This is a genomic window from Stenotrophomonas sp. YJH_SMC_43, assembly GCF_059372535.1.
In genome coordinates this window covers 838,772-896,442 of the sequence record NZ_JCAFVQ010000002.1, presented here as the reverse complement: position 1 = coordinate 896,442, position 57,671 = coordinate 838,772, and the positions used below count along the sequence as shown (strand labels likewise).

The 57,671-nt window shown below is 66.1% G+C and carries 45 protein-coding genes and 5 tRNA genes (2 of these 50 running past the window's edge); 26 read left to right on the top strand and 24 right to left on the bottom strand.

Annotation, left to right across the window (positions count from 1 at the left end; all coding sequences use genetic code 11):
- On the bottom strand, positions 1–1,243 hold the 5' portion of the coding sequence (gene pcnB, locus AC5QAH_RS10620) for a polynucleotide adenylyltransferase PcnB (protein ID WP_029550838.1). 131 nt of this gene lie to the left of the window's left edge; the window shows 1,243 of its 1,374 coding nt (coding positions 1–1,243); it begins with the start codon at positions 1,241–1,243; the stop codon falls past the left edge of the window.
- A 52-nt stretch (positions 1,244–1,295) separates the two neighbouring features.
- Here pcnB and AC5QAH_RS10615 point away from each other — a divergent pair.
- Positions 1,296–1,370: transfer RNA gene (locus tag AC5QAH_RS10615), tRNA-Glu, on the top strand.
- 449 nt (positions 1,371–1,819) lie between these two features.
- Here the strand turns inward: AC5QAH_RS10615 and AC5QAH_RS10610 are convergent.
- Positions 1,820–3,244 (bottom strand): sugar porter family MFS transporter, encoded by a 1,425-nt coding sequence (locus AC5QAH_RS10610; RefSeq protein ID WP_171954143.1) that lies wholly within the window; start codon positions 3,242–3,244, stop codon positions 1,820–1,822.
- A 191-nt stretch (positions 3,245–3,435) separates the two neighbouring features.
- Between AC5QAH_RS10610 and fdxA the strand changes: the two genes are divergently transcribed.
- A complete protein-coding gene (fdxA, locus tag AC5QAH_RS10605; RefSeq protein WP_004153066.1) occupies positions 3,436–3,759 on the top strand; it encodes a ferredoxin FdxA in 324 nt (107 codons plus the stop codon).
- 196 nt (positions 3,760–3,955) lie between these two features.
- Here fdxA and AC5QAH_RS10600 read toward each other — a convergent pair whose 3' ends face one another.
- Together AC5QAH_RS10600 and dapA are read right to left on the bottom strand one after the other, a co-directional pair.
- On the bottom strand, positions 3,956–4,471 hold the full coding sequence (locus AC5QAH_RS10600) for a hypothetical protein (protein WP_010484296.1): 516 nt from the start codon (positions 4,469–4,471) through the stop codon (positions 3,956–3,958).
- 32 nt (positions 4,472–4,503) lie between these two features.
- Entirely contained in the window at positions 4,504–5,397 is an 894-nt protein-coding gene (gene dapA, locus AC5QAH_RS10595) for a 4-hydroxy-tetrahydrodipicolinate synthase (RefSeq protein WP_043403360.1), read from the bottom strand.
- Between the two features lie 164 nt (positions 5,398–5,561).
- On the opposite strand from dapA, the gene AC5QAH_RS10590 reads away from it, so the two are divergent.
- The 10 genes from AC5QAH_RS10590 (at position 5,562) to AC5QAH_RS10545 (ending at position 11,472) form a co-directional block, all read left to right on the top strand.
- Positions 5,562–6,122, top strand: a complete 561-nt coding sequence (locus tag AC5QAH_RS10590; protein WP_005409051.1) for a glycine cleavage system transcriptional repressor — start codon at positions 5,562–5,564, stop codon at positions 6,120–6,122.
- A 92-nt stretch (positions 6,123–6,214) separates the two neighbouring features.
- On the top strand, positions 6,215–6,694 hold the full coding sequence (locus tag AC5QAH_RS10585; RefSeq protein WP_010484289.1) for a peroxiredoxin: 480 nt from the start codon (positions 6,215–6,217) through the stop codon (positions 6,692–6,694).
- Between the two features lie 84 nt (positions 6,695–6,778).
- A complete protein-coding gene (locus AC5QAH_RS10580) occupies positions 6,779–8,179 on the top strand; it encodes a PhoH family protein (RefSeq protein WP_010484287.1) in 1,401 nt (466 codons plus the stop codon).
- Entirely contained in the window at positions 8,176–8,682 is a 507-nt protein-coding gene (locus tag AC5QAH_RS10575; protein WP_159360013.1) for a hypothetical protein, read from the top strand. Before AC5QAH_RS10580 ends, AC5QAH_RS10575 begins: the two co-directional genes overlap by 4 nt.
- 12 nt (positions 8,683–8,694) lie before the next feature.
- Positions 8,695–9,363: a YoaK family protein gene (locus AC5QAH_RS10570; protein ID WP_010484284.1), complete on the top strand. Its 669-nt coding sequence runs from the start codon at positions 8,695–8,697 to the stop codon at positions 9,361–9,363.
- 65 nt (positions 9,364–9,428) lie between these two features.
- The gene (gene thiD / locus AC5QAH_RS10565) at positions 9,429–10,238 is read left to right on the top strand and encodes a bifunctional hydroxymethylpyrimidine kinase/phosphomethylpyrimidine kinase (RefSeq protein ID WP_019338316.1); all 810 of its coding nucleotides are present in this window, start codon (positions 9,429–9,431) and stop codon (positions 10,236–10,238) included.
- A complete protein-coding gene (locus AC5QAH_RS10560; protein WP_495232330.1) occupies positions 10,235–11,161 on the top strand; it encodes an alpha/beta hydrolase family protein in 927 nt (308 codons plus the stop codon). Before thiD ends, AC5QAH_RS10560 begins: the two co-directional genes overlap by 4 nt.
- A tRNA-Arg gene (locus AC5QAH_RS10555) sits at positions 11,152–11,228 on the top strand. Before AC5QAH_RS10560 ends, AC5QAH_RS10555 begins: the two co-directional genes overlap by 10 nt.
- A 58-nt stretch (positions 11,229–11,286) precedes the next feature.
- A tRNA-Arg gene (locus AC5QAH_RS10550) sits at positions 11,287–11,363 on the top strand.
- 32 nt (positions 11,364–11,395) lie between these two features.
- Positions 11,396–11,472, top strand: a tRNA-Arg gene (locus AC5QAH_RS10545).
- A 531-nt stretch (positions 11,473–12,003) separates the two neighbouring features.
- Here AC5QAH_RS10545 and AC5QAH_RS10540 read toward each other — a convergent pair.
- Positions 12,004–12,924, bottom strand: a complete 921-nt coding sequence (locus AC5QAH_RS10540; protein ID WP_224329200.1) for a LysR family transcriptional regulator — start codon at positions 12,922–12,924, stop codon at positions 12,004–12,006.
- Positions 12,925–13,064: 140 nt separating this feature from the next.
- Here AC5QAH_RS10540 and AC5QAH_RS10535 point away from each other — a divergent pair, with 140 nt between their 5' ends.
- Positions 13,065–13,766, top strand: coding sequence for a pirin family protein (locus tag AC5QAH_RS10535; RefSeq protein WP_049434728.1), 702 nt, complete (start codon positions 13,065–13,067; stop codon positions 13,764–13,766).
- Positions 13,767–13,879: 113 nt separating this feature from the next.
- Here AC5QAH_RS10535 and AC5QAH_RS10530 read toward each other — a convergent pair whose 3' ends face one another.
- Positions 13,880–16,078: a TonB-dependent siderophore receptor gene (locus AC5QAH_RS10530; RefSeq protein ID WP_241874943.1), complete on the bottom strand. Its 2,199-nt coding sequence runs from the start codon at positions 16,076–16,078 to the stop codon at positions 13,880–13,882.
- Positions 16,079–16,210: 132 nt separating this feature from the next.
- Positions 16,211–16,906 (bottom strand): alpha/beta fold hydrolase, encoded by a 696-nt coding sequence (locus AC5QAH_RS10525; RefSeq protein ID WP_099559268.1) that lies wholly within the window; start codon positions 16,904–16,906, stop codon positions 16,211–16,213.
- A gap of 184 nt (positions 16,907–17,090) precedes the next feature.
- On the opposite strand from AC5QAH_RS10525, the gene AC5QAH_RS10520 reads away from it, so the two are divergent.
- Positions 17,091–18,230: an MFS transporter gene (locus AC5QAH_RS10520; protein ID WP_010484275.1), complete on the top strand. Its 1,140-nt coding sequence runs from the start codon at positions 17,091–17,093 to the stop codon at positions 18,228–18,230.
- An 81-nt stretch (positions 18,231–18,311) separates the two neighbouring features.
- Here AC5QAH_RS10520 and AC5QAH_RS10515 read toward each other — a convergent pair whose 3' ends face one another.
- Positions 18,312–19,430, bottom strand: coding sequence for an alpha/beta hydrolase (locus AC5QAH_RS10515; protein WP_071305417.1), 1,119 nt, complete (start codon positions 19,428–19,430; stop codon positions 18,312–18,314).
- Between the two features lie 183 nt (positions 19,431–19,613).
- Between AC5QAH_RS10515 and AC5QAH_RS10510 the strand changes: the two genes are divergently transcribed.
- From AC5QAH_RS10510 to AC5QAH_RS10495, 4 genes are all read left to right on the top strand, one after another.
- Positions 19,614–20,960, top strand: a complete 1,347-nt coding sequence (locus tag AC5QAH_RS10510; RefSeq protein ID WP_019338297.1) for a c-type cytochrome — start codon at positions 19,614–19,616, stop codon at positions 20,958–20,960.
- On the top strand, positions 20,957–21,883 hold the full coding sequence (locus tag AC5QAH_RS10505; protein WP_049455345.1) for a c-type cytochrome: 927 nt from the start codon (positions 20,957–20,959) through the stop codon (positions 21,881–21,883). The genes AC5QAH_RS10510 and AC5QAH_RS10505 overlap by 4 nt, the downstream gene beginning before the upstream one ends.
- A gap of 115 nt (positions 21,884–21,998) precedes the next feature.
- A complete protein-coding gene (locus tag AC5QAH_RS10500) occupies positions 21,999–24,377 on the top strand; it encodes a TonB-dependent receptor domain-containing protein (RefSeq protein ID WP_049412659.1) in 2,379 nt (792 codons plus the stop codon).
- An 8-nt stretch (positions 24,378–24,385) separates the two neighbouring features.
- Complete coding sequence (locus AC5QAH_RS10495; RefSeq protein WP_495232329.1) at positions 24,386–26,494, top strand: phosphocholine-specific phospholipase C; 2,109 nt, start codon at positions 24,386–24,388, stop codon at positions 26,492–26,494.
- Between the two features lie 100 nt (positions 26,495–26,594).
- Here the strand turns inward: AC5QAH_RS10495 and AC5QAH_RS10490 are convergent, their stop codons facing one another.
- From AC5QAH_RS10490 to AC5QAH_RS10475, 4 genes are all read right to left on the bottom strand, one after another.
- Positions 26,595–28,190, bottom strand: coding sequence for an alkaline phosphatase D family protein (locus AC5QAH_RS10490; protein ID WP_495232328.1), 1,596 nt, complete (start codon positions 28,188–28,190; stop codon positions 26,595–26,597).
- A 10-nt stretch (positions 28,191–28,200) separates the two neighbouring features.
- A complete protein-coding gene (locus tag AC5QAH_RS10485; RefSeq protein WP_241874941.1) occupies positions 28,201–31,134 on the bottom strand; it encodes a TonB-dependent receptor in 2,934 nt (977 codons plus the stop codon).
- Between the two features lie 141 nt (positions 31,135–31,275).
- Entirely contained in the window at positions 31,276–32,298 is a 1,023-nt protein-coding gene (locus tag AC5QAH_RS10480) for a FecR family protein (protein ID WP_478414482.1), read from the bottom strand.
- Complete coding sequence (locus AC5QAH_RS10475) at positions 32,295–32,810, bottom strand: RNA polymerase sigma factor (RefSeq protein WP_043402430.1); 516 nt, start codon at positions 32,808–32,810, stop codon at positions 32,295–32,297. The genes AC5QAH_RS10480 and AC5QAH_RS10475 overlap by 4 nt, the downstream gene beginning before the upstream one ends.
- A 38-nt stretch (positions 32,811–32,848) precedes the next feature.
- Between AC5QAH_RS10475 and AC5QAH_RS10470 the strand changes: the two genes are divergently transcribed.
- Entirely contained in the window at positions 32,849–33,247 is a 399-nt protein-coding gene (locus tag AC5QAH_RS10470; RefSeq protein ID WP_019338289.1) for a hypothetical protein, read from the top strand.
- Between the two features lie 244 nt (positions 33,248–33,491).
- Positions 33,492–36,164 carry a pyruvate dehydrogenase (acetyl-transferring), homodimeric type gene (gene aceE, locus AC5QAH_RS10465; protein WP_495232327.1) on the top strand — a complete coding sequence of 891 codons (2,673 nt, stop codon included), beginning with the start codon at positions 33,492–33,494 and terminating at the stop codon, positions 36,162–36,164.
- 51 nt (positions 36,165–36,215) lie between these two features.
- Here aceE and AC5QAH_RS10460 read toward each other — a convergent pair whose 3' ends face one another.
- Positions 36,216–36,698, bottom strand: coding sequence for a hypothetical protein (locus AC5QAH_RS10460; RefSeq protein WP_010484263.1), 483 nt, complete (start codon positions 36,696–36,698; stop codon positions 36,216–36,218).
- 191 nt (positions 36,699–36,889) lie between these two features.
- Here AC5QAH_RS10460 and AC5QAH_RS10455 point away from each other — a divergent pair, with 191 nt between their 5' ends.
- The 4 genes from AC5QAH_RS10455 to AC5QAH_RS10440 all read left to right on the top strand — a co-directional run bounded on the left by AC5QAH_RS10455 (position 36,890) and on the right by AC5QAH_RS10440 (position 42,961).
- A complete protein-coding gene (locus AC5QAH_RS10455) occupies positions 36,890–38,119 on the top strand; it encodes an MFS transporter (RefSeq protein WP_495232326.1) in 1,230 nt (409 codons plus the stop codon).
- Positions 38,116–39,273 carry an ROK family protein gene (locus tag AC5QAH_RS10450; RefSeq protein WP_049412646.1) on the top strand — a complete coding sequence of 386 codons (1,158 nt, stop codon included), beginning with the start codon at positions 38,116–38,118 and terminating at the stop codon, positions 39,271–39,273. The genes AC5QAH_RS10455 and AC5QAH_RS10450 overlap by 4 nt, the downstream gene beginning before the upstream one ends.
- 86 nt (positions 39,274–39,359) lie before the next feature.
- Entirely contained in the window at positions 39,360–41,855 is a 2,496-nt protein-coding gene (locus AC5QAH_RS10445) for a TonB-dependent receptor domain-containing protein (RefSeq protein WP_241874939.1), read from the top strand.
- Positions 41,855–42,961, top strand: coding sequence for a YdcF family protein (locus AC5QAH_RS10440; protein WP_010484259.1), 1,107 nt, complete (start codon positions 41,855–41,857; stop codon positions 42,959–42,961). Before AC5QAH_RS10445 ends, AC5QAH_RS10440 begins: the two co-directional genes overlap by 1 nt.
- A gap of 17 nt (positions 42,962–42,978) precedes the next feature.
- Here AC5QAH_RS10440 and fauA read toward each other — a convergent pair whose 3' ends face one another.
- Positions 42,979–45,150: a TonB-dependent alcaligin siderophore receptor FauA gene (fauA, locus tag AC5QAH_RS10435; protein WP_495232325.1), complete on the bottom strand. Its 2,172-nt coding sequence runs from the start codon at positions 45,148–45,150 to the stop codon at positions 42,979–42,981.
- A 111-nt stretch (positions 45,151–45,261) separates the two neighbouring features.
- Positions 45,262–46,197, bottom strand: a complete 936-nt coding sequence (locus AC5QAH_RS10430) for a helix-turn-helix transcriptional regulator (RefSeq protein WP_043402458.1) — start codon at positions 46,195–46,197, stop codon at positions 45,262–45,264.
- 139 nt (positions 46,198–46,336) lie between these two features.
- Between AC5QAH_RS10430 and AC5QAH_RS10425 the strand changes: the two genes are divergently transcribed.
- Both AC5QAH_RS10425 and AC5QAH_RS10420 read left to right on the top strand, forming a co-directional pair.
- Complete coding sequence (locus AC5QAH_RS10425) at positions 46,337–48,667, top strand: TonB-dependent receptor (RefSeq protein WP_159360000.1); 2,331 nt, start codon at positions 46,337–46,339, stop codon at positions 48,665–48,667.
- Between the two features lie 114 nt (positions 48,668–48,781).
- Positions 48,782–49,237: a DUF4189 domain-containing protein gene (locus AC5QAH_RS10420; protein WP_032953406.1), complete on the top strand. Its 456-nt coding sequence runs from the start codon at positions 48,782–48,784 to the stop codon at positions 49,235–49,237.
- A gap of 95 nt (positions 49,238–49,332) precedes the next feature.
- On the opposite strand, the gene AC5QAH_RS10415 is transcribed toward AC5QAH_RS10420, so the two are convergent.
- From AC5QAH_RS10415 to hflX, 9 genes are all read right to left on the bottom strand, one after another.
- Positions 49,333–49,425: transfer RNA gene (locus tag AC5QAH_RS10415), tRNA-Ser, on the bottom strand.
- Positions 49,426–49,503: 78 nt separating this feature from the next.
- Positions 49,504–49,707 carry a carbon storage regulator CsrA gene (gene csrA / locus AC5QAH_RS10410; protein WP_004152909.1) on the bottom strand — a complete coding sequence of 68 codons (204 nt, stop codon included), beginning with the start codon at positions 49,705–49,707 and terminating at the stop codon, positions 49,504–49,506.
- A gap of 147 nt (positions 49,708–49,854) precedes the next feature.
- On the bottom strand, positions 49,855–52,503 hold the full coding sequence (gene alaS, locus AC5QAH_RS10405; RefSeq protein WP_159359999.1) for an alanine--tRNA ligase: 2,649 nt from the start codon (positions 52,501–52,503) through the stop codon (positions 49,855–49,857).
- A gap of 110 nt (positions 52,504–52,613) precedes the next feature.
- A complete protein-coding gene (gene recX / locus AC5QAH_RS10400; protein WP_010484253.1) occupies positions 52,614–53,105 on the bottom strand; it encodes a recombination regulator RecX in 492 nt (163 codons plus the stop codon).
- Positions 53,106–53,215: 110 nt separating this feature from the next.
- Positions 53,216–54,253, bottom strand: a complete 1,038-nt coding sequence (gene recA, locus AC5QAH_RS10395; RefSeq protein ID WP_010484252.1) for a recombinase RecA — start codon at positions 54,251–54,253, stop codon at positions 53,216–53,218.
- A gap of 204 nt (positions 54,254–54,457) precedes the next feature.
- Positions 54,458–55,093 carry a transcriptional repressor LexA gene (gene lexA / locus AC5QAH_RS10390; protein WP_010484251.1) on the bottom strand — a complete coding sequence of 212 codons (636 nt, stop codon included), beginning with the start codon at positions 55,091–55,093 and terminating at the stop codon, positions 54,458–54,460.
- A 165-nt stretch (positions 55,094–55,258) separates the two neighbouring features.
- Positions 55,259–56,941, bottom strand: a complete 1,683-nt coding sequence (ubiB, locus tag AC5QAH_RS10385) for a 2-polyprenylphenol 6-hydroxylase (RefSeq protein ID WP_029550825.1) — start codon at positions 56,939–56,941, stop codon at positions 55,259–55,261.
- Positions 56,942–56,975: 34 nt separating this feature from the next.
- Positions 56,976–57,470, bottom strand: a complete 495-nt coding sequence (locus AC5QAH_RS10380) for a CinA family protein (RefSeq protein WP_005409020.1) — start codon at positions 57,468–57,470, stop codon at positions 56,976–56,978.
- Between the two features lie 103 nt (positions 57,471–57,573).
- A protein-coding gene (gene hflX, locus AC5QAH_RS10375) for a ribosome rescue GTPase HflX (RefSeq protein WP_019338214.1) crosses the window boundary here: on the bottom strand, positions 57,574–57,671 show its 3' end. Its footprint extends 1,213 nt past the window's final position; the window shows 98 of its 1,311 coding nt (coding positions 1,214–1,311); its start codon lies beyond the right edge, outside the window — the gene reads right to left on this strand; it ends in the stop codon at positions 57,574–57,576.

Sequence of the window (57,671 nt, the reverse complement as noted above, 5' to 3'; positions counted from 1 at the left end):
CCTGTGCTTCGCGCCAGAACTCGACATCCACTGCATGCTCGGACGAAGCAACCTGGCGCAGGCTGAGGAAATCGAACGCGGCGCGGAAGCGCGGGTGGGTCAGGGTACGGAACACGCGCTTGCGCTGGCGCGAACTGAAGCGCGACTGCAGCAGCCAGATTTCCTGCATCGGCAGCGAAAAGCGGCGCGGCAATGCGATGGTGCTCAGCTGCTGCACGGTCACACGGTCGGCAGCACGGCGCTGTGCCTCCTCCGGTGCCACGCCCTGCTTGAGCAGGGTCGCCTGCGCGCGGCAGAACGCCGGCCACAGCAGCAGCGCGAACAGGAACGCCGGCGAGACCGGCTCGTCGTTGGCCACGCGCGCATCGGTGTTGGCCAGGCCCTCGACCAGCATGCGGCGCAGCGCACCGGTGCGGTTGGACTTCAATGCTTTGGCGCTTTCCGGGAACAGCACGTCGAGCAGGCCGTAACGCTCAAGGCCTTCGAAGCTGGCCACGCCGTGCCCGGACAGGAACAGCTTGAGCACCTCCTCGAACAGGCGCGCCGGTGCGGCTTCGTTGAGCAGGCCAGCCAGGTGCGGGATCGGCGCGGCGGTGCCCTCTTCAATCTGGAAGCCGAGCTTAGCCGCCAGGCGCACCGCACGCAGCATGCGCACCGGGTCTTCGCGATAACGCTGCTCGGGGTCGCCGATCAGTTTCATCAGGCGCGCCTGGACGTCTTCGAAGCCGCCGGTGTAATCACGCACCGAGAAGTCCTCGATGGCGTAGTACAGGGCGTTGCAGGTGAAGTCGCGGCGGATGGCGTCGTCTTCGATGGTGCCGTACACGTTGTCGCGCACGAGCATGCCGTTTTCCATCTCGCGGTCGCCGCTGCCGTCATCGCTGTTGGCACGGAAGGTGGCGACTTCGATGATCTCGCGGCCGAACACGACGTGGGCGAGGCGGAACCGACGACCGATCAGGCGGCAGTTGCGGAACAGCTGCTTGACCTGTTCGGGCGTGGCATCGGTGGCCACGTCGAAATCCTTGGGTTGGCCATTGACCAGCAGGTCACGCACCGCGCCGCCGACAAGGTAGGCGCCGAAGCCGGCATCGCGCAGGCGATAAAGCACGCGCAGGGCGTTCGGGCTGATGTCCTTGCGGGAGATCGTGTGCTGGTCGCGCGGGATGACGCGCAGGCTGAACGGTGATGTAGCAGAGGAAATGATGTTGGCGCTTCCGGTTGAAGTTTCGGGATTGCCCAATGGCATCGAGGTGCATATACTAGCGCTCCTGCCTCGGCAGCGACACAGTTACGCTCCCTTCGTCTAGTGGTTAGGACGTGGCCCTCTCAAGGCTAAAACAGGGGTTCGAGTCCCCTAGGGAGCGCCAGTCGCCGCAGCAGGAACCGAAAAAGCCCGCCTTGTGTGGGCTTTTCTGTTTTCCGGGGTTTGCAATGGCATCGATCGGCTTGGTCGCTTTGGCGCCTGCCTGCAATCGGCTTGAGCCGGTGGGGTCACCCAGGGCAGGACACGCCGTGGACCCATCCATGGGGGCTCGATGGCGCCATCCTTGGCGCCAACGGTCCTGCCCTGGGTGATCCCACCGACTCTGGACGGTTTCCCGCGAGCTGCGGCAACAACCGACCAGCACTTCGCCGCATCCGCACGCACCATGAAACTGTCAGGAGGGGGCGGGCCGCCCTCTCCAGGACCGTTGGCGCCATGGATGGCGCCATCGAGCACCATGGATGGGCTTTTGCGTGTCCTGGAGAGGGCGGCCTGCCCCCTCACACTCTGGACAGGCAGGCGCCAACGGAATGCAACCGAAGCCAGTCGCCGTCAGCCTTCCATCTGCTCCAGCTCCTTGCCCTTGGTCTCGCGCACGTAGCGGACCACGAAGAAGATCGAGAGGATGGCCGCCACCGTATAGATGCCGTAGGCGCCGGCCAGGCCGATGCCGGCCAGCAGCATCGGGAAGGTCACGGTGATCGCGAAGTTCGAGGTCCATTGCGCGGCGCCGGCCACCGCCAGCGCCGGACCACGGATCTGATTGGGGAACATCTCGCCCAGCATCACCCACATCACCGGGCCCCAGGACATGTTGAAGAACACCACGTAGACGTTGGCTGCCACCAGCGCCAGTCGGCCCATGCCTTCGGACAACTGCAGGCGACCGTCGGCCAGGCTGCCACTGGCGAAGGCAACCACCATCAGCACCAGCGCCACCGACATGCCGACCGAACCGATCCACAGCAGCGGCTTGCGCCCGATGCGGTCGATCAACAGCACCGTCAGCAGACAGGCGCCGATGCTCAGCGCGCCGGACAGCACGTTGATCAGCAGCGCATCGCTTTCCGAGAAGCCCACCGCCTGCCACAGCACCGCGCCGTAGTAGAACACCACGTTGATGCCGACCAGCTGCTGGAACATGGCCAGGCCGATGCCCACCCAGAGGATCGGGCGCAGCTTGCCGCTGACCGTGTCGCGCAGGTCGGCAAAGCGCGGCTTGTGCTGGTCCTGCGCCAGGCTGGCTTCGATCTCGGCCTGCTTGGCCGCCGCAGCGGCCTCGCCGTACAGCCGCGACAGTACCGCCCTCGCCTGCTGCTGACGCCCTTTCACGACCAGAAAGCGCGGGCTTTCCGGAATCACCAGCAACAACAGCAGGAACAGCCCCGACGGCAGCGCCTGCATCCAGAACATCCAGCGCCAGGCCTCATGGCCCAGCCATAGCGGCTCGGTCGACGCCCCAGCGGCACGGGCCAGCAGGTAATTGCTGAGGAAGGCGGCGAACAGGCCGCAGATGATCGCCATCTGCTGCACCGTGGCCAAACGCCCGCGATAGCGCGCCGAGGCCACCTCGGCAATGTAGGCCGGCGACATCACACTGGCCGCGCCCACCGCGAAGCCGCCGAGCACGCGTGCGGCAATGAACAACCAGGAGGCGTGTGCGGCACCGGCACCCAGCGCCGAAACCAGGAACATCAGCGCCGAGGCGATCAGCACGCCACGACGGCCCAGGCGATCTCCAAGCCAGCCGGCCAGGAAGGCACCGATCGCGCAGCCCAGCAGCATCGAGGCGACTTCGAAACCGAGCGCCGCCTCGCTGGAGTTGAAAGCCTGGCGCAGGCCATCGACCGTGCCATTGATGACACCACTGTCGAAGCCGAACAGGAATCCACCCAGGGTGGCCACGCAGCTGATCAGGACGATGAATGCAGTGTTCTCACCGCCATGGGAGGCGATGTTGGGCTGGGCTGGGGACATGGACGATCCTGCTGGGAAGGGGGCCGGCCATCCGACGCAGCCGGCTGACCCGCAGCGTCGCACAGGCCTCGCCCTGCCGCCAATGACGCCACGGCCGCGCCTGCCAGACGCCCGATTTCCGCCCCGCGCCGACACCGGGGGCCAACCTGTTCTAGAATTGGCGGGTTCAGGAATCGATCCACCCCCAGCCCATGCCCTTTGTCGTCACCGAAAACTGCATCAAGTGCAAACACACCGATTGCGTGGAAGTGTGCCCCGTGGATTGCTTCCACGAAGGCCCCAACTTCCTGGTGATCGACCCGGATGAGTGCATCGACTGCACCCTCTGCGAACCGGAATGCCCGGTCAACGCGATCTTCCCGGAGGACGATGTTCCTGCCGGCCAGGAAAGTTTCGTGGCCCTCAACGCCGAGCTGGCGAAGGAGTGGCCGGTGCTGACCGTGCGCAAGGACCCGCCCGCCGATGCCGGCGAATGGGACGGCAAGCCGGACAAGCTGAAGCTGCTGGAGCGCTGAGAAGCGCCCACGGCGGCAACGAAAAGGGCGCCCACGGGCGCCCTTTTCTGTTTTCCGCTAAACGCCAACCGCAAGATCCGGTATGCCAACCTTGCGATCCGGTAGGTGCCAACCTTGGTTGGCACAGAAGCGCCGACCAAGGTCGGCCTCCACCAGAGCGGGTGCGGACCAAGGCCCGCCCCCACCCGACCAGCCCTTACTGCGCCAGCTTCGCCTTCAGCGCAGCGATCAGCTTCACCGGCGCTTCGGCGGTGGCCGGCAGGCCACGCGGGTCGACCGCGGAGATGTAGGCGCCAGCATCGACGGCGACCACGCGGACCAGGAAGTTGCTGCCTTCGTAGGCCACGTCATACGAGCCCAGCAGCTGCGCGCGGCTGGCAATGGTCACACCTTCCACGCCTTCCAGCGCGGTGCCGACCTTGGCGAAAGCCTCGTCCTTGCCACCGGCGATGGTGAAACCGGTGTTGCCCACGGCCGGGGCCGCAGCCGCAGGCGCGGCCGGCTTGGTCGCCGATGCCAGCGTCGGCACCTTGTTGTCACCGGTGGTGGTCGGCAGGTTCAGGTCCGGCGGCACTTCCAGCGGACGCATTTCCGGGGCCAGGGCGTAGTCGCCCTTGACGCCACGCTTGAAGCAGCCGGTGGTACCGGCGGCGACAGCCACGGCAAGCAGGGCGTAGGACAACACGCGGACGGTGGAAACGGATTGACGCATGTGAATCTCCTGGGTCAGACCAAGACGGAAGGTCAGTGGCTGGAAAGGGCTTCGAGGGCGGCGATGTCGCCGGCAAGATGGTCGGCGGCCGGATGATGCGCTGCCGACAGCGGCAGCAGCGGCAGGCGCAGGTCGTGACCGATGCCGATGCGGCGCAGCAGCGCCTTGACCGGGATCGGGTTGGGTTCGACGCCACAGAAATCATGGAACGGCTGCAGGCGCGCATCCCAGGACTCGGTAGCTTCGTGGTCGTGCGCGGCGGCCAGCTCGCACATCCGGCGATAGGCGCCCGGCAGAACGTTGGAACCGACCGAGATCAGGCCATCGATGCCGGCCCGGATCGAACGCGCGGCGGTACCGTCGTCGCCACTGAGCACCGCGAACTTCGGGCTGCGCAGGGCCAGCAGCGCCTGCACCCGGCCGGTGTCACCCACCGCTTCCTTGATGCCAACGATATTGGGATGGCTGGCCAGCTCGGCCACGGTCTCCGGCTGCATGTCGCAGCCGGTACGGCCGGGCACGTTGTACAGCACGACCGGCAGCCCGCCCTGGTCGGCCACCGCGCGGTAGTGCGCGATCAGGCCGGCCTGGGTCGGCCGCACGTAAGGCGGGGTGACCACCAGCGCATGGCTGGCGCCGAGCGCGGCGGCACGGCGGGTCTGTTCGATGGTCTTGGCGGTGCCCGAAAGGCCGGTACCGGCCATGACCGGGATGCGGCCGCCGATGCGCTCGACCGCGCTGGCCAGCAGCAGGTCGTACTCGGCATCGGTGAGGGTTGCCGCTTCACCGGTCGAGCCGGCTACGACAACGCCATGGACGCCACCTTCCAGTTGCAGGTGCAGCAGGCGCTGCCAACCGTCGGGATCGAGGGCGCCGTCGGCCCGGAACGGGGTCGCCAGCGCGGTGATGAGGCCGGAAAGGGACAAGGACGTGCTGCTCTTGGCTGGGAAGGGAAAACGCCCGCCATGAAAGGCCGGGGGCGACTTGAATGTTACTTGCGGCGCGAAAGCACGGGCAAGTATGCTGGACACCGGTGGATCCCCGCCTCTGGCGGGCATTCAGACTAACGCATGCATTACCCGGAATCGCCTTGACCGACACCACCCCGCGCCCCGCGCCGAGCGAAAACCACCTCCTGATCAACGCCTATACGACGCATCCGGAGTCCCCCCTGCTGTCCGTCACCCGCCGCATCGCCGACAGCGGCTGCAATCTGGTGGACGCACGCCTGGCCACGGTCGGCCGCGATGTCTCGGTCACCGCCCTGGCCACCGGCTCGTGGGACTCGGTGGCCAAGCTGGAAGCGATGCTGACCCGGCTCGAGCGCGAGGAAGGCCTGAAGCTGGTCTGGTACCGCACCGCCGCCAAGCAGGCGCAGTCCAACCTGCTGCCGTACATCGTCGAGGTGATCGCCGCCGACAAGCCGGGCATCCTGTTCCAGCTGGCCGATTTCTTCGACCGCCAGGGCATCACCATCGAGAACCTGCAGAGCACGCGCTACCGCGCCATGCAGACCGGTGCGGAAATGTTCAGCGCGCAGGTCACCATCGGCGTGCCGGCCAACATGCACATCGCCGCGCTGCGCGACGATTTCCTCGAGTTCTGCGACCACCTGAACCTGGACGCGATCATGGACCCGATGAAATTCTGATCGGAAGTGCGGATTTTTCGCGCGCCTCTCACGGGCGCGTGGCGTTTCATGCAATTGTCGTAGAAAGAACCCAGGCTCGACAGAAGGACCTCATGAACAACGGCGATACCCTGGACAGCACCACCCTCTCCCTGCCGCTGGCGCTGTCCGGTGGCGAACAGGCCACTCTCGGCGACTACGCCGGCCACTGGCTGGTGCTGTACTTCTATCCCAAGGACAGCACCCCCGGCTGCACCACCGAAGGCATCGACTTCAACGCGCTGCTGCCGAAGTTCAGGAAGGCAGGCGCGGTGGTACTCGGTGTCTCGCGCGACTCGGTGAAGTCGCACGACAACTTCTGTGCCAAGCAGGGCTTCAACTTTCCGCTGGTCAGCGATGGCGACGAAGCGCTGTGCAGCGCCTTCGACGTGATCAAGATGAAGAACATGTACGGCAAGCAGGTACGTGGCATCGAACGCAGCACCTTCCTGATTTCCCCCGACAGCCGCATCGTGCAGTCCTGGCGCAAGGTCAAGGTTGCCGGCCATGCCGATGCCGTTCTCGCCGAACTGAAGGCCTCCCAGTCCAAGTGAGTCCCACTGCCTACTGTGTCTGCCATCACCCTGCCCCGCAGCAGGCCGTGGTGGTTTTTCCCTGTCCGTAACCAGGAATCGACGATGACCCGAGGCAAGCGCATCTACGTGCTGGATACCAACGTGCTGATGCACGATCCCACCGCGCTGTTCAAATTCGAGGAGCACGACGTCTACCTGCCCATGCAGGTGATCGAAGAGCTGGACAACGGCAAGAAGGGCACCTCCGAGGCAAGCCGCAATGCCCGCCAGGTGAGCCGCTTCCTCAACGAGCTGGTGCAGGAATCCGGCCTGGACAACCTGGCCGACGGCATTCCGCTGCAGCGCCCCAACGGCCTGCAGCTGCGCGGCAAGCAGAGCGCCGGCAAGCTGCGCTTCCAGACCAGTCATTTCGACGCGGGCAAGAGCTTTGGCAAGGTCATTCCCGACAATGCCATCCTCGGCGCGATCCTGGCCCTGAAGGAAGAGACGCCGGATCTGCCGGTGGTGTTCGTTTCCAAGGACATCAACCTGCGGATCAAGGCCGCCATCGCCGGCATCGTGTCCGAGGACTACGAGAACGACCGCGCGCTGGACGATTTCAGCCTGCTTTACACCGGCGCCACCGAGCTGCCGGAAGACTTCTGGAAGCGCCACGGCGACGACCTGCGCAGCTGGAGCGACAAGGGCCGCACGCATTACGAAATCCTCGCGCAGGATGGCGAGGAGTGGTACCCGAACCAGTACGTCTATCTGCCCGGCGAAGACGAGGTCGAACTGCGTGTCAGCCGCGTGGTCGGCGACGGCAAGGTGGTGCTGTCGCTGGTGGATGATTTCCGCCACGGCAGTCACGCCGTATGGGGCATCAGCGCACGCAACCGTGAGCAGAACTTCGCGCTCAATGCACTGATGGACCCGGAGATCGACTTCGTCACGCTGCTGGGCACCGCCGGCACCGGCAAGACCCTGCTGGCGCTGGCTGCCGGCCTGGCGCAGACGATGGACCAGCAGCGCTACCGCGAGATCATCATGACCCGCGCCACGGTCAGCGTCGGCGAGGACATCGGCTTCCTGCCCGGCACCGAAGAAGAAAAGATGACGCCGTGGATGGGCGCGCTGACCGACAACCTGGAAGTGCTCACGCACAACCAGGAAGGCGGCACCTGGGGCCGCCAGGCCACCAACGACCTGCTGGCCAGCCGCATCAAGATCCGCTCGATGAACTTCATGCGCGGCCGCACCTTCCTGTCGCGCTACCTGATCCTGGACGAGGCGCAGAACCTCACCCCGAAGCAGATGAAGACGCTGATCACCCGTGCCGGCCCCGGCACCAAGATCGTCTGCCTGGGCAACGTCGAGCAGATCGACACCCCGTACCTGACCGAAACCACTTCGGGCCTGACCTACGCGGTGGATCGCTTCAAGAACTGGCCGCATAGTGCACACATCACCTTGCGCCGTGGCGAGCGTTCGCGCCTGGCCGATTACGCTTCGGAGGTGTTGTGAACCGCGGCACCCGCCTGCTGCTGCCCGCGGCTGCGATCACGCTCGCAGCCGTGCTCGGCGCCTGCACCACCACGCGCGGCCCGGCCAGCGTGCCGACCGCCGAACGTACTGGCCAGTCCTGGGTGGTCACCCGCCCGATCATCGCCGCGCAGGTGCTCGACACCTGCTCGCGACCCAGCCCCGGCCGCGAGGCCGGGCGGGTCAGCGGCTACTGGGCGCCCAGCCGGCAGCAGGTCGACCAGCTGGAAGCGCGGCTGTCATCGCTGGAGGCACAGGTACCGAAGGTACTGGACTTCGACCGCCAGTACGTCGGCATCGAAAGCGCCGGCAAGCGGCTGATCTACATCAACGCCTTCCACCTGCCCGACGACAGCGGCATCAATCCGGCACGGGAAGCGATCCGCGTCTGTGACGGCGGCACGCAGTTCTGGGGCGCGGTGTTCGACCCGGCCAGCAACACCTTCAGCGAGCTGCAGTTCAACGGCGGCTTCGGCGGGCCCTGAGGGGCCCCGCCGATGGGAATTCGCCTGCCCACCTGGGTCTGGATCGGCGCGGTCGCGCTGTCGTGCGTGGCCGGCATGGTGAATGTCGTCGGCTTCCTCGGTTTCGAACACCAGGCCGTCAGCCACATGACCGGCAGCACCAGCCAGTTGGGCATGGCGCTGGCCCAGGGTGACTGGCGCGCGGTCGGCCACCTGTGGGGACTGCTGATCGCGTTCTCGCTGGGCGCGATGCTCAGCGGCCTGTTGATCCAGGACAGCACCCTGCAGCTGGGCCGTCGCTACGGCGTGGCCCTGGCACTGGAATCGGCGCTGCTGCTGGTGGCCATTCCGCTGTTCGAACAGCACCAGATCTGGGGCGCACTGGCCGCCGCCATGGCCTGCGGCCTGCAGAACGCGATGGCCACCACCTTCAGTGGCGCGGTGGTACGCACCACCCACCTCAGCGGCATGTTCACCGACCTCGGCATCGGCCTGGGCCACCTGCTGCGTGGGCTGCCGCTGCAGGTACGACGCCTGACCCTCAGCGGCCTGATCATCAGCGGCTTCCTCGCCGGCGGCATCATCGGCGCCTGGCTGTTCATGCGCTGGCAGTACGACGCCCTGCTCGCCCCCGCCCTGCTGACCGGCCTGACCGGGCTGGGCTATGTGCTGTACCAGCAGTGGGCGCGCTGGCGGCATTGAGGTGAAGCGCATCCACGCATGGCGTGGGTCTACCTTCCCCTGCGGGACCACGGCACAATCGCTGGATGAGCCCGACCACCCCCGTTTCCGCCCTCACCATCGCCGGCTCCGACTCCGGTGGCGGCGCTGGCATCCCCGCCGATCTCAAGGCCTTCGCCGCGCACCGCGTGCATGGTCTGGCCGTGTTCGCCGCACTGACCGCACAGAACACCCGTGGCGTCACCGCCGTGCATGTGCCACCGATCGCATTCCTGCAGGCGCAGATCGAAGCCTGCTTCGATGACTTCGATATCCATGCGGTGAAACTCGGCATGCTGGCCAACGCCGAGGTGATCCATGCCGTTGCCGACGCACTGGAAAAGCACCGCCCGCCACACGTGGTTCTGGACCCGGTGATGGTCGCCACCAGCGGCGCGCGCCTGCTGGAGGAAAGTGCGCTCAAGGCCATGCGTGAGCGCCTGCTGCCGCTGGCGACGCTGGTTACGCCGAATACGCCGGAAGCGGAACTCCTGATCGGCCGGAAGATCGGTAACGGCGATGACGCCGAACAGGCTGCCTCCACCCTGCTCGACCTCGGTGCCGGCGCCGTGCTGCTGAAGGGCGGCCACCTGCATGAGGGCAATCGCGTGATCGATCGTTACTTCGACGGCGTCAGCAGCGAAGAATTCATCCACGCCCGCCTGCCGCTGGACGCACACGGCACCGGCTGCACGCTGGCCTCGGCCATCGCCGCGCAGCTGTGCAACGGCCTGAGCCTGGCCAATGCCTGCGAAGCCGGCATCGACTACGTTGCGCGCGGCCTGCAGCAGGGCTATGCCCCCGGCCGCAGCGAGGTGCTGGTGCTCGATCACTTCGGCGCGGCGCCACACGCATGAGCCTCACACCGGACGTCCTTGCCGTGCAGTGCGCTGATGGCCATCGCTACGAAGTGATCGCCTGCGTGCCTGCACATCCCGTCACGCGCCTGCTGTGGCTGCCGGCACTGGGCGTGGCCGCGCGCCACTACCTGCCACTGGCATTGGCGCTGGCGGCGAAGGGCGTGGCGGTCTACCTGCACGAGTGGCGCGGCAACGGCAGCAGTTCACTGCGCCCGTCGCGCACGCAGGACTGGGGCTATCGCGAGGTACTCGAACAGGATCTGCCAACCAGCCAGGCGGTCCTGGCCACAGCGGATGACGACGCCGGCGCCCTGCCCTGGATCATCGGTGGACACAGTCTCGGTGGGCAGCTGGCTTGCGTGCATGCCGGCCGCAATCCGCACTACTTCAACCGGCTATGGCTGGTCGCCAGTGGCTCACCGTTCTGGCGCGGGTTCCCGCCACCGCGTGGCTGGCTGCTGCCACTGGTCTACCGCTTCCTGCCGTGGATCGCGCGGCGCCAGGGCGTCCTGCATGGCCGTCGCCTCGGCTTTGGTGGCACCGAAGCGCGCGGGCTGATTGCCGACTGGGCGCGCGTGGGCCTGAACAACCACTACGCCGCGTCCGGCATGGACGAAGACCTCGATGCGCAGATGGCGCGCGTGCATGGCAGCGCACAGGCGGTGCTGATGGAGCACGACTGGTTGGCCCCCACCGGATCGATGCAGACGCTGCTGGCGAAGCTGCCGAATGTGGACGCGCAGCTGCGCGTGCTGTCCGCGCAGGAACTGGGCACACGCGCCGATCATTTCGCGTGGCTGAAGGCGCCGGACGCCGTGGCTGACAGCTTTTTCATTCAGTTGGATGAAAATTTTCACAAAACTGTTGACGGTTCGCGCCGACATCCGCATAATTCCGCTCCTGTCGCAGGGCGCCCGTAGCTCAGTTGGATAGAGTACCTGGCTACGAACCAGGCGGTCGGGAGTTCGAATCTCTCCGGGCGCACCACTCGACAGGTTTTCAGCATCCGCCGCTGGAAATGTTTTAAAATTTGATTGTGTACCGCGCGCCCGTAGCTCAGTTGGATAGAGTACCTGGCTACGAACCAGGCGGTCGGGAGTTCGAATCTCTCCGGGCGCACCATACACAGTCAACACAACAAGTTTATGTAATTGGCGCCCGTAGCTCAGTTGGATAGAGTACCTGGCTACGAACCAGGCGGTCGGGAGTTCGAATCTCTCCGGGCGCACCATTACACCGAAACAGCAGGCCTCGGCCTGCTGTTTTTTTATGTGTGTTTTCCGGCAGGGTTGGACCCTGCACCTGCAGAGGCTTCAAGCCAAGGCAACAGCAAAAGCTGGCATTCCGTGGTTTGGCGGGGCGACATGGACAGGCAGGACACGCCGTAAACCCATCCATGGGGGCTCGATGGCGGCATCCATGCCGCCAACGGTCCTGCCTGCCCATGCCGCCCCACCTCTGACAGATTTCCGCGATCTGATGGATCCACGCCATGCGTGGATGAATCTCTATCGAGTTCGAATGTTTCGATATCCGTCAGATCGGCTCTACAGAAGTGCGGACAGTTCACGGAAAACTATCGAAGGCGGGGTGGGTCCGGTTGCGGGGGCGTGAGCCGCATGGATGCGGCGACCGAGCTTACATGGACGTACTTGCAGCGGCCCCCGCAACCGGACCCACCTCGCCATCCCTCAGGAAACCAGCTTTTGCTTCGGCTTTGGCTGTTGCTTCGGCGGGTGCAGGGCGCAGCCCTGCCGTACCCCTAACCCCGTGCCATTGACTGCCACCACTGCGACAGCAGCTCCGGCCTGCGCAGGCGCTCGCGCCACCAGCGCAGTGCCGCGCCATCTTCACCGGTGCGCCAGGCCAGCCAGAAGGTCTCTTCCGGCTTGTGCTCCTCTACTTCACGGATCACCAGCTGGCCGCGCGCCACCGCAGCGCGCGCGCACGGCTCGGGCAGGAAACCGAAGCCCACGCCTTCGCACTGCAGTTTCAGCTTGCTGGCCATGTCAGGCACCGTCAGCATCTCCTGCCCCATCAACAGGCCGACCGTGCGTGGCAACAGCCGGCGCGCCGAATCGGAGACGGCGATCGCGCAGTGCTCGACCAGCTGCTCGCGCCCGAGCACGCCCGGTACTGCAGCCAATGGATGTTCGGGTGCGACCGCGAACACAAACTCCACCGTGCCCAGCGGCTCGACCACGTAACCACCGCCACTGGGGCCCTCGCCCGGTGCACCGACCAGCAGGTCGGCACGGCGGTCCAGCAGGGCCTCCCAGGTGCCGGACAGGGCCTCGCCGATCAATCGCAGCCGGGTCGGTGCCTCGGCCTCACGAAACGCGGCGATGTCCGGGCCGAGCAGCCAGGTCGGGAACACCGAGTCCACCGCCAGGGTCAGTTCGGTCTCCCAGCCCGACGCCACCCTGCGTACCCGCAGTTCCAGCTCGCGGGCGGCGCGCAGCAGGTGCCGCCCCTCGTCCAGCAGCGCGCGGCCGGCGTCGGTCGGCTCGGCGCGCGGGCCAACCCGGTCGAACAGCTGCACGCCCAGGTCCTCCTCCAGCTTGGCCACGGTGTAGGAGATGGTCGAGGGCACCTTGTGCAGGGCCTTGCCGGCGCCGGCAAAGGAGCCGCGACGGTCGATGGCATCCAGGATCTGCAGGGCATCGAGGCTGAGCTTGAGCATTCGAATTTTTCGATGATGGCTGTCAAAACTATCCGTTTTTCAAACCCCGGGCGCAAGCGGATACTTCTCTTCAACGGGGAAACACAGCGGCTACCGGCCCACCCCGCCCTATCGAAACCATCGAACAAGGAGATTCCATCATGCTGCAGATCCGCAAGAGCGCTACCCGTGGCCTGGCCGAGCATGGCTGGCTGTCCTCGCGCCATACCTTCTCCTTCGCCAACTACTACGACCCTCGCTACGTCAGCTTCGGCCCGCTGCGGGTGATCAACGAAGACAAGGTGATCGGCGGCCAGGGCTTCGGCACCCACAGCCACAGCAACATGGAAATCATTTCCTACGTGCTGGGTGGCGCGCTGGAGCACAAGGACTCGATGGGCACCGGTTCGGTGCTGCGCTACGGCGACGTGCAGCGCATGAGCGCCGGCAGCGGCGTCAGCCACAGCGAGTTCAACCACTCGGCCGACGAGACCGTGCATTTCCTGCAGATCTGGATCTTCCCGGATACCGAGAACATCACGCCGTCCTACGAGGAGACCCACTTCGCACCGGAGACCAAGCGCGGCCAGCTGCGCCTGATCGCCTCGCCGGACGGTGCCGACGGTTCGCTGCGCATCCACCAGGATGCCCGCATCTTCGCCACCATCCTCGACGGCGGCCAGAAGCTGCACCATGCGCTTGGCAACGGCCGTGGCGCCTATGTGCAGGTGGCGCGTGGCCAGCTGCAGGTCAACGGCATCACCCTGGAAGCCGGCGATGCACTGCAGGTCAGCGACGAAGCCCAATTGACGCTGGAAAACGGCAATGATGCCGAAGTGCTGGTGTTCGACCTGCCGCTGTAAGGACAACGCCCGCGATGCCATCCAGCATCGCGGGCGTACTTGTAGAGGCGAGCCCACGCTCGGCTGGTTGTCAAACCGCAGCCGAGCGTGGGCTCGGCTCTACAAAACCCGTGTCAGAACCTGTAGTTCAAGGTCAGCCGCACATTGCGCGGCTCACCCCAGGTGTAGGTGCTGTACCAGTTGAAGATCGTGTAGTACCGCTTGTCGAGCAGGTTGTTGACGTTGACCGTGGCCGACAGGCGATCGTTGAACTGGTAGCGCGCCATCGCATCAAGCAGCCAGTACGGCTGGGTGCGATGCACGACCTGCGCGCTGGTGGCCGGGTTGGTGATCTCGCCAAACGTGGAATCCTGCCAGCGCGCGCCACCGCCCAGCGTGAGCCCCTGCCAGGCACCGCGCAGGCGGTAGCTGGTGTGCAGGCTGAACTGGTTCTCCGGTTCCAGCGTGGTCACCTTGGTTCCCGCCTGGCGGGCGATCTTGTGGGAGAACCCACCCTGCACCTGCCAGCCCTCGGCCAGCTGACCCGACATTTCAAGCTCATAGCCCTTGGTACGCACGCCCATCAACGCGCGGTAGGCATCCTGGCCATCCGGCGTCTTGCCGCCGGTGGGCTGGGCGAAGTTGTCCTGATCAAGCTGGAAAAGCGCCGCGCTGGCATTGAGGCGTCCATCGAAGAACTCGGCCTTCAGCCCCATCTCGTAGCTGCGGCCTTCCAGCGGATCCAGTGCCTTGCCCTGCTCGTCACGCTGGCCCTGCGGCTTGAAGATGGTGCTGTAGCTGGCATACACCGAATAGTGCTCGCCGAGGTCGTAGACCACGCCGGCATATGGCACATAGACGCCGGTCTCGCGCGTGTCCGGCGAACGGTAGCTGGCCAGACGGCTGCCGACGATCAGCTTCAACGGATCGGCCACGTCGAAGCGGCCGACCACGTACAGGCCGTTTTCGCGGGTCACTTCATTGTTCTCGTAGCTGCGCTGCCATTGCGGCTCGGCAATGTCGCCATTCCAGCTGCGGTAGTCCGGCACCGTATCCGGGAACCCCGCCTGCGGGCCGTAGCCGGTATTGGTCCAGCGCTTGCGCGAGGCACTGCCACCGACCACCAGCTCATGCTCGCGGCCGAACAGGCCGAAATGCCCGCTCAGATAGAAGTCGGCGGCATTGCTGACGGTCTTGCCGACGTACTTGCCGAGCCACAGGCTGACGCCCTCGCCAGTCAACGGATCGGGATTGCCGGCGGCGGCACCGGCCAGTGCGGCGTCATAGCCGTTGACCTGGTGGTTGAGCTGCAGCTTGGCGATCCAATCGTTGGCGAACGTGTGCTCCAACGTAGCGAAACCGGTACGCACGTACTGGCGCCAGCCGGCCCATTGCGCACCATTGTTGAACGAGCGCGGCATGCGGTTGAAGTTGCCGGCGCTGTCCAGCAGCGGAATGCCGCCCCATGTCGAGCCCTTCGGGTCGCTGTCCATCACGTCGCCACCGACCGACAGCAGCGTGCGTTCGCCCAGATCGGCTTCCAGCACGGCATAGCCGACCTTGCTGGTGCGCTGGTAGTTGTCCAGGTTGGAGTGCTTGTCTTCCCAGGCCCCCACTGCTCGGCCACGCACGCGGCCATCGGCAGTCAGCGGACCACCGACATCGAGCTCGGCGCGGTAGTCATCCCAGCGGCCGACACCCAGTGAGGCACTGCCGGCGAAGTCCTCGCCCGGCTTCTTGCGCACCAGGTTGATGGTCGCGCCCGGATCACCCATGCCGGTCAGCAGGCCGGTGGCGCCCTTGAGCACTTCGATGCGGTCATAGATCGCAGTATCGCTGAGCGTGTTGCCCGCCGAGTAGGCCGAGTCACGCGACATCGGAATACCGTCGTACTGGAAGTTCTGCACCGCGAAGCCACGCGCGTAGTACTCGGTGCGCTCGCTGTCGTAGGTGACAATGCTGATGCCGGGGGTCACCCGCATCACGTCATCGATGCCGTGCAGGCCGAAGTCATCCATCTGTGCGCGGGTGATCACGCTGATGGTCTGTGGCGTCTGTCGCGGCGTCAGCACCAGGCGGGTGGCGGTGGCGATGGTGCCGGGCGTGTAGGCGCCGCTGCCCTCGGTGATGGTACCGAGCAGGTTGGCGGTGACCTGCACGGTCTGCAGGGTCTGCGAGGCGGGTGCCGGTTTGGCCTTGTCCTCGTCCTGGGTGGACTGGGCAGCAGCGGTGCCGCTGCTCAGTGCAAGCAGTAGCAGGCCTTGAGCCAGTGCATGCGGCAGCGGCAGGCGACGCGGAAACAAGCGCGGAAAACGGACAGGCACAGACAGCACGGCGGGACCTCCACGATAGGGTGGGATCCTCTGGCGGCGGCTGGAGGGAAGAGAGGGACGCGGCCGAATGGCCGCAGGCGCAGGAGTGTACTCCCCTGCGCCCCGGCTGTCGTGCGGTGTGCTGGTGCGGGATCAGGCGCCGATGGCGGCGCAGGCCTCCAGGATCAGCGCGGTCACTTCCTTCGGCTGCGAGGCCAGTGAGGCATGGCTGGCATCAAGCTCCAGCAGGCGCTTGGGCTGCATTCTTGCGGCCATGGCTTTCTGGTTTTCCGGCGCGATCATGCGGTCGTGGCGGGACAGCTGGTACCAGCTCGGCCGGTGCTTCCACGCCGGATCGCTGACCGTGTCGCCGAAAGTGCTGGCCAGCGGCGCCTTCTGGGTCACCGCCATCACCCGGCCCTCGTCGGCACTCAGGTCCTGGCAGAAGCTCTCATGGAACTTGTCCGCACGCAGCCAGAGGTAGCCATCGCTGTCCGGTGCCAGATTCGGCGCCGCCTCCGGCAGGTGCTGCTGGGTGATGCCACCCGGGCTCTCGCCGGCATCAGGCGCGAAGGCAGCGATGTAGACCAGGCCCTTCACGTTGGGCTCGTTACCGGCATGGCTGATCACCGCACCGCCGTAGGAGTGGCCGACCAGCAGCACCGGACCGTCGATCTGCCGGATCATTTTCTGGGTGCGTCCTGCGTCGTCGGCCAGCGACGTGAGCGGCAATTCCACCGCCTGCACCCGGTCGTGGCCGTTGCGATGCAGTTCCAGGATCACCTTGGCCCAGTGTGCGGCCCCGCCCCAGAATCCATGGACGAGGAGGATGGTCGGTGTCGTGCTCATGTACGGATCTCCGGCAGCGGCCGGCGGGGTGCCGACCGTGCAGCCACTGTCCGTGGGCGACGTTAATCGCTGGTGACGCGATCGAGTCACTGCAATCGTATGCGTCGCCCGATGTCACGCATGGCACTTGCCGATCCGGCCTGAAAACGTTTTCATGAAGGTCCCCTGGAGCTTCGCATCGCGCATGACGCCTTCATCCCCACGTGCCCAGCAGCACGCCACCCGTGCCGCCTTCTTCATTCCCGGATTCGCCACCGCCGCGTGGGCGCCGATGGTGCCCTACGCCAAGGCCAAGGCCGGGCTGTCCGACGCCAGCCTTGGCGCCGTGCTGCTGTGCCTCGGGCTCGGCTCGCTGCTGGCGATGCCGTTGGCGGGCGCGCTGACCGGGCGGCTGGGTTGCCGACGGGTGATGGTGATCACCTGCGCGATGATGCTGTGCGCCCTGCCCTTGCTGGTGCTGGCGCCCTCGCCGGTGGCGCTGGGCGCGGCCCTGTTCGTGTTCGGCGCCGGCGTCGGTGCGCTGGATTGTGCGATGAACATGCAGGCGGTCGCGGTCGAGCGCGACGCCGGGCGCGCAATGATGTCCGGCTTCCACGCCTTCTACAGCATCGGTGGCTTCGTCGGCGCCGGCTGCATGACCGGCCTGCTGATCCTGGGTACACCGCTGTGGCTGGCCGCGCTGGTGTCGGTGGCGGCACTGCTGCTGGTTGCGGTGCTGTCGGCGCCGCACTGGCGACCGCAACGGATCCTGCACGAAGGCCCACTGCTGGCGCTGCCGCACGGCGTGGTGCTGTTCATCGGCGTGCTGGCCTTCGTGGTGTTCCTCGCCGAGGGCTCGATGCTGGACTGGAGCGCGGTGTTCCTGGCCGAAGTGCGGCAGGTGCCGCGTGACCAGGCCGGCGCCGGCTTCGCGCTGTTCACGCTGGCGATGACCGCGATGCGCCTGTTCGGCGACGGCATCGTCGAGCGCCTCGGCCGCACCCGCACCCTGGTCTTCGGCGGCATCACCGCCGCAGCCGGGTTCACGTTGGCCACGCTGGTACCGTCGTTCCCGGTGGCGTTGGCGGGCTATGTGCTAGTCGGGCTGGGCTGCGCCAATATCGTGCCGGCACTGTTCTCGATGGCCGGCCAGCAACGGGTGATGCCGGAGAGCATCGCCATCACTGCGGTGACCACGCTGGGTTACGCCGGCATCCTCGCCGGCCCGGCAGCGATCGGTGCACTGGCACACGGCACCAGCCTCGGATTCGCCTTCCTGTGCGTGGCCGCGCTGCTGCTGGGCGTAGCCGCATCCGCGCGAGCACTGGCACGACGGGTGGCCTGACAGAAAAAGGGGACGGAGGGGATCAAGTCGTTTCCTGCCTTGGTGTGCGGGAAACGACTTGATCCCCTCCGTCCCCTTTTCTCAGCTACGCGTCAGCCACTCGGCCTGGGCCGGCAGTTGCGGTGCCGGGCAGGCGCTCTTCGGGTGGTGCTCGTCGCGCGCCATCCAGTCGTCGACCACGCCAGCCAGCAGGTCCAGCCGCAGCGGCAGGGTGATGTGGTCCTCGCCGCGCATCTCGATGTAGTGCGCGCGTGGGTTGGCCAGGGCCAACTCGCGGCCCTGGCTGACCGGAATGTGCTGGTCGCCCTGCCCGTGCAGCAACAGCACGCAGGCGCGGGTATCGGCCAGCGCGCGGGCCACGTCCACACGGTCCAGATCGACGTCGATGCGGCGGCTGGCGGCGGCGATCACCTGGTTGATGTCCTGGCCGCCATAGCGCCAGCGCGCGTAGGAGGCGACCGCCTGCGCCTTCAGGCCTTCCGGCTGCAGCCCCATCAGGTGCGGAATCATCGTGCGGATGGCCACGCCGGCGTTGGCGAACGATTCCATCGCCACCACGCCTTCCACCTGGTCCCCCAGCTTGTCGGCGGTGAACACAGCGGTGGCCGCGCCATACGACACGCCGAACAGATACAGCGGGCCGGTCACTTCGCCGCGTGCACGCAGTTCGTTGATCACATCGACCACATCGTCGGATTCATAGGTGCCATAGCCCGACGGCCCCGCACCGGACTGGCCATGATTGCGCAGGTCGAGCGTGACCACGCGGTAGCCGGATTCGGCCAGCTGCAGCGACCACGGCAACATCGAATCACCGTTCATCATCCAGCCGTGCAGCAGCACCACGGTGCCGCGCGGCGCCTGCGCACGGAACGGCTGCGGTACCGCCAGGCTCAGCCCGGTATCCAGCGGCAGGCCGTTCTCGTGGCGCTGCGGCAGGTAGTGGTAACGCGCGCCGTAATCGCCAGGATCGAACACACGCCAGAAGATCGGCACGCCATCGCGGCCCGGCGCGAAGCCGTGGCGATTGGGCAGTTCGGCAATGGCTGCGGCAATGCGCGGACGATCGAGCAGGGTCGATACGCCACCCGGCGCGATCAGCCGATCGGCGAGCGAGGTGGACGAGGCATTGATCGAGGGCGAGCATGCAGCCAGCCACAGGCCGGCGCACGCCAGCAACAACAGCAGCAGGCGCTTCATGGGCAATCGGGGAAAAGGTGCGACAGCGTGGCAGGTTAGCGACGCGCGCGTGGGCCATCTATCGCGCGTGGATGACGGCTTGATGACAACGCAGGAACGATTCAGCTTGGTGTAAAAGCTGTATCCGTTCAGTCATTGATCCGGATCAATGAACGCGCGCGCGGGATTCCCCACAGTGCCGCCATGCGCACCTCGTTCAAGCTCGCCATTGCCCTGGCCGCCACGCTGGCCGCCGCCTACGGCATCGCCCGCACCACGCCCTACTGGTTCGCACCGCGACAGACGGCGCAGGTCGACATCCACGATCCGGCGCTGATCACGCAGGGACAGTACCTGTCGCGCGCGGCCGACTGCGCGGCCTGCCACACCGCGCCCGGCGGCAAGCCGTTCGCCGGTGGCCTCGGCATGCAGACGCCGATGGGCACGATCTACTCGACCAACATCACGCCCGATCCGGACACCGGCATTGGCGCCTACGACTACGCCGACTTCGAGCGCGCGGTACGTCGCGGCATCCGTCACGATGGGCAGCCGTTGTATCCGGCAATGCCGTACGCCTCGTACGTGATCGCCAGCGATGCCGAAATCAAGGCGCTGTACGCCTACTTCATGGGCTCGGTGCAACCGGTGAAGCAGGACAACGCCGACAGCACGATCCCGTGGCCGGCCAACATGCGCTGGCCACTGGCCTGGTGGCAGCTGCTGTTCGCACGCCCGCGCAGCTTCAGCCCGGATCCGTCGCTGGATGCCGGCCAGCAGCGTGGTGCCGAACTGGTGGAAGGCCTGGCCCATTGCGGTGCCTGCCACACGCCACGCGGCCTGGCGTTCCAGGAAAAGGCGTTGGCCGACGATGGCAGCCGCCAGTTCCTGTCCGGTTCGGTGCTGGAAGGCTGGTACGCGAAGAACCTGCGCAACGAATCGACCGGCCTGGCCAGCTGGAGCGAGGGCGAGATCGTCGACTTCCTGCGCACCGGTCGCACCGATCGATCGGCGGCCTTCGGTGGCATGGCCGATGTGGTCGAGCACAGCACGCAGTACCTGTCCGACGCCGACCTGCTGGCCATGGCCCGCTACCTGAAACAGCTGCCGGCGCGTGAGGGCCGCAGTGCGCAGTGGTCCCCCGGTACCGACACCACCACCGCCGCACTGCGCAGCGGCGACTACCGTGTTGCCGGTTCGCTGGCCTATGCGGAGCACTGCCAGGCCTGCCACCGTGCCGACGGGCGCGGCATGCCCCGCGTCTATCCGGCGCTGGCCGGCAACTCGATCGTGTTCGCCGATGACCCCAGTTCGCTGGTGCAGGTGACCTTGATCGGCGGCCGCACGCCGCATACCCCGCATGACCGCATGGCCTTCACCATGCCAGGCTTCGAGCAGCTGCCGAACGCGCAGCTGGCACAGATCCTGACCTTCATCCGCAGCAGCTGGGGCAACCAGGCCAGCGCAGTGAGCGAGGTCGACGTGGCGCGCATGCGCCGGGTGGTGCGCGACAAGCCCGTGCACTACGTTCCGCAGGAGACCGCACAATGAAGCGTTCGCGCACGCGTTCCCGCCTGCTGATCGGCAGTGCGATCACCCTCGTGGCGCTGGCGGGCGCCGGTGCCCTCGCCTACCGTCATCTGTATCCGGACCTGGATGCCGCTGTGGCCAGCACGATCGATATCCTCGATGCGCAGGGCAAGGTGGTCGGCCACTACCGCGCGCCCAGCGCCGAGGAGATCGCCGGGCTCGGCAATGCCGAATCGGTGATGCTCGGCCGCCGCATCCTCAACGAGACCGCACGGCTGCTGCCCGACAATGTCGGCAACGATCTGAACTGCAACTCGTGCCACATGGCCGAAGGCAAGCGGCCGTTCGGCAATCACTACTTCAATACCGGCGGCGGCGCCTATCCGCGCTACATGCCGCGCCCGGGCAAGGTGATCGGGCTGACCGAGCGCATCAACGGCTGCCTGCAGCGTTCGATGAACGGCAAACCGCTGCCGAAGGACGCGCCGCAGATGCGCGCGATGCTCGATTACATGGCGTGGTTGAGCAGTCCTGTGCCAGAGGGTGCAAAAGTGGCCGCCCCCAGTGAGGGGCCGATCGACAGCACGCTGACTCCGGACCCGATCCGTGGCCAGGCACTGTACGCCGTGCAGTGCGCCGCGTGCCATGGCGACAGCGGCGAAGGACGGCGCGACGCCAGCGGTGACATCGCCTTCCCGCCGCTATGGGGTGACCACAGCTTCAACATCGGCGCCGGCATGGCACGCTTGTACAAGGCCGCCGGCTTCGTCAAGCACAACATGCCGCCGGCGGTGACCCGCGAGCCGCCACTGGGACAGCAGGTGATGCCCGACCAGGACGCGGTGGACATCGCCGGCTATTTCATCAACCAGCCGCGGCCGGACTTCGCCAACAAGGGCAAGGACTGGCCGCGCGACCCGAAACCCAAGGACGCGCGGTACTGAAGCAGGCAGCAGGTGCCGGCCGTCACACAACACGGTTCCTGCATCGCCACGTCATGTCGATGTCATTGGTGCTGCCGACACTCGGGGGCTTCTCTCCCTTCAAGGTCCGGTATCGATGCGAACGATTGCGCGCTTTCCCCGTGTTTCGCTGCTTGCCCTGCTGATCGCCCCCGCACTGGACGCCCTGGCCGAAGCACCGCAGGGCGAGACGGCCGAAGCGCGCAGCAGCGATGCCCGCACCCTCGACCAGGTGCAGGTGATCGGCCAGGCCACCAGCTACGCCAAGACGTCGGTGCGCGCAGAAACACTGAACCGGCAGACGGTGATGAGCAGCGTCAACGATGCGCTCAATGAAGTGCCGGGCGTGGTGGTCAGCGAGGCCGATGCCACCGGTTCGTCGGTGTGGGGCACGCAGATCAGCATGCGCGGCTTCGTCACCAACCGCGATACGCAGCAGATCGGCACCACCATCGACGGCCTGCCGAACGGTGGTTCGGGCTACGGCGGTGGATCGCTGGCCAACCGCTACATCGACACCCTTGATCTGGAGACGGTGGAAGTGAGCCAGGGCACCGCCGATATCTCCTCGCGCTCGAACGAGGCGCTGGGCGGCACGCTCAACTTCCTCACCAGCGATCCGCTGCAGGACAGCCGCCTGCGCTTCGTGGTCGGTGCCGGTGACAACGAGGCACGCAAGTACTACGTGCGCTACGACACCGGCCTGCTCGGCGGCCACACCCGCGCCTGGGTCAGTGCCTCCTCGTCGAAGGTGCACGACTGGATCGACGGCACCGGCCACGCCAGCAACGACCACATCGCCGGCAAGTTCATCACCGAACTGGACCGCTGGACGCTGACCGGCTACCTGTCCTACAACGACGCCGACGAGCCCGAATACACCAGCGTTTCGCCGACGGGCTTCGCAACCAACCCGGAGCGCGACAACCTGGTCGGCACCCTCACCGGCATTCCCTACCTGGACCAGAACTACCGCTCCGGTTCACGCGCCCTGCGCGAGAACACCTTCGGCTACCTGCGTGCGGCCTTTGACGGCGGCAATGGTTTCAAAGCGTCGGTGGCCGCCTATGGGCATCGCATGCAGGGCCGCGGTGACTGGCTGCCACCGTACCTGGCGCAGGTCAGCGATGATGGTGCGGGCCGCCCCGAGTCGGAGTACCTCGGTGGCAAGACCGTGTACGGCGGCAGCAACCGCGGCCAGATCTTCTTCGTCAATCCTGATGGCAGCGCGGCACAGCGGCTGGCCAACTGCACGCCACGGTTGGGCTTCACCGCCGAGTACGATCCGAACTGCTACGCCGGCAACGTGCTGGGCGCGCAGTCGTATCGCCACACCCACTACGACAACGATCGCATGGGCGTGACCGCCGACGTCGAATGGCGGCAGACCTTCGGCGCGGTCGACAACACGATCCGCGGCGGCCTGTGGGTGGAGAAGCTGGACCGTTCGGCGCGCCGCGACTGGCACCGCCTGCTCAACGTCGGCCAGAGCATCGACTTCGACCACCAGCCGTACTGGGTTCAGTTCGAAGACAAGTACAAGGTCGACGAGCAGATGTACTACGTGGAGGACGTGGCGCGCTTCGGGCCGTTCAGTGCACGCCTGGGCGTGAAGCAGTTCTTCGTCGACCAGTCGCGTCGCCGCGTGATCGGTGCCAGCGAACACGTGACCTCCGATTCCAAGTCCGACCCGTTGCTGTCGACCGGTTTCACCTGGGCGCCGGGCGTGGAAGGCATGGAGCTGTTCGCCGGCTTCTCGCAGAACTTCGCCGCCATTCCCTCCGGCGTGCTCGGCGAGACCGACCCGCAGCGCTTCCGCAACGTCGAACCGGAGACCGCCGACAACATCGAAGTGGGCATGCGCATCAGCCGCTGGCCGCTGACCGCCTCGGTGACCCTGTACAACATCAAGTTCGACAACCGCATCGTCTACCTTCCGGCAGGTTTCGTCAGCGGCATCGACTATCTCGGCGAGACCGACGGTGTCTACGAGAACTTCGGCGGCGTGGAAAGCAACGGCCTGGAAGCGGCGTTCGGCTACGGTTGGGACAACGGCTGGCGCCTCAACGCCGCCTATACCTACAACCGCTCCAAGTACCTGGGCAGCGGCGATGCCGCGCGCGATACCCAGCTGGGCATCGTCGATGGCGCCAAGGTGATCGGCCAGCCCGAACAGACCCTGGTGCTGTCGGCGGACTGGCAGGGCGAGAACTGGAACTTCGGCCTGTCCGGCCGTTACCTGGGCACGCGCTACCTCGACGCCGCCAACGTCAACAAGCTGCCCTCGGCCACCGTGTTCAACGCCAACATCGGCTTCGACCTGCAGGGGCTGTCGCCGCGCCTGAAGGGCATGGGTGCCAACCTGGTGGTGAGCAATCTCACCGACAAGCGGTATCTTGCAGGGGTGGACGGCCGCGACAACGCCTTCATCGGCGCCCCGCGCACCGTCGGCATCTCCTTCCGTGTGGACCTGTGAGTGAGCCCGTGACCGATATCGGCCGACGCCGGTTGTTGCAGGCCGGCGTTGCCGCCGGCCTTTCCCCGCTGCTGCCCAGCATCGCCCGGGCCGCAGCGATCGCGCCTGCGGCGCAGACCCGCAGTCTGGAAGACCTGCAGCACATCGTGGTGTTCATGCAGGAGAACCGTTCGTTCGATCACTACTTCGGCACGCTGCCGGGGGTACGTGGATTCGGCGATCGCTTCGTGGCCCCGGCGCCGGCACTGCAGGCCGGCGGCCGCACCCGCAGCCTGTGGCTGCAGCCCGACGCGAGCGGCGCGCGCGCGATCGCGCCGTTCCCGCTGGATACCGCCGCGCACTTCGGCTACATGCGGGTGGAAGGCACACCGCACACCTGGCCGGACGCACAGCGTGCCTGGGACCACGGGCGCATGGGGCAATGGCCGAAGGCCAAGCAGAACCACTCGATGGGCTACTTCCAGCGCAGCGACCTGCCGTTCCAGTTCGCGCTGGCCGACACCTTCACCATCTGCGACGCCTATCACTGCGCGATGCAGGCCGGCACCAACCCGAACCGGGTGTTCCTGTGGACCGGCCACAATGATGCACACGCGCGTGCTGGTGGACCGGTGATCGCCAACTCGCACGACAATTTCCCCGAACAGGGCGGGTACCCGGCGTCGTACCGCTGGACCAGCCATGTCGAGCGCCTGCAGAACGCCGGCGTGTCCTGGCAGATCTACCAGGACATGGCCGACAACTTCACCGACAACCCGCTGGCCGGTTTCGAGGTATTCCGCCAAGCCCATCGCGCCGCGCCGGGGCATGACCCGCAGTTGCGCGCACGCGGCGTCAGCACCCGTGGCCTGGCGCAGCTGCGCCAGGACGTGATCGGTGGGCGCCTGCCGCAGGTCAGCTTCATCATCGCCGACGCGGCGGGCAGCGAGCATCCCGGCCCCTCCAGCCCCGCCCAGGGCGCGGCCTATACCGCGCGCGTGCTGGACGCGCTGACCGCCGATCCAGAGGTGTGGAGCCGCACCGCGCTGTTGCTGATGTTCGACGAGAACGACGGCTTCTTCGACCACATGCCGCCACCGGCACCGCCTTCACCGCTGGGCACCGGCTGGGCCGGTGCGTCTTCGGTCAGTACCGAGGGCGAGTACCACCGCCATCCGGCACCGGGCGACGAGAAGTACGACCTCGCCGAACTGCGTGGCCGCCCATATGGGCTGGGTCCGCGCGTGCCGCTGTATGTGATCTCGCCGTGGAGCCGCGGTGGCTGGGTCGATTCGCAGGTGTACGACCACACCTCGGTCATACGGTTGATCGAACGTCGCTTCGGTGTGGCCGCACCGGACATCTCGCCGTGGCGCCGCGCGGTCTGCGGCGACCTGAGCAACGCGTTCGACTTCGCCCAGCGCGATACCCGCCCGTTCGTACGCGGCCTGCCGGACGTGAGCGCGGTGGCCGCGCGCGCCGCCGCCCTGCCAGGACGCACCGTGCCCGCGTTGCCCGAGGGACTGAAGCCGGCGAAACAGGAAAGCGGCGTGCGCCCGGCGCGTGCCCTGCCCTACCGGCCGCAGGCATCGATTGCCGCTGTCGACGCCTCGGGTGTGGATCTGGCGCTGTCCTGCGAAGGCGCAGCAGCAGTGCTGCATGTTTACGACCGGCTGCGGCTGGATGCGGTGCCACGCCGCTACACGCTGCTGCCGGGCATGCCGCTGCGCGAGCGCTGGCCGCTGGACGCCCAGGGTCGCTATGACCTGTGGCTGCTGGGCCCGAACGGCTTCCACCGCCACTTCCAGGGAGCGGCCACGGGTCCTGCCGTGCAGGCTTCAACCGATCGTGCGGATGGCCAACTGCGGCTCCGCCTGCGCAATCTGGGTGACAGCGCGCAGCAGGTGCGTGTGCAGCCGGGCGCCTATGCCGGGCATATGCCCGAGCAGACGCTGGTGCTGCCCGCACATGCAGAGACCGCGTTGGCGTGGGACGCAACGCCCACCGCAGGCTGGTACGACCTGCTCGTCGGTGCGGGCGACAGTGCCCTGCGCCTGGCCGGCCGCGCCGAGGATGGGCGCCCCGGCACCAGTGATCCGGCGATGGGCAGCGAGCCATTGCGGTTCGAGCACGATTGAAGGATCTCTGTAGAGCCAAGCCCATGCTCGGCTGCTCTTCGATAACTGACCGGAAAAGCAGCCGAGCATGGGCTCGGCTCTACAGGCCAGACCGGTAGGATCAGGCCTCCTGCAGCCCCGGCCGGCCGTGCTCCACCGCGTAGCGCTTCCAGCTCTGCACCGCGCCATTCGACTGCATCACGGTATCCAGCGTCTTCATATCGCCGATCCACGCATCGCGGGTGACATCGCACAGCACGTAGCCACGCTTGTCGGTGGTCGCTTTCAGATAAGGGCTGTGCGCAATCTGGTTGCTGGCATACGCGTCCACACCCTGGCCATCGGCGCCGGAAGTGATCGACGTGGCGAGGAACTCGCTGGAGATCACGCCCGAGTCACGGTGGTCCTGCACCAGATCACTCGCATAGTGGCGATGCGCGTCGCCGCAGGCAGTCACTACGTTGCCGAAGCCCACCTTCTGGATGTGGTCAAGCAGGCGCCGGCGGCTGTCCAGATAGCCTGACCACTGGTCGTCGGACGATTGCACCACGCCGTCCTTCTCGCGCATGTAGTTGCCCAGCGCCACCTGGTGGGCAATCGTGTGCCAGCGTGGTGCAGCATCGGCCAGGCCGTCGAACAGCCAGCGCTCCTGCTTCGCCCCCACAATGCTGCGCTCTGGCGATTCCACCTCCTCACGCAACGCCATGTTCACCTGCTTGCTGCGGTACTGGCGGGTGTCGAGCAGGTGCAGGTCCATCAGCGTGCCGTAACGTGCGCGCCGGTACATCTGCATGTGGCCATCGCGCGGGAATGCCGAGCGGCGCAGTGGCATGTTCTCATAGTAGGCCTGGAACGCCTGTGCGCGACGCAGCAGGAACACTTCGCTGGGCGTGTCATCCTGGTCTTCGGCACCAGCCCAGTTGTTGTCCACTTCATGGTCGTCAAAAGTGACGAACCACGGTGCCGCCGCATGCGCGGCCTGCAGGTCGGGATCGCTCTTGTACTGGGCGTAGCGGCGGCGGTAATCATCCAGCGTGTAGATCTGCGGGCCGACGTGGTTGCGCAGGTTGGTGAACGGCTGGCCGTTCATCTTCCGCAGGCCCGGCTGGCTTTCGCCTTCGTAGATGTAATCACCGTAGTGGAAGACGAAATCCAGCGGTTCCTCGGCGATGCGCCGCCACGCGGTGTAGTGGCCTTCTTCGTAGTGCTGGCAACCGGCCACCGCAAAACGCACACGATCCACTGCGGCCGTGGCTGCGGGCAGCGTGCGGGTACAACCGACCGCACTGGCGTGGCCGCCTACGGTGAAGCGGTACCAGTAGGGCCGTCCGGGCGCCAACCCGTCCAGCTCCACGTGCACGGCGTGGCCGAGTTCGGGATGCGCCATTGCCGAACCCTGGCGCACCACCTTGCGCATGCCATCGTCTGCTGCCAGTTGCCACTCGACCGCCATCGGCCGGGTCGGCATGCCACCGCCGAACACCAGCGGTTCGGTCGCCAGGCGCGTCCACAGCACCACGCCATCGGCCGAGGGATCACCCGAGGCCACGCCCAGGGTGAAGGGTGTGCTGGCAAAGCGCGGCTTGGCCAGCAGGTTGCGCGGGTTCAGCGCGGTGGCATCGGCCTGCGCGGCCAGCGCGTGCGCCGTGCCCATCCAGGCACCGGCAGCGGACAGGCCGGCCAGGGCCAGGAATCGCCTGCGATTGATCGTCTCCACGGCTGTGCCCTCAGTTGTAGATGATGTGGAAGTAGAAGAAGCGGCCGTAGTCGTCGATCTCGGTACGGAAGCGCCCGTTCGGGCCGGTGCTGTAGGTCGGCTGGGTGTTGAACAGGTTCTTGGCTTCGTACTTCAGCGTCACGTGCCTGCTGACCTTGTGGCTGAAGGCCATGTTGAAGGTCATGTACGGGTCGTAGTACGAATCCAGCCATTCGGTGTCACCGAAGTCGACCAGCATCCGGCTGCGGTAGGTGCCGGACAGGCGCAGCTGTGCGCTTTTCCAGGGCATGCGCCAGATCACCGAACCGTTGAGCGACCAGTCCGGCTGGTACAGCAGGCGATCCAGGCGGCGCTCGGTGCCATCGCTGATACGGTAGTTGGTCTGGCCTTCCAGCCGTGTAGCGTTGAAGTACATGTCGAAGCGCTGGCGTCCCCACTGCAGGTTGCGGTTGGCCACCGCGAACTCGACACCGCGCAGCGTGGACTCATCGGTGTTCATCGGCTGGGTCACCCGATAGCGGGTATCGCCCACGTTCTCGAAGGTGGTCAGGGTGTAGATGTCGTCCTTGATCACCTTGTCGAACAGCGCCACCGAGACCAGGCCGTTGTTTCCGTTGAAGTACAGGTCCCACGCCAGGTCGATGTTGGTGGAACGTCGCGGCTGCAGATCGGCATTGCCCTGCTTGATGCTGCAGAAGCCCCTGCCCTCCTCGTCATCGCCACAACTGGTACTGGTGGCCTGGGCGATGTTGCTCGGCGTCGGCCGGCCCAGCGTGCGGCTGGCGGAGAAGCGCAGGCGCTGGTCCTCGCTCAGCTTGAACGTCGCATTCAATGAAGGCAGCAGGTTGTTGTAGCCACCGCTCGTATTGCGGAAGGCGGAGGTATAGGTAGTGCCGCCATCATCGCTGAACGGGCTGTAGGCATCGAAGCGGGTGTGGTCGTAGCGCAGGCCGCCGATCAGCAGCAGCCGGTCCCAGGCGTAGTGCGCGGATACATAGGCATTGGTGATGTCCTCCACATACTTGTAGTCGCTGGTGAAGTTGGCATTCGGATACGCCGCATTGTTGTTGCCCAGTTTCGGCAGCAGTTCCTCGTTCCACTTGCGGTTGTCGATCAGCGGGAAGCCCGGCACGCTGCCCAGCAGCGTCGAACCCGGATACAGGTAATCGTTGAGCGTGGCATTGCTCTTGAAGTAGTCGAAGTCGATGTCCTGCCAGATCTTCAGATGGCGGTACTCGGCGCCGGTGGCCAGGCCGAAGCCACGCGCATCGGCGTCGATGTTGTAGCTGAAATCCGCGCGCAGGTTGTCGATGCTCTCCTTGGCATCGCGCGGGGAGACATAGGCCTGCGCCGGATTGAGCTTGAACGCGGAGCTGGTCAGCAGGCTGGAATCGGAAACCGCCACCGCGTTGGGGAACCCGTGGCTGTCGTTCTCGTAGTCGACGAACAGATTGCTTGGGTAGGCGCGCACACCCCAGTAGACCTGGTTGTTGTGGAAGGTCTCTTCGGTATGGCCGCCACGCAGGGTCAGCCGCGAACGGTCGCCCATGTCCCAGTTGAAACTGGCGATGGCACCACGGTTGCTGCGGTCCCAGCGGTCGTGACGGTTCTTGATGTAGATGCTGTTGATCTGGGTGGTGCCGCTGTCCTCGGTCTGGTTGCGGATCGGGAACTTGGCATTGCCGTACAGATCGGTCTTGTTCATCGTCGAGTTCTCGTAGAACCGGTACGAGTACAGCAGCAGCGATGCGTAGAACGGATCATCCGAGGGCTTCCACTCAAGCTTGGCGGAGCCACCGAAGTTGGTGATGAAGTTGGTATAGGTGCCGGTGCTGAAGTTGCCAGGCGCACGCAGCCCGTTCCAGCCCTTGGCCTCGTCCGGACCGGTGGTACCGTCGGCGAGGTATTTGCCAGCGTCGTTGTAGTAGTAGTTCGACTCCACCCAGCGCTTGACGCTGTTGCGTGAACGCTGCTCGTAGCGTGCCACCGCAACGATGCCGAACTCCTGGTCGGCGCCGAACTGGTTGGAGAACACCACCTTGGCGCTCTTGCCGAAGTGGCCCAGAGTCTCGTGGTTGCCGCCTGCGCTGCGCTCGACGTTGGTCTCGGCGGTGGAATAGATGCCCGCCACATCGGCAAACACGTACTTGCCGGACCGGTCGAAAGCACTGCGGCTGATGATGTCGATCACGCCGCCGATCGCATCCGGTGCCTGCTCCGCACTGAAGCTCTTGTAGATGTCGGTACGGGTGCCGATGTCGCTGGGAATCAGCTGCAGGTTGTTCATTCGCTCGCCGGAGCCACTGCCTCCCACGCTGGCAATTGCGATGCCATCGATGGTGGTGTAGTTGAGGTTGGCCTGTACCCCGCGCACGGTCACGTAACGTGGCTCGCCGGCATCCTCCACCGCACTCAGACCTGGAGCGGCCATCAGGCTCTCGGCCAGGGTCTCGTCGCCGTAGCTGTCCATCTCGTCGTAGACCACCGAATCCTTGATCACTGGCGACGACTTCTTCTGGTCGATCACCTCGTGCGCGGCAATCACCTTGACGGTGTCCAGGGTTGGCGCCACCACCGCCTCTGCCTCGCGCGGCTTCGGCGCGGCCGGCTTCGGCGCGTTGCTTACGGGCGCCGGATCGATGGCGATGACGTTGCCATCCACCACGGTGTAGCCCAGGCCGGTCCCGGCCAGCAGTGCGTCCAGCGCCTGCTTGACGGTAGCACCGCGCGGCACCGCACCGGCCATGCGCGCATCACCGCCGGCCGAGTACAGGAACTGCACTCCGGAACTGCGCGACAACTGCTCCAGTGCACGTGCCAACGGCTGCGCCGCGATCGGCGCCGAAACGCGGGCCTCCAGGCCATCGGCAGTGGCCGCGACCGCCAGCGGCACGCTGCAGGGAGACAGGGCGAGGATGATCGACAGGTAGAGCGTGTTGCGCATCACGGGTCCTTGGAAGAGAGAAGGCAGCAGGCGCCGCTGCGTGGCTCGGCAGTGGCTTCTCCCAAGTAAGAGCCCGCATCCACCGAAGTGGAGAACGCGGATTCGATGAATTTTTTCTGACAGTCCACGGCCACGTCGGCCTCAGCGACTGCCGACCCGCACGGTGTCGCCTTCGCGCCTCACCAGGAAACGCGGGTCGCGTTCGAGGAAGGCCTGCAGCGCACCGATGCGATGCGCATCGAGACTGCCCGACAACCGTGCCGATGCAGCGCCTTCGTCCAGCACGCGGACCTGTACCTGGTTGTGCCGGTTGAAGGCAGCGGCTACCTCGTCCAGCCGCTCATCCAGGAAGGACACCTTGCGTTGCTGCCAGTCCAGCAGCATCGACAACGGTACATCCAGCGACTCCACCGTATGGCTGCGCGCGTCGACCTGCACCACCCGGCCTTCGCCCAGTTGCGCAAGACGCCGGGCGTCCGCACCCTGGCTCCAGATCTCCACCTCGCCGGAAACCACGCCGATGCGCGTGCTCTTCAACCGTCGCGCGACATCGAACACCGTGCCAATGTCTCGAATCTCGAGGCCGTTCACCTCCACCTCGAACGGACGGCGGTCGCGGGCGATGTCGAACGTGGCCTCACCCTGCAACAGCTCCACCTTGCGGCTGAGCCAGCCCATGCGTACCCGCAGGCGGCTGTCCGCGTTGAGCCGCACCTGGGTCTGGTCGGGCAGCACCAGGTCGCGAAGCTCACCCTGTCCGGCACTGTAAAGTTGCGCGGTGGGCATCAGCTGCGGAACCAGGCCCACGCCGAGCAGGGCCGTACAGGCTGCGGCAGCCATCACCCACCAGCGCGCACGCCCCCGAGGCCGCACAGCGCGCGGCGGCGCATGCATGCTACCGAACAGCGGCACCACCTTGGCGGCGACCTGCCGCGGTGGCACCGGCGCCTCTTCAGGCAACGGCGATTGCAGCGCCTCACCGACCTGCCGGTGCAGCGCGAGGGCGTGCATATAGGCGCGCACATGCTCCGGCGAGCACTTCATCCAGTCCAGGAACGCAACCCGCTCGGCCTCACCCAGTGTTCCGTCGCGATTGCGCAGGAACCAGTCCATGGCCTCGCAGGTGATCGTGTCGTCGGCCACGGTCGATGAGTTCCGGCTCATGTGTGCTCCCTGGCGCCCAGCGCGTTCCTGCAGGCCTCCAGCCCCTTGCCGATGTGCTTGCGCACCATGTGCACCGACACCTGCAGCTGCTGACTGATTCCCGGGCAATCCAGCCCGTCGCGGTAGTGCAGCTCCATCACCCGACGCGTGGTCGCCGGCAGTCGTGCAATGGTGCTGCGGATATCGTTCCAGCGCTGCGCACGCTCGAATTCGCCTTCGATGTCTTCTTCGCTTTTCAGCACTTCGGCCAGCAGGTCGACGTCTTCCAGCGGCGGCAGCGACGACCGCGCGCGCGCATGCTCGCGCGCCAGGTTGGCCGCCACGGTGAACAGGTAGGCTTCCGGGTTCTCGACCGCATCGGCATCTTCGCCGGTGCTGCGCAGCAGGCGCAGGTAGACCTCCTGCGCCAGGTCTTCGGCATCCTCGCTGGCCGAACCGCGACGCAGGAAGAAGCCACGCAGCAGCCGGCGCCGCAGCGCGTAGCTCTTCTCCCAGATCCTCACGCTGTTCACGGCCGGCCAACCACCCCGAGGCTGGAAAGCCCCGCAGGGTGACCGCCATCGATGACAGTGGCGTTTCAACGACCGGCAGGCAGCCGCTAGAATGCGGCCCCTGCACTGTCCCGGCAGCCCGCACAAGGAGTGCTCCCATCAACGCACGCACCGCCATCAACACCCTCAGCAGCCTGCTGTTCCTGCTGCTGGTCGCCCACACCACCGCCTACCAGCAGCAGATGTGGCCGCCCAGCCGGGTCATCCATGTGCATCCGGTAGTCGTCGTCCTCGCCTATGCGCTAGGTGTGCTCACGCTGCTGCTGTGGATCGGCGGCCGACGTGCACCGGAATCCGCCCAACGCCTGGCGCGCTGGCTGCCCATCGTCGCCTGGTGCCTGCTGGGCGTCGGCGTGGCGATCATCCCGGTGTTCCTGCCTGGGCTGTCCCCGGCCTGATCAGCGGTCGCACCCAGCGCATCGGCCCATGATACGGCGCGCGGCGCCAACCCTTGCTTGCCAGAGACCCAAGCCTCGCCCGCCTACCGAAGCGTGGGGGGCAGGCCTACGCTTGTCTTCTCGGTGGCCGCCACGGTCGCCCTTCGCGTCACGGCCCCGCCGTTGCGACCCCGCTCCAGTGCTGTGCGCCCTGCCGGTGTTGTCGCCCAGGCAGAAGTCCGACCGGCGCCCTCTGGAGACCGTCATGAACCAAGCCCTGAACCCCTTCGATACCGACCCACTGGAAACGCGGGAGTGGCGTGAATCGCTGGAGGCGGTGATGCAGGCCGGCGGCCGGCCGCGCGCGCACTACCTGATCGACCAGCTGAGCGATCTGGACGCGCAGCAGCACGGCGACCTGCATACCCGTGCCTGGACCGCCTACGTCAACACCATCCCGCCCGAGCGCCAGCCGGCCTACCCGGGAGACCTGGCCATCGAGCGCCGCCTGAACGCGATGATCCGCTGGAACGCGATGGTCATGGTGCTGCGTGCCGGCAAGCATTCCAACGTCGGCGGCCACATCGCCACCTACCAGTCCGCGGCGGTGCTTTACGACGTCGGCTTCGATCACTTCTTCCGTGGCCGCACCGACACCTTCGACGGCGACATGATCTACATCCAGGGCCACTCCGCGCCGGGCATCTACGGCCGCGCGTACGTGGAGGGCCGCATCGATCCGGCACGGATGGACAACTTCCGCCGCGAAGCCGGCCGCGAAGGCCTGTCCTCGTATCCACACCCGCGCCTGATGCCGGAGTTCTGGCAGTTCCCCACCGTATCGATGGGGCTGGGTCCGCTGACCGCCGCCTACCAGGCGCGCTACATGCGTTACCTGGAGTACCGCGGCCTGAAAGAACACCAGGGCCGCAAGGTCTGGGCCTTCCTCGGCGACGGCGAAATGGACCAGCCCGAATCGCTGGCGGCAATTTCCCTGGCTGGCCGCGAGCGGCTGGACAACATCGTGTTCGTGGTCAACTGCAACCTGCAGCGCCTGGACGGTCCGGTACGCGGCAACGCCAAGGTCATCCAGGAACTGGAAGGCACCTTCCGCGCGGCCGGCTGGAACGTGATCAAGCTGATCTGGGGCAGCGGCTGGGACGACCTGCTGGCCCGCGACCACAGCGGCCTGCTGCGCCAGCGCATGATGGAATGCGTGGATGGCGACTACCAGACCTTCAAGTCGCAGAGCGGCGCCTACGTGCGCGAACACTTCTTCGGCCGTTACCCCGAGCTGCTGGAGCGGGTCGCGCACATGAGCGACGACGAGATCTGGGCGCTGGCACGTGGTGGCCACGATCCGCAGAAGGTGTACGCCGCCTACCAGCAGGCGGTGAACACCCGCGGCCGGCCGACGGTGATCCTGGCCAAGACGGTCAAGGGATTCGGCATGGGCGAAGCCGGCGAAGGCCAGAACATCAACCACCAGCTGAAGAAGATGAGCGCCGATGCGGTGCGCGCCTTCCGCGACCGCTTCAACCTGCCGGTCAGCGACGAGCAGCTGGAGGAGATGCCCTATCTGCGTCCGGAGCCCGGCAGCGCCGAGGCCGCCTACTTCGCCGAGCGCCGCCGCATCCAGGGCGGCCAGCTGCCGGCGCGGCTGGCGAAGGTCGATCCGCTGCCGTTGCCGCCGCTGTCGATCTTCAACACCCAGCTGCAGGGCAGCGGCGATCGTGGCCAGTCCACCACCATGGGCTTCGTGCGCATCCTCACCATCCTGCTGAAGGACCCGGACCTGGGCAAGCTGGTGATTCCGATCGTGCCCGATGAATCGCGCACCTTCGGCATGGAAGGCCTGTTCCGCCAGATCGGCATCCACTCCTACCTGGGCCAGCTGTACACCCCGCAGGATGCCGGCCAGCTGAGCTATTACAAGGAAGCCAAGGACGGCCAGATCCTGCAGGAAGGCATCAATGAATCCGGTGCGATCTGTTCGTGGATCGCCGCCGGCACCGCCTACAGCAACCACGGCCTGGCCACGATTCCGTTCTACATCTTCTATTCGATGTTCGGCCTGCAGCGTGTCGGTGACCTGGCCTGGGCCGCTGCCGATGCGCGTACCCGCGGCTTCCTGCTCGGTGCCACGTCGGGCCGCACCACGCTGATGGGCGAAGGCCTGCAGCACGATGACGGCCACAGCCACGTGCTGTCGTCGGTGATTCCGAGCTGCGTGTCCTACGACCCGACCTACAACTACGAGCTGGCGGTGATCATCCATGACGGCCTGCGCCGCATGTATGTCGACCAGGAAGACATCTACTACTACATCACCGTGCTCAACGAAAACTACCCGCAGCCGGCACTGCCGGAGGGCGTGGAAGCGGGCATCCTGAAGGGCCTGTATCTGCTGCATCCGGCAGCCGCCGATACCGCCTCGCAGCCACGCGTGCAGCTGATGGGCAGCGGCTCGATCCTGCGCGAAGTGGAAGCCGCGGCAGAACTGCTGCAGCAGGACTTCGGCGTCGCCAGCGATGTGTGGAGCGCCACCAGCCTGACCGAACTGCGCCGCGACGGCCTGGCCGCCGAACGCTGGAACCTGCTGCATCCGGCCGAGGAGCCGCGCGTACCCTACGTGCAGCAGTGCCTGCAGGGCCATGAAGGCCCGGTGGTGGTGGCCACCGACTACATGAAGATCATAGGCGACCAGATCCGTCCCTTCGTCAACGACCGCCGCTTCACCGCACTCGGCACCGATGGCTTCGGCCGTTCCGACACACGTGAATCGCTGCGCACCTTCTTCGAAGTGGATCGCCACTTCATCGTGCTGGCCGCCCTGAAATCACTGGCTGACGAAGGTCGCATCGAACGCTCGCGGATGCAGGAGGCCATCGACAAGTACGACATCGACGCCGGCAAGCGCGACCCGGCCGCGGTATAAGGCTGCTGCATTCACCACGCCCGCTGTGCGGGCGTGGTGCAGGCGGCGCCGCTACGGTATCCGCTTGAACAGATTGGTCTGCAGGATCGGCGTGCCGTCGTGGCCGTAGAACGCCTTGGTCTCGGTCATCGTCGTACGGTCGGCCGCCACGGTATAGATGCGGGTGGAGGCCGGCGTGCCGTGGTCCACCAGCTGCATCACCAGGGTGTTCGGCGCCGGCAGTTTCAGGTTGGCCTTGTCCGCGCCGTAAGTACCGGACAAGGGCCCCGGCGTGCCGTCCAGCGCCAGCGTGCCGTCGGACTTCATGGTCTTGCCGTCGTGCAGGACGATGTCCACATGTGAACTCCAGCGCCCCGCACCGGCGTCCTTGAACTCGAGCACCACATGCTTCGGGCGCTGCGCTTCGGGAAGTGCAGACGTGGCGATATCCAGCGACCAGCGCCCCAGCAGCGGTGAGGGCGAAGCTTCCACTGCCAGCGCCGGAACGGCGGAGAGCGAAAGCGCAGACAACAACACAGCGGACAACAGTTTCATACGTTGCTCCGTTCCAGTGAAGAAAGCGCTGCGTGACGCGTGGTGGGGGCAGCAGGGCAAATGCTGCACGCCCGCGGCAGGGGGTGCAAGCCACGCGCTGAATGCCCGGCCACCCGCCATGTCAGGACCATGTCACACAGGGGTAGTAGAACGATCCAGCATCTCCGGCTCTTCTCCCCCAGTACACGGCGTTGAACGCGCAGCCCTCGCCACGGCACCTCTATGCCGCCGGCCACTTTGCCCGCACCCTGGCCTGGTCATTCGTGGATCTGGTGCTGGGCTACTACCTGCACGCGCGGCTGGGGCTGTCGGCGGCCCACACCGGCCAGCTGCTGGCCATTTCACTGGCCTACAGCAGCCTGCTCGATCTGCTGCTGGCCGCCGTGTTCACCCGCCTGCGCAACCAGCAGCGCCTCGCCCTGCGCCTGCAGCTCATCGGCGGGCTCGGCACGGCGGCCAGCGCCTGCCTGCTGTTCAGCCCGGGCAACGCAACCGAGCCCGCCTTCCTGCCATTGCTGGTCGCATCGTTGCTGTTCCGTACCTGCTATGCATTCTACGACGTGGCCCAGAACGCGTTGACGTCGTTGCTGCCCCGTGACGAGGTCGAGGCCATGCGCTATGTCTCCACCCGCGCCGTGGTAGTGCCGATCTCCAAGCTGTGCATTGCCTCGGCGCTGTTCGTCGTGGTCGGTACGCCTGCGTCCCAGGGCAGTGGCAACGCGTTGCTGATCTGCATGGTCATCGGCGTGCTGATCGCAGCCGCTGCGCTTCCTTTGGCCTGCGTCGCAACGCCCCCACGGCCCAGCGCAACCAGGACGCCCGCTGCTGTTGCCCTGCCCCTGCCAGCGCTGCTGCCGGTTCTGCTGGCCGCGGCGGCGGAGACGACGCTGGTCGGCCTGGCAGGGCGTCTGTTCCCCTTCGCCGAACATGGGGCAGCGCTGACCTTCGCGATGGTGGCGGGCATGGTGGTTGCCCCCTGGCTCTGCCTGCGCCTGCGTACAACGCTGCACAGCGAGACTGGGATGCTCGCGTTGATGTCGGTGCTGGCCGTCGGAGCCGTCGGCGTGTACCTGGCCCTCCCCTCCACGCCCATAGCGATTGCATGTGCCGCGACCCACGGGACGGCGGTGGCCAGCGTCGGCCTGGTACTGTGGCGACGCACCGCGCTGATCGCCCGTCGCCACGCCATCCATGGCGGACGCGACGATGACCTCAGCTGCTTTGCACTGCTCACCGGAACCATGAAGCTATCCATCGCGGCCTCTTCGTTGCTGCTGGGCGAAGTGCTGCCCGGTATACAGGCGGGCGATCTGGACACCTCGGTCGCCCTGGTCTCGCTGGTCGCCATCGGCAGCCTGCTTTCGCTGGCCGCATTGGCCTGGCCCATCCCTCCAGCACGCAGCGAGGGCCTGCGCCCGTGAGCCTGGCCCCGACATCGCGGCTGCGCCGCAAGCCGCTGATCGCGCTGGAGGCCGACCATAAGCGCATCATCTGGCTGTTGCGCACGATGGGCGCGGTTCCCCGCATCACCATCGCCCACCAGCTGGGCATGCACAACGGCGCGTTGACCCGCCTGGCGCGTGAGCTGCTGATGCTGGAAGTGATCGAGGAGCAGGAACAGCTGTCCGATGGCCAGCGCGGCCGTCCGTCGGTGCCACTGGCGCTGTCCGGCCGGGGCGGCTATGCCGCCGGCGCCACGGTGCATCCCGGTTGGCTGGAGATCGCACTGGTGGATTTCGCCGGCCAGCTCATCGCCCGTGATGCCACCGCATTCGACAGCGCAGATCCCCACGATTTCGTCCATTGCGTGGACCAGCGCCTGCGCAGCCTCACCAGCAGCACCGGACTGATGCGCGCGCGGTTCCTGGGCCTCGGCGTGGCCGTTCCGGGGCCCGTGGTCGAAACCGGTCCGGCACGCCGGCACGCGGTGGACTGGCTGCATGGCTGGCGCGATATCGACAACGACCAGTTCTTCGAAGACTACTTCGGCTTCCCGGTGTGGGTGGAGAACGATGCAACCCTGGCGGCGTTGGCGGAGTACTACGACAGCGGGCTGATCCGCGACTGCGCTTCGGCGCTGCTGCTGTATGTCGGCCACGGCGTGGGTGGCGGCGTGATCCACCGGCGTGATGTGATGCGCGGTGAGTTCGGCAATGCAGGCGACATCGGCCGCCTGTTCCGCATGGACGCACCGCGCCCCTCGGGCATCGACCTGCTGGCCACGTTGCGCGACGCCGGCGCCGGGATTCCTTCGTTGTTCGAGTTGGAGGCCTGCCTGGAAAGCCATGCCGGCATCATCAGTGCCTGGGCCGAACGCGCGGGAAACCAGCTGGGCGCGGCGGCCAATACCGGCGTGGCGTGGCTCGATCCGGGCGCCGTGATCCTGTCCGGTTCGCTGCCCCGCCAGGTACTGGAAGCGTTGGGGCAACACCTGCAGCAGCCGGCACGCTGGAGCAGCGCGCTGGACAGCCTGCGCCTGCCGCAGGTGCATGTGTCACGGCTGGGAGGATCTGCGGTATCGGTGGGCGCGGCGCTGCTGCCGATCCACCAGCTGGGCGCCGATGCCATCGTTTAATTGTTTATTTCCGCCGAAGTAAACAATTCCGTCATCGCCCGGACCTACCGTGCAGCGGTCCCCCTTCCCTGCATGGCCGCCCTCCGATGAACATCAGCCCCCTGGTCCTGGGAATCTCCCTGGCCTTGATATCCCTGCACGGCAACGCTTCTGCGCAGGACGCCCCGGTCCAGAACCAGGGCAGCGTCGACGCCGCAACGCTGGATGCGGTGGTCGTCACCGGTGCGGCGCGCACCCAGCGTCGTTTCGATGCGTCCTTCGCAGTCAATTCGCTCAGCCGCGAAGACGTGCAGAAACTCGCACCGAAAAGCTATGCCGACCTGCTCGGGTCCGTGCCCGGCATCCATGTCGAAGCCACCGGAGGCGAGGTGCAGAACATCACCCGGCTGCGCGGCATTCCCACCGATCGTGGCTTCATCGCCTTCCAGCAGGACGGCCTGCCGCTCTACCAGGAGCTGGATGGCCACTTCTTCAATTCCGGCGACGGCATGAACCGGTTCGACGTGATGAACCAGCGGGTGGAGATCGTGCGTGGTGGTCCGGCGCCGATCTATGCGAGCAGTGGCGGCGCCATCGTCAACAACATCCTGGCCGAGGGCTCGGAACAGACCCACGGCAAGGCCCAGCTGACCGTCGGTGACACCGGGCTGTACCGTGGCGAGATGTACCAGTCCGGCGCCCTCGGCAAGGACACCTTCTATGCGGTCGGTGGATTCCTGCGCCAGCACGATGGCTACCGCGACAACGGCTTCCCGAACGACAAGGGCGGGCAGATCAGGGGCAACATCAAGCACTACTTCGATGACACCAGCTGGTTCAAGGTCAGCGGTACCTTCGTCGATGACCACAATACGTTCTACCTGCCGATCCCGGTCGCCGATCCGCGCAATCCCAGCGTCCCGCTGGACCCGTACATCGACTACTTCGACGGTACGCTGAACTCGCCGTCGCTGCGCAGTGTCAACCTGAAATACCTCGATGGCGGCGGCGTCCTGCAGGGCATGAACCGCGACCTGGCCGATGGCCGGCACATGCGCTTCGGCAACATCGGCTTCCAGTACGAGAATACCGCCAGCGATTGGACGATCTCGCTGAAAACCGGTTACACCAAGGGCCGCAACACCTTCGACGCACTGTACTCGACCACCAACCCGGTCGACGCACGCACTTTCGCCAACGGCTATCTGGGCGCGGCCCGTAGCGCCTTCGGCGCCGGCGTCGCGCGGATGGGCTACGCTCTGGCCGGCAGCAACGGGGCGAGCGCCTACGCCCCCTATGCCGACTCCGGCCTGGTGATCTCGGCCCAGTACCGGGCCGCAGATTCGGACTTCTACTCCGGCCAGGCCGACTTCAGCGCGACGCGGTTGTTTGAAACGGCCTGGGGCAGCCACGATCTGAACATCGGCGCATATACGGCCTTCTTCGGCACCACGGCCTTCAGTCTGTACCAGGACATGCTGATGGAGATGCGCGGCAAGCCACGCCTGCTGGATCTGGTGGCCTACGGCAACGATGGCGCCCCCTTGGGATACGTCACCGACAAGGGCGCGCTGCGTTACACCACTACCCTCAATCGCGGCAAAGTGGATGCCCGCATGTTCGCGGTGTATGCCAATGACACCTGGGCACTGACGGACCGCTTCAAGCTCGACGCAGGCATCCGCCATGAACGCTACCGCTATGAAGGCTATGCAGAGCAGACCGCCCAGGTCGACCTCGGCGACCGCACCACACTGGCCGACAACACCACGCGCCGGTTCACCAGCGTCGTCCAGAACCATCGCCTGGATCCGTCCGCGACCAACTGGACCGTCGGTGCGAACTTCGATTTCACCTCTTCGGTGGGTGCTTACGCCCGCGTCTCGCACATGGAGATCGTTCCCAACTCGTCGGTGGCACGCTCGATCGATCCCACCATCGTGCAGACGCAGCTGGACCAGTACGAGCTGGGCCTGAAGGCCGGATTCGGCCGGTCCTACCTGTACCTGACTGCGTTCTACACGAAGTTCGACCCGCTCAACGCCTCGTTCGTGGCGTTCAACCCGACGACCGGCCGCAATGACCAGTCGGTGCCGTTCATCGGTACCGCCGTCTCCAAGGGCATCGAACTAGATGGGCTGTTCCGGCCGCTCGACTGGTTCAGCATTGCCGGTTCGATCACGGTCAGCGATCCGCAGTACGACAGCCTGCAGAACGATTCCGGCGCCGATCCGGCCGCCGTCAACGGCAAGCAGATCGTTCGCGAGCCCAAGCTCTACGGCAACCTCCGCCCGACCTTCAGCTTCCAGCACGGCCAGGACCAGTTCGAGACCTGGCTGCGCTATGACGTGGTCGGCAAATCCTATGTTGATCTGTTCAACCAGACGGCGCTGCCTGCCTACCAGACCCTGGGGCTGGGCGTTTCATGGAAACGCGGCAACTGGGGCGCACAGCTGGTGGGCGACAACCTGACCAATGAAAAGGGACTCACCGAGGGCAACACCCGCACCGATGCCCTGGCCGGACAGGGTTCGGCCGAGGCAATCTATGGACGGCCGCTGTTCGGCCGCAACGTCCGCCTGATGGTGAGCAGGAGCTGGTGATGCATCGACGATTTGCCTTGTCCCTTGCCCTGCTTGCCGCGGCGGCGCTGCCGCTTGCGGCGGCGGCCGACGACCGCGACAGCGCCGCGCTGGCCGCACGACTGTTCCCCACCCTCATGCAGTTGAAGCCCGATACACTGCCCGGTGATGCGCGCGCCCTCCTGGCCGAACGCATGCAGCAGCTGGCCGACTGCCGGACCGCCACCTGCACGCTCGCGTCCGCACGCTGGACGCCCACGCAGGCCGGCCTGTTGATCGCCGCGGCTCCCGCGCACGCCCAAGCCATCGAACGGGAACTGGCAGGCCTCAACAACATTCTCTCCGTCTACGGCCAGGGCCAGCCACCCCGCTACGACGCCATCGACGGCCCGGTCGGCGCGGCGGGCAGCACGCGACTGGCCGGCGACGTCGCCATTGCCGTGCAAATGAGCGAGGTGGACGCCAGCGCGGCCTACACCGCCTTCGATCGCAGCATCGCGGTGGCGGTAGGCCTGCTCGATGCCAATGACCGCCTCGATGCGATCCGCTTCGAGCCGATCAGCGCGGGAATGAACGCCGCGCCGTTTGCGCGTGCGCGGCAGCTCGATTGGAATGCGCATCCGTACACCGCGATCATCGTGCTGGGCCAGGGACCGGACGAATTGACCACCCCGCTCAGCGCCGGCAGCAAGCTGCGCCTGAAGGCGGCCGCGCAGCGCTACGCGGCAGGTGATGCACCCTTCCTCATCGTCTCGGGTGGTGCGGTACATCCACGCGGCACCCGCAGCGTCGAAGCGGTACAGATGCGCGAAGCGCTGATGGCACGCTTCGGCATTCCCGCAGATGCAATCATCATCGAGCCGTATGCCCGCCACACCACCACCAATCTGCGCAATGCGGCCCGGTTGCTGGCGGCCCTGCAGGCCCCGCCGCGGCAACCGGCATTGGTGGTCAGCAGTCCATCGCATATCGATTCGGTCGCCAGCAGCGCCTTCAGCGAGCGCAACCGCCATGAACTGGGTTACGTTCCGGGCAAGGTCGGTTCACGCGTTTCCCCGTACGCGATCCCGTTCGTGCCGGCTCCCGAATCGCTGCGCATCGATCCGATGGATCCGCTGGATCCCTGAACGGCGCGACGGCATCTTCAGTAACCGACCTTCACCGTGAACATCACGTTTCGCGGTGCCCCGTACCAGCCCTGGTTGTAGAAGCCGATCTGCGAATAGTAATGGCGATCAAACAGGTTGTTGATGTTGACCGCCGCCGACACATTGGAGCTGAACTGGTAGCGCGCCATCAGGTTCACCAGTGCGTAGCTGGGCTGCTGCACCGGCACCCGGCGATTTCCGGGCGCGGTGGCGGTCTGGTACATGCGGTTCTGCCAGTCCACGCCACCGCCGATGGTCAGCCGGTCCCAGGCACCCGGCAGCCGCCAGGTAGTGAACAGCTTGAACAGGCTGCGCGGCTTGGCGGTGTTGATCGCCCTGCCCTGCGCGTCCTGCGCGATGAAGGTGGTGAAGCTGGTGCCCAGGCTCCACCCCGGCAGCGGCTCACCGGCCAGTTCCAGTTCCAGGCCGTCTACCGTTGCGCCCTTCACTGCGCGGTAGGCCGCCTGCGTGCTGCCTTCGACCAGACCACCGGTGGCCTCGGCCAGGTTGTCCTGCTGGGTGCGGAACAGCGCCACCGACGCATTCAAGCGCTCCTGCAGCCAGCTGCCCTTGACGCCCAGCTCATAGCTGCGGCCGCTGACCGGGTCGAGGATCTGTCCGGATTCGTTGCGGTTGTTCTGCGGCTTGAAGATGCCGGTGTAGCTGGCGTAGGCGCTGCTGTAGTCGTTGAGGTCCCAGACCACACCGGCATAGGGCACGAACTCGTTGCGGTAGCGGTACTTCCGTTTGCTGCCGAAGTAGACCTGGTCGGTCTCCCAGTTGCTCAGGCGGCCACCGACGATCACATGCAGCGGATCAGCCAGCGACAGCCGCGCCACGGCATAGGCACCGCTCTGATGATTGTCCAGATCATCGGCCTGGGTCTTGTTGCTGGCCCACACCGGCTCGGGCGTGCCCGGCCCGTGCCAGTCGAAATAGCTGGCCAACGGCGGCAACGGGGCCAGTGCGCGGTACTGCCCCAGTGCGATCTCGTCGCGTGAGCGCGACCAGCCGACGGACGCCGTGTGCTGGCGGCCGAACAGCTGGAAGGGACCGGTCAGGCTGACACTGACCGCCTCACGGCGCACCGGACCGTCGTAGCGGGTGAAGCTGTTGCCATTGGGCATCGCCCCGGTCACCGGATCGGGATAGCCGCCCCGGTAGAGATGCTTCATCTCCATATCGGTATGCGAGCGGCTGTAGGACACGCGTGCCTGCCAGTCGTTGCCGAAGCGATGGTTGAAATCGAAGAAGCCGTTGCGGGTATCGGCGCTCATCCGTGCCCACGGCGCGGTGGCCGATGCCGAGCGGTCGAAGCGGGTACGCGTGCCGTCGGCGTTGAACAGCGCAAAGCCGCTGCCGAAGCCACGATTGTCGTTGGCCTGGTAGGAGATACCGGCGATCAATCCGGTGTCCTCGCCCAGATCCACGCTGACCACGCCGTAGAGCGTCTTCGTGGTGCTGTCCAGGCCAGCGGTGTAGCTGTCGCCCTCGGCCTGCGCAGCGACCATGCGGCCACGCACGCGCCCTTCCCGGCTGAGTGGGCTGGACACGTCCACCCAGGCACGGCGCGCGTCCCAGCTGCCGAGGCTGATGCCGCCACTGGCAGCAACGTCGCGCAGCGGGCGCTTGCGCACGTAGTTCACCGCCGCCGACGGATTGCCGGCACCGGTCATCAGGCCATTGGCGCCGCGCACGATCTCGATGCGGTCGTACACCACCATGTCCAGGTTGTTCTCGCCAAAATTCCACGGCGACAGCACCGGCATCACCACGCCATCGAACTGATAGTTGTCGATGTCGAAGCCGCGCGCCGAGAATGAGTAGCGGTTGGCATCACTGCGCGTGACCGAGATGCCCGGAGCAGTGGCCAGCGCATCGGCGGTGCTGAGCAGGCCCCGGTCCTCGATCTGCTGGCGGGTGATGACGCTGACCGACTGCGGCGTCCGCCGCGAGGTCAGTGACAACCCCGTCGCCGTGCCCATGGAGTCGGTGGTGTAGGAACGTGAGGATTCGGTGCTGCCATCGAGATCGGCCGTGACCTGCACGGTGGGCAGCTGCGAGGTGTTCGCGGCGGGGGCGCGCTCGGCGCCGTGGGCAGTATTGAACAGCGCCAGGGTCGTGCCGATGGCGGTTGCCAGGGCGCGCGGGCGGATACAGGCGGGCATGGGAGATCCAGCAGGAGAGAAAGGCTGGATGAGAATTATTGTCATTTGAGCGTGAGCACACGTATGCGTAGACGCAGCAGATGTATGCGCACTGCCGACGCTGATCCGGCGTCAGCGCAGCTGGCTGGGCGCGATGCCGTAGCGCGCACGGAACGCGGTCGCGAAATTCGTGGCATGCCGGTAACCGACGAAATGCGCGGCCTGCTGTACGCTGCAGCCCTGCCGCAGCTGTGCGCAGGCCAGTTGCAGGCGATGCTCGCGCAGCCAGCCGAACACCGAGCACTGATACACCTGCTGGAACTTCAGGCGCAGGCTGCTTGGGCTCATGCAGGCCAGGCGCGCCAGATCCTCCAGGCAATGGTCGGCGGCTGGAGCCGCCTGCAGGCAATCCATCACCCGCTGCAGCATGCGGCGGTCACGTGCTGAAACACGCAGGTCCGGCGATGCCTCCCTCGCAGGCGCCCCCAGCGCCAGGGCCAGCATCTGCAGGCCGATACTCTCGCACAGCAGTGCATGCATCGCGCCGTGCCAGCTGCCCGACAGCAGCTGGTCAGCGGCGTGCTCGAGATGCCCGGGAACCTGCCAACCACGTAACCGCGGGTGACCGGTGCGATGCGCGGTGGATAGCAGTTCGCTGATCATCGGGTCGTCAATCCCGGCAGGTGCGTCCAACGAGACATTCAGGCTGCGCATCCGCTGCCCGGCGGGATGAATCGCGGTCATCGGTGCTGCCTCGGCCAGCACCATCGTGCCGGCACCCGGGTTCATGCCGATCACTGCCTGCCCCGCCAGCCGCGCCCCTGCGCGTCCCTCCAGCATCACGATCGCCGAGAAGGCCGGCGGCGATTCCGAAGTTGCCTCGAACGGCTGATGGGCGATCACGTCCGACAGCGCCAGGGTCATGCCCGGGCGCAGGCGACGCTGCTCCACCCTGCCTTGCACCACGCACTGTTCACCCGACAGATCGGCGGCCGACGCCGGCAGGCGATAGCGGAAGCCGCTGCTGCGGCCCAGGCGATCAAGGTCGGCAAGGGTGAGGTTGAGCATGATGGGACCAGAGGGGATCGTCCCGCATTTTCATATGAGAACCATTCTCATATCCACCACCTGCCGCAAGGCCCATTTCGCCCTTGTCGATACAAATAGTTACGTTATAACATTTCACATTGTTTTCACGGATCGTGCCATGCGTCGCCACCTGCTTGCTGCTGCCATTCTGTTCGCCGTCCACACCGCCCAGGCCGCGGACGAACCCACCCTCCCCACCCTCCAGGTCCAGGCCTCCCAGCCCTCGCGCATCGACACCCGGGTCACTGTCGACAACCCACAGGCGCAGAACCGCACCCTCGGCGGCCTGCTCGAACACGTCTCCGGCGTGCAGAGCAGCGCCTTCGGGCCAAACGCGGGCGCTCCGGTCATCCGCAGCCTCAGCGGCAACCGCGTGCAGATCCTGCAGGACGGCCAGTCCATCCTCGGCATGAACGCGATCAGCGGCGACATCAACATTCCGTTCGATCCACTGTTCGTACGCAGTGTGACCGTCAACAAGTCCTCCGACACCGTGCGCTACGGCGGCAATGCGATCGGAGGCAGCGTGGAGATCGATCCGGGCCTGATCTCGCGCAGCATGGAAGACAGGGACCAGTCGATGGAACTGGTCCTGCGCAAGGGCTTCAATGCCGCCGACGCGCAGGGCTTCCGCATGAACTTCAACAACCAGCGCAACCTCTCGACCAACCTGCAGGTCTCTCGGCAGCGCATCTCGCACTACGACATCCCCGGCAACAGCAAGGCCAGTGTCTGCAACACCCGACTGTTTCCGCCGACCGGCGGCGTCAACTCGGCGCTGGCCGACAGCTGCCAGAAGGAGGCGCGCGTCCAGCAGATCTACAACAAGGCCTCGCAGCCTTACATCGACCAGTTCATGACCGAGAACCCGGACTGGGCCGATGGTGATTTCTCGTTCTACACCAACAACCCGACTTCGGTCTGGCAGCGCCGTACCTATATCAATCCGGTCAATCCGGCCTATGTCGCCGGCACGCCGTCATACGTACAGAAGCAGATCAACAATGATGTGACGCCCGATTACCATCACCGGTTGGGCAACAGTTACGCGCGCAATTCGCAGGTGGCGTTCGGGTCGACCCTGTTCTTCGACCGTGGTTACGTGGGTGTCAGCATCGATGCCAAGGACAGCGAATACGGCGTGCCCGGGTTCTCGATGCAGAACCTGTCGTTCGGTTCCAACTACGCCAACGCATTGCCGGTGGGCGTGGTGATCAAGCAGGAACGCTACGCACTGGAAGCCCTGTTGCGCGACCCGCTGCCGTGGTTCGAGCGCGCCGAACTGCGTGTTTCCAAGCTGGACAACACCTCGGGCGAACGGCTGGGTGCCACCCGGGCCAACGACTACGATTTCGAGAGCACCCAGGCCGAACTGCTGCTGAGCCATCAGCGCGTCGGTCCACTCAGCGGCCTGCTCGGTTACAGCCACCAGTCGCGCGATGTCACCGGCAGCGGCTCGCTGCGCTACCTGCCTGACGTCGACACCCGCAGCAACGCGGTGTTCCTGAAGGAGACGCTGGACTTCGGCTGGGCCAGTTTCGACGCTGGCGTGCGCCACGAGCGCATTGACCATGACCTGCAACCAAGCCGCTTCAAGACCGCGCGCAATGCCGCCAACACGAAACTGCAGGATCGTTCCTACCGGCTCAACAGCTACGGCCTGGGTTCGTACGTCGAGCTCGGTCCGTTGTTCGCCGCCAAGGTGCGCTACTCGTCCTCGCAGCGCGCACCGGAGATCAATGAGTTGTATGCGAGCAACGCGCACTACTCGGTGATGACCCAGGAAGAAGGCAACCAGAACCTCGAGCCAGAGCGCGCGAAAAACCTGGAGCTGACCGGCCTGTTCCATATCGGAGGGTTCGAACTGTCGGCCACCGCGTATCGGATGAAGTACGAGAACTATCTGTACCTGGGTTACTCGGGCGTGCAGACCGCCAACCGCCTGCCGCTGAAATACTGGAAGCAGACCGACACCACGGTGAAGGGCTTCGAGATCGACGCATCGCAGGCCCTGGACCTTGGCCGCTATGGCACGTTGAACATCTCCGCCTTCGCCGACCTGGTGAAGAACAAGGCCGATCACCCCGATTCGCTCCGTGCCCACAACGACGGCGAGTACCTGCCGAACATGCCGACCAACCGCTACGGCGCCAATCTGCAGTGGCAACGCGAGGGTTGGAAGGCGCAGCTGTCCAGCACCTACTACGACACGCAGAAGTACCTCGGCCGCAACGTCAGCGAGGAAGTGCCACTGGATGCCTTCAACCTGGTCGACCTGCAGGTCAGCCGTGAGCTGCCGGTACGCAACAGCTACATCGCCGGCATGGAGGTGTTCGTCAACGGCAGCAATCTGCTCAATGAAGAAGCACGCCCGCACAACTCGCCGTTGAAGTACATCGCGCCGTTGCCGGGGCGTGGTTTCCAGGTGGGGGTGACGGTGAGGCTCTGACGGTCAACCGATGGCGCCGCCCGCGGTTCGATGAACTGCGGGCTCGGCGTAGTGGCGGCAACGTTGCGCTTCAAACCCGGTCTGATCCACCATCAGCAGAAAATGGAGATGGGAATGAACTGGATGCGCCCCCTGTCACTTGGCCTGTTGCTGTGCCTGTCATCCGGCGCCAACGCGGCCTCCGCCATCGTCTACGACGACGATGGCCGCTACGGCTACGCCATGAACCACAGCACGCTGTCGGCTGCGATGCAGCGCGCACTGCAGCACTGCGCCGTTCGGTCCCGCAACTGTGCGCAGACTGCCACGACCACCGCGGTGGGATATTCGGCGATCGCTACCGGCACCGTCGCCATGGGCTTTGCACTTGGGGAAAAGACGGCGGACGCCGCACAACGCAAAGCGGAAAGAATGTGCAGGCAACGTGCCAATGACTGCACACTGGCAATTCTCTGGCGCGAAACGCCAAGCGGCATTGCGCCGCCCGCTCATCCGGGTCATGCGGTGCCGGAGCCCAGGCTCTATTCCTCGCCCGAAGTCGGGCAGGACGCGGCTGGCACCACCCACTAGGCCTGCACAACGCCGGTGCGGCGCAGCCGTGTATTACCGCGTTGAACAAAGAAAAACGCCTGCAGATCGAGGATCTGCAGGCGCTTCTTTGTATCTGGCGGAGTGAGAGGGATTCGAACCCTCGATAGAGCTTTTGACCCTATACTCCCTTAGCAGGGGAGCCCCTTCGGCCACTCGGGCATCACTCCGGGGTTTTCTCCGCGTCTGGTGCGTTGCACCTCAGCGGGGCGTGAATCATAACGTTAATCGAGTGCGAAGGTAAAGCGTTATTCGGCAGAATTTTCGCTACCGGTGCCACCGGCTTCATCACCACGCTGGATGCGCTGATAGATCTCTTCGCGATGCACAGCGACGTCCTTCGGCGCGGTGATGCCGATACGCACCTGGTTACCCTTGACGCCAAGCACGGTGACGCTCACCGAGTCACCGATCATCAGGGTTTCGCCGACGCGGCGAGTCAGGATCAACATTTTTGTAAGTCTCCATGGAACCGTGTGGAAGGGTATCCCCCACCGGCTTGACGCTCCGTCAAGAAGCGCTACCACGACAAAGGGAAAAGATTCGCAATGGTACCGTCAGCCGTCCCGCTCCTACAAGGAGGGGGACGGCCAGGTTCATCACAGGCGGGGGCTGACCCATTCGACGACTGCAGCCAGCGCAGTGGCAAGGGCGGGCCCGTCCTCGCCACCACCCTGGGCGAGGTCCGGGCGTCCGCCGCCCTTGCCCCCGATCTGACTGGCGATATGGGACAACAGTTCCCCGGCCTTGACCTTGCCCATTGCACTGCCGTTCACGCCCGCAACCAGGGCAGCCTTGCCGTCCTGGGCACCGGCCAGCACGATCACCGCATCGCCCAGCTGCTGCTTCAGGCGATCCATGGCGTCACGCAGGGCCTTGGCATCGAAGCCCTCCAGGCGGGCAGCCAGCACCTTCACGCCGGCAACCTCGACAGCCTGGCCGGACAGGTCGGCCGTGGCACCGGCGGCGACCTTGGCCTTCACGGCCTCCAGCTCGCGCTCCAGCAGCTTCTGGCGCTGGCCAAGGGCACGGATCTTCTCGACCACGTCGGCAGCGCTGCCACCGAGCAGGTCGGCGGCCTCGGCCAGGCGGGCCTCTTCGGCGTCCACGTAGTCCAGGGCGCCCTGGCCGGTGACCGCTTCGATACGGCGCACGCCAGCCGAGACACCGCCCTCGGAGGTGATCTTGAACAGGCCGATGTCGCCGGTGCGGTTGACGTGGGTACCGCCGCACAGCTCGGTGGAGTAGTCACCCATCTTCAGCACGCGCACGTGCTCACCGTACTTTTCGCCGAACAGGGCCATGGCGCCGAAGTCCAGCGCTTCCTGCATGCCCATGTTGTGCACTTCGGCAGCGTTGTTCGCGCGCACCTGCTGGTTGACCTTGCGCTCGATCACAGCCAGCTCTTCCGCGCTGATCGGCTGGAAGTGCGAGAAGTCGAAACGCAGGCGGTCCGGAGCGACCAGCGAGCCCTTCTGCTGCACGTGGGTGCCCAGCACTTCGCGCAGGGCGGCATGCAGCAGATGGGTGGCCGAGTGGTTGAGGATGGTGGCGCCGCGGCGCTCGCCATCGACCTGGCCGGACAGCACGTCGCCGACCTTCAGGCCGCCGTCGGACAGGGTGCCGACGTGGCCATGGAACTGGCCGGCGAACTTCTGGGTATCGTCCACCGCCAGGCGCACTCCGTTGCCGGTCAGCACGCCGGTGTCGCCGACCTGGCCACCGGATTCGGCGTAGAACGGGGTCTGGTCGGTGATCACGATGACTGCGTCACCGGCATCGGCCGACTGCACCGGACGACCGTCCTTCAGCACGGCCAGCACGGTCAGGCCGTCGGCCTGCAGGCGGTCGTAGCCGAGGAACCGGGTCGGGCTCAGGGTCGCCACCAGCTCGGCCGGCAGGGTCACGCCGCCACCGAACTTGCCGGCCGCACGTGCGGTTTCGCGCTGCTGTTCCATCGCAGCATCGAAGCCGGCGATGTCGACGGTCAGGTCGCGCTCGCGGGCGATGTCCTGGGTCAGGTCGAGCGGGAAGCCATAGGTGTCGTACAGGCGGAAGGCGTCAACGCCCGGGATCACGCCATTGCTGGCCTTGCCCGCGACGTCTTCGAAGATCTTCATGCCGGCGTCGAGGGTTTCAGCGAAACGCTCCTCCTCGGCCTGCAACGCACGGGTGACGGTGTCAACCGCTGCCGGCAGTTCCGGATAGGCCTCGCCCATCTGCTCGACCAGGGTCGGCACCAGCTTGCTGAAGAACGGCTGGCGCACACCCAGCATCCAGCCATGGCGCAGGGCGCGGCGGATGATACGGCGCAGCACATAGCCACGGCCTTCGTTGGAAGGCAGCACGCCATCGACGATCAGGAACGAACAGGCACGGATGTGATCGGCGATCACACGCAGCGACTTGTTTTCCAGGTCGGCGGTGCCGGTCAGCTCGGAGGCCTTACGGATCAGGGCCTGGAACAGGTCGATCTCGTAATTGGTGTGCACGTGCTGCAGGATCGCCGCCAGGCGCTCCAGGCCCATGCCGGTATCCACGCACGGCGCCGGCAGCGGCACCAGGGTACCGTCGGGCTGGCGGTCGAACTGCATGAACACCAGGTTCCAGATCTCGATGAAACGGTCGCCGTCCTCATCCGGGGATCCCGGGGGACCACCGGCGATATGGTCGCCGTGGTCGTAGAAGATCTCGGTGCACGGGCCGCACGGGCCGGTGTCGGCCATCTGCCAGAAGTTGTCCGAAGCGAACGGCGCGCCCTTGTTGTCACCGATGCGCACGATGCGCGCTTCCGGAATGCCGACCATGTCGCGCCACAGTTCGTAGGCTTCGTCATCGGTCTGGTAGACGGTGACCAGCAGGCGCTCGGTCGGCAGCTTCCAGACCTGGGTCAGCAGTTCCCAGGCCCAGGCGATCGCGTCCTTCTTGAAGTAGTCGCCGAAGGACCAGTTACCCAGCATTTCGAAGAAGGTGTGGTGGCGTGCGGTGTAGCCGACCTGGTCGAGGTCGTTGTGCTTGCCGCCGGCGCGCAGGCAGCGCTGGACGTCGGCCGCGCGCACATAGCTGCGCTTCTCCGCACCAAGGAACACGTCCTTGAACTGCACCATGCCGGAGTTGGTGAACAGCAGGGTCGGATCATTGCCCGGCACCAGCGGCGCCGACGGCACGATGGTGTGGCCTTTGCCCTTGAAGAATTCAAGGAAGTCGCTGCGGATCTGGGAAGTCGTGAATTTGGCGGATGCGTTCATTGGGGGGCTGGCAGTCTGCGGGCCGGCGGGCCCGGACCACCGGCCGCATTGGCCAGGGTCGCGAGGGACCGCCGAAAACCTAAAGGGTATCAGGCCCGGCGCCGCCAGTCTCAGTCATCCGGGTCGTAGCGGGTCGCGCGGCGGATGCTGTCGCCGTCGAAGCCGCGTCGGGCCAGCAGATCGGCGGCCTTGCGCCGCTGCGTCAGGTCCTGCGGGCCGGCCTCGCCAAAGCGTCGGCGGACCAGGTCACGGGCGTTTTCCTGCCAGTCGCCTTCGTAGCTGTCCATCGCCGCGGCAATCGCGGCACTGTCCAGGCCGTGGGTCCCCAGCTCGGCGCGGACATGGATCGGCCCATAGCCGGTGTTGGCACGCATCCGCACCAGATTCTCGGCAAAACGGGTGTCGTCCTGCCAGCCGGCCTCGGTGAGCTTGGCGACAGCCGCCTGCGCCGCATCGTCTTCGATGCCGCGTGCGGTCAGCTTGCGGGTGAGTTCCTTGCGCGAGTGCTCGCGGCGTACCAGCAGGCCCAGAGCCCGTTGCACGGGGGTCTGCTCACGCGGCCGGCGTTTGCGACCGGTGGGAATGTCGTCGGCGTCGGACATGCGTACTCCAAGGGTGGCGCCATCCGTGGCGCCCAGCCCATCCCTGGGCGATTCGAACCTGCGGGACAGGGCGACGTCACTGACGGCGCCGCCCTGCCCCACAGCAAGCTTTACTCGTCGTCGCCTTCGTCGTCGCCTTCCTCACGGCTGGCTTCGGTCGGCTGGAACTTCTCGCGCAGCTCGGCTTCGAGCTTCGCAGCAACTGTCGGGTTGTCGCGCAGGTAACCGCGGGCGTTGTCCTTGCCTTGGCCGATGCGTTCTTCGCCGTAGCTGTACCAGGCACCGGCCTTCTCGACCAGCTTGGCATCCACACCCATGTCGATCAGCTCGCCCTCGCGGCTGATGCCCTCGCCGTACAGGATCTCGGTGATGACCTGCTTGAACGGAGGCGCCAGCTTGTTCTTGACGACCTTGATCTTGGTCTGGTTGCCGATGATCTCGTCGCCCTTCTTGATCGCGCCGATACGGCGGATGTCCAGGCGCACCGAGGCATAGAACTTCAGCGCGTTGCCGCCGGTGGTGGTTTCCGGGCTCTGGCCCGGCATCATCACACCGATCTTCATGCGCAGCTGGTTGATGAAGACCACGAGGGTGTTGGAGCGCTTGATGTTGCCGGTCAGCTTGCGCAGCGCCTGGCTCATCAGGCGGGCCTGCAGGCCCGGCAGCTGATCGCCCATCTCGCCTTCGATTTCGGCCTTCGGGGTCAGTGCGGCGACCGAGTCGATCACCAGGATATCGACCGAGCCCGAGCGGACCAGCATGTCGGCGATTTCCAGCGCCTGCTCACCGGTATCCGGCTGCGACAGCAGCAGGTCGTCCACGTTCACGCCCAGCTTGGCGGCGTAGATCGGGTCCAGCGCGTGCTCGGCGTCGATGAAGGCCGCGGTGCCGCCCATCTTCTGGCATTCGGCGATGGCCTGCAGGGTCAGCGTGGTCTTGCCCGAGGATTCCGGCCCGTAGATCTCGACGACACGGCCCTTCGGCAGACCGCCGATGCCCAGTGCGATGTCGAGCATCAGCGAACCGGTCGGGATGGCTTCGACGGGCTCGACCACGCGGTCGCCCATGCGCATCACCGAGCCCTTGCCGAACTGCTTTTCGATCTGGCCCAGAGCTGCAGCGAGGGCGCGCTTCTTGTTCTCGTCCATCGGTTGGGTCCTTGCAGAGGTCGTGTCGTTGGAGGTGCTGTCTTTGGGGGTCTTCTTTGCCATGGGCTCACTTTAAGTCGGACGTATCGCACAGGCTGAGATTCTGCCCGGCGCTCTGAAAAGAATTATCGGACATCCGTACCAACCTCAGTGGAACCAGAGAATCGCCACAAAAGACCGCGGGGTAATGCGCTATGGAACGGGTCAACGGTTGGGTCGCAACAGGCCGCAATAGAGGCCTTCGATCGAGAAGTCCTGGTCCGGCTGCACCTCGATCGGCTTGTAGTCGGGGTTGCGCGGCAGCAGGCGGATACGATCCTTGGCGATCTTCAGCAGCTTGACGGTGATCTCGTCATCGATGCGGGCCACCACGATCTGCCCGGAATGGGCGTCGCGGGTGCGGTGCACGCCGATCAGGTCACCGTCGAAGATGCCCTCGTCGATCATCGAATCGCCCTGCACCTTCAGCAGGTAGTCCGGCGCTGGCGAGAAGAACACCCGGTCCAGCACCACGAAATCGTCCGAGCCGATATCGGCGCCGATCGGCAGGCCCGCCGCAACCCGGCCGAGCACCGGCAGGCGCAGCACGCTGTCGGGCAGGCCTGGCTCGGCCAGTTTCTCGACCGGCGGCGCCTGCACCAGCCGGATGCCGCGGGCCTGACCCGGGATGCGACGGATCGCACCGGCCTGCTCCAGGGCCTCCAGGTGGTACTGGGCCGCGCGCACGCCCTTGAAGCCGAACGCACGTGCGATTTCAGTCTGCGACGGCGGTGCGCCTTCGCTCTCGATACGCTCGGCGATCAACTGCAGGATCGCCTGCTGGGTGTCGGTCAGGTCCATGATTAGTAGTATTACTACTAACTCACAGGACTGCAAGTGCCGGAGACGACACGGCGACATCTGTAGTACCGAGCCGTGCTCGGCAATGTGGTGAATGTCTGGGCTGACCTGGGCAAGAGCAGCCGAGCATGGCTCGGCTCTACAGGAATCGCTGCGGCAAGCACACTAGTTGTGCTTGCCGCTTCTCCAGATCGAGAACAGGATCCACACACCGCAGAAGCCGGCGCCGATGAAGCCGCAGACCCCCAACGCCAGCAGCCAGCGGCTGGAGACGCCACCGACGCTGTGCATCACGATCGACGAGCCGATGATCAGCGCAGCAGTGACGATGCCCATCACCAGCCGGTTCGCGGCCCGGTTCACCTGTTCGCCAAAGCCCTGCAGTGCGGTGGTTTCCACCTTCAGCTGCAGGCGCCCACGGCGCGCTGCCTGTACCAGCTTGCGCAGGTCGCGCGGTAGTTCGCCGGCGAAGTCGACCAGGCCCAGCAGGCTGCGTCGGCCACGCTTGAGCAGCGCCGTGGGGGCATAGCGCTGCAGCACCACCCGCTCCAGGAACGGGCGCGCGGCGCTGGCCATGTCGAAATCCGGGTCCAGCTGCCGCCCCATCCCTTCCAGGGTCAGGAACGCCTTGATCATCAACGCCAGGTCAGCCGGCAGGGTCAGGCTGTAGCTGCGCAGCAGCTGGGTGATGTCGCCCAGCATCAGGCCGATGCGCAGGTCCTTCAGCGGCACGCCACGGTACTGGTCGACGAACTGGCTGATGTCGTGCTGCAGCCGGTTCTCGTCCACCTCGACACCGCCGGCCCAGTCCAGCAGCACGTCGGCCACGCCCTGCGGGTCCTGCTCGACCAGCCCGTGCAGCAGCTGAGCCACCTGGAAACGCCGCACTTCCGACAAGGCGCCGACCATGCCGAAATCGATCACGCCGATGCGGCCGTCACGCAGGTAGATGATGTTGCCCGGGTGCGGGTCGGCATGGAAGCTGCCGTCCTCCAGCACCATCTTCAACACGATGTCGGCACCGCGTCGCGCCAGTTCGCGGCGGTCCAGCCCAGCCGCATCGACACCGGCCAGGTCACGCCCTGGAATGCCGTCGACGAAGTCCTGCACGTTGAGGCTTTCGCAGGTCCACTGCCAGTGCACGCGGGGAATCAGGATGTCATCACGACCATTGAAGTTGCGCGCGATGCGCTCGGCATTGCGGCATTCGGCGGCGAAATCCAACTCGCGGCGCAGCGACACGGTGAACTGCTGCACGACTTCGGCCGGGCGGTAACGTCGCAGATCCGGCAGTCGGGCCTCGACGATCTCGGCCAGGCGGGCCAGCAACCGCAGGTCGGCCTCGACCACATCGCGGATGCCGGGGCGCCGCACCTTCAGCACCACCTCGCGACCGTCATGCAGGCGCGCACGATGGGCCTGCGCCAGCGAGGCGGCCGCCATCGGGGTTTCGTCGAGGAACGCGAACACGTCCTGCGGAGACGCACCAAGATCGGCTTCGAGCTGCTCGCGGATGTCCGCATACGGCAGCGCAGGTACCGCGTTCTGCAGTTCGGACAGCTCGGCGATCCATTCCGGTGGCAGCAGGTCGACGCGCGTCGCCAGCACCTGGCCGAGCTTGACGAAGGTCGGGCCGAGATCCTGCATCGCGCTGCGCACGCGCACCGGTGCGGTCATCCGCAGCAGCTCCTGGCGGTCCTCGTTCCAGTGCAGCAGGCGCCCTGCCCGCTCCAGCGTGGTGGCCAGGCCGATGCGCCGCACCACGTCGCCGAAGCCATAGCGGATCAGGACAACGGCGATTTCCTGCAGTCGGCCCAGGTCACGGACCGTGCCCAGCGTTTCCCACATCATGCGTGCTCCGGACGATTACCGGAGCAGCATGTCACAGCTGGGCGTCGATACCGCGCAATGCCGCCGCCACGGTTTGTCGGCGGATGGCTTCGCGGTCGCCATCGAACTGGAACAGCTCGGCGCGGGCGTAGCCGCCACGGCGCTTCCAGCCGATCCAGACGCTACCGACCGGCTTGTCCGGGCTGCCGCCGCCGGGGCCGGCGATCCCGGTCACCGCGACGGCGATACCGGCGCCGGAGTTGACCAGGGCACCGGACACCATTTCCAGCACGGTTTCGCGGCTGACCGCGCCGAACTGCTCCAGGGTCTGCGCGCGTACGCCCAGCAGGCGCTGCTTGGCCTCGTAGCTGTAGACCACCATGCCGCAGTCGAAGAACGCCGAGGAACCGGCAATGTCGGTCATGCACTTGGCGATCCAGCCACCACTGCAGCTTTCAGCGGTCACCAGCTGCAGCGAGGCCTGCTGCAGGCGCTGCCCGAGCGCGGCGGACTGGGCATTGAGATCGGCGTCGGTGGGAATGGACATCGGCATGACGGTGGGGTGAAGAGCCTGCACGTTGTACCGCAGATGACAGGCTGATGTCGCGCGCCGCCGCGATAGCAGTCGCCGAGCATGGCCCGGCGCTGCCTCACCACTCCGGCAGCTTCTCCGGCAGCAGCGCCCGGATCGGTGCGCCGTCGGCACTGGCGGCCAGCTTTTCGGCTTCGGCGATCGGCAGGTCGACCT

What these genes read in the sequence shown, in the direction of transcription:
- ubiB (WP_029550825.1), bottom strand. Translation starts at nt 56,941, where the DNA reads ATGTGGGAAACGCTGGGCACGGTCCGTGACCTGGGCCGACTGCAGGAA.
- AC5QAH_RS10515 (WP_071305417.1), bottom strand. Translation starts at nt 19,430, where the DNA reads ATGAAGCGCCTGCTGCTGTTGTTGCTGGCGTGCGCCGGCCTGTGGCTG.
- fdxA (WP_004153066.1), top strand. Translation starts at nt 3,436, where the DNA reads ATGCCCTTTGTCGTCACCGAAAACTGCATCAAGTGCAAACACACCGAT.
- fauA (WP_495232325.1), bottom strand. Translation starts at nt 45,150, where the DNA reads ATGCCCGCCTGTATCCGCCCGCGCGCCCTGGCAACCGCCATCGGCACG.
- AC5QAH_RS10430 (WP_043402458.1), bottom strand. Translation starts at nt 46,197, where the DNA reads ATGCTCAACCTCACCCTTGCCGACCTTGATCGCCTGGGCCGCAGCAGC.
- AC5QAH_RS10380 (WP_005409020.1), bottom strand. Translation starts at nt 57,470, where the DNA reads ATGTCCATTCCCACCGACGCCGATCTCAATGCCCAGTCCGCCGCGCTC.
- AC5QAH_RS10505 (WP_049455345.1), top strand. Translation starts at nt 20,957, where the DNA reads ATGAAGCGTTCGCGCACGCGTTCCCGCCTGCTGATCGGCAGTGCGATC.
- AC5QAH_RS10535 (WP_049434728.1), top strand. Translation starts at nt 13,065, where the DNA reads ATGCTGCAGATCCGCAAGAGCGCTACCCGTGGCCTGGCCGAGCATGGC.
- aceE (WP_495232327.1), top strand. Translation starts at nt 33,492, where the DNA reads ATGAACCAAGCCCTGAACCCCTTCGATACCGACCCACTGGAAACGCGG.
- AC5QAH_RS10460 (WP_010484263.1), bottom strand. Translation starts at nt 36,698, where the DNA reads ATGAAACTGTTGTCCGCTGTGTTGTTGTCTGCGCTTTCGCTCTCCGCC.
- AC5QAH_RS10570 (WP_010484284.1), top strand. Translation starts at nt 8,695, where the DNA reads ATGGGAATTCGCCTGCCCACCTGGGTCTGGATCGGCGCGGTCGCGCTG.
- thiD (WP_019338316.1), top strand. Translation starts at nt 9,429, where the DNA reads ATGAGCCCGACCACCCCCGTTTCCGCCCTCACCATCGCCGGCTCCGAC.
- AC5QAH_RS10500 (WP_049412659.1), top strand. Translation starts at nt 21,999, where the DNA reads ATGCGAACGATTGCGCGCTTTCCCCGTGTTTCGCTGCTTGCCCTGCTG.
- AC5QAH_RS10560 (WP_495232330.1), top strand. Translation starts at nt 10,235, where the DNA reads ATGAGCCTCACACCGGACGTCCTTGCCGTGCAGTGCGCTGATGGCCAT.
- AC5QAH_RS10440 (WP_010484259.1), top strand. Translation starts at nt 41,855, where the DNA reads ATGCATCGACGATTTGCCTTGTCCCTTGCCCTGCTTGCCGCGGCGGCG.
- AC5QAH_RS10520 (WP_010484275.1), top strand. Translation starts at nt 17,091, where the DNA reads ATGACGCCTTCATCCCCACGTGCCCAGCAGCACGCCACCCGTGCCGCC.
- AC5QAH_RS10510 (WP_019338297.1), top strand. Translation starts at nt 19,614, where the DNA reads ATGCGCACCTCGTTCAAGCTCGCCATTGCCCTGGCCGCCACGCTGGCC.
- AC5QAH_RS10585 (WP_010484289.1), top strand. Translation starts at nt 6,215, where the DNA reads ATGAACAACGGCGATACCCTGGACAGCACCACCCTCTCCCTGCCGCTG.
- AC5QAH_RS10610 (WP_171954143.1), bottom strand. Translation starts at nt 3,244, where the DNA reads ATGTCCCCAGCCCAGCCCAACATCGCCTCCCATGGCGGTGAGAACACT.
- alaS (WP_159359999.1), bottom strand. Translation starts at nt 52,503, where the DNA reads ATGAACGCATCCGCCAAATTCACGACTTCCCAGATCCGCAGCGACTTC.
- AC5QAH_RS10485 (WP_241874941.1), bottom strand. Translation starts at nt 31,134, where the DNA reads ATGCGCAACACGCTCTACCTGTCGATCATCCTCGCCCTGTCTCCCTGC.
- AC5QAH_RS10540 (WP_224329200.1), bottom strand. Translation starts at nt 12,924, where the DNA reads ATGCTCAAGCTCAGCCTCGATGCCCTGCAGATCCTGGATGCCATCGAC.
- AC5QAH_RS10445 (WP_241874939.1), top strand. Translation starts at nt 39,360, where the DNA reads ATGAACATCAGCCCCCTGGTCCTGGGAATCTCCCTGGCCTTGATATCC.
- AC5QAH_RS10580 (WP_010484287.1), top strand. Translation starts at nt 6,779, where the DNA reads ATGACCCGAGGCAAGCGCATCTACGTGCTGGATACCAACGTGCTGATG.
- AC5QAH_RS10525 (WP_099559268.1), bottom strand. Translation starts at nt 16,906, where the DNA reads ATGAGCACGACACCGACCATCCTCCTCGTCCATGGATTCTGGGGCGGG.
- csrA (WP_004152909.1), bottom strand. Translation starts at nt 49,707, where the DNA reads ATGTTGATCCTGACTCGCCGCGTCGGCGAAACCCTGATGATCGGTGAC.
- AC5QAH_RS10425 (WP_159360000.1), top strand. Translation starts at nt 46,337, where the DNA reads ATGCGTCGCCACCTGCTTGCTGCTGCCATTCTGTTCGCCGTCCACACC.
- AC5QAH_RS10480 (WP_478414482.1), bottom strand. Translation starts at nt 32,298, where the DNA reads ATGAGCCGGAACTCATCGACCGTGGCCGACGACACGATCACCTGCGAG.
- recA (WP_010484252.1), bottom strand. Translation starts at nt 54,253, where the DNA reads ATGGACGAGAACAAGAAGCGCGCCCTCGCTGCAGCTCTGGGCCAGATC.
- AC5QAH_RS10600 (WP_010484296.1), bottom strand. Translation starts at nt 4,471, where the DNA reads ATGCGTCAATCCGTTTCCACCGTCCGCGTGTTGTCCTACGCCCTGCTT.
- recX (WP_010484253.1), bottom strand. Translation starts at nt 53,105, where the DNA reads ATGTCCGACGCCGACGACATTCCCACCGGTCGCAAACGCCGGCCGCGT.
- lexA (WP_010484251.1), bottom strand. Translation starts at nt 55,093, where the DNA reads ATGGACCTGACCGACACCCAGCAGGCGATCCTGCAGTTGATCGCCGAG.
- AC5QAH_RS10420 (WP_032953406.1), top strand. Translation starts at nt 48,782, where the DNA reads ATGAACTGGATGCGCCCCCTGTCACTTGGCCTGTTGCTGTGCCTGTCA.